This is a genomic window from Acinetobacter haemolyticus (assembly GCF_003323815.1).
Taxonomy (GTDB): Bacteria; Pseudomonadota; Gammaproteobacteria; order Pseudomonadales; family Moraxellaceae; genus Acinetobacter; species Acinetobacter haemolyticus.
The window spans coordinates 1,730,142-1,787,812 of record NZ_CP030880.1 but is presented as its reverse complement, the minus strand read 5'-3'; the positions used below and the strand labels follow the sequence as shown (position 1 = coordinate 1,787,812).

The following is a 57,671-nucleotide window of genomic DNA, read 5'->3' as shown; positions in this document are numbered from 1 at the left end:
CAACCCGTTTTGCCATGATTGCCACAGCATCGTCTCGTGTTGCTGGATCATTGATATATTTAACAGTTTTATCCCATACCTGAATGATTTTTTTCCAATCTTCCTTATTTGCAGCAAGATGCGTCATATTGACGGTCAAAGTATCATAAATCAGTCCGGGCTTATCTTTGGATGAATAGATGATTTTAGAGCCTGCAACTGCTTTTAAAGCTTGATTAGCTACAGGTTGCCAAACTGCAATTGCTGACACATCAGGACTTGCAAACACTTGAGGTAATTCATTGGTTACCGCATTCACTAATGTCACTTCAGAGTTTGCTACTTTGGCATCATCTAAAGCTGTATTGAGTAAGTGGTGATCAACCAATCCTTTCTCAACCGCAATTTTTTTACCTTTCAAATCAGCAATATTATTAATTCCATTTTTGGCAATAATGACATCATTTCCTGCGGAATAATCAGTTGCCAAAATCATGATGCCTTTAGTGCCTCCTGAAGCGATCACCAAGTTATCACCATTGGATACAGAAACAGCATCGAGCTGATTGGCAGAAAATGCATTGATAGATGCAGAATAATCGAACCATTTAAATTCGACATTTAATCCCGCTTCTTTAAACCATCCCTTTTCAATAGCAACTTGCCATGCCACCCAACCCGGCCAATCACTGTAGCCAATCGTGATTGGTTTAGTGTTGGTACTTTCAGTTTTTGCTTTAGACTCTGGTAGTTTTGCTGTGTTGTCACAGCCCCCTAAAAAAATCGCTGTCAGCACAGATGCTGAAATCAGTGTTTTTTTGATCATCTTATGCTTGCTCCTATTGTGCTCTGATATTGAGAACTTTTTGTCACTATGAATGTTTATGTGTTTTGTGCAATTGGCGGCATGACGGCATCCATCAATTCCAAATGCCCTTTAATTACCCCTTTTAATGCAATGAACTGCTGACTAATGGCTTTCAAATCACTACTGACACCTTGCATCAACATGACTTGTAGAACCTTGTCATCATCCAATTGAATATGTAATGAACTGATCACCTGAGCTAAGTATTGTTGCTGCAAATCAACAAGTTGCGTTCGCAGTGGTTTTAAACTCACGTCATATAACAATGTTAATGTGCCAACCATCACTTCATCGCGTTTAGCTAGATCATCAATTAAGTGCCGATTGATCATGTCCAAGATCGCTTGTGAACGGCTTTCGTAGTGTTGATCAACGATTTTTTGATCAAGTGCATTCAATGTAGTTTCAGGCACGGTAATACTGATTCGAGCTAACTTTTGCTTGGCCACCGTCTTATCCCTTTACCTTGCTTACTTGGTGATTTTGTTTGAAATACAGACCTGCTCTTGCACTGAATAAATCGACTAAGAATTTCTTAATAGGGTGTTTTTCTACAGTGTTGGTTTTGGCTTCACTCATATCGCAGCTCCTAAAGGGGTATTACTGAAATTAGTTTTTGTATTACTTATTTAGAAAGCAGAATATGTGCCAATTTATAGTGATTGAGATTTGTTGAATAAACTTAAATTAAATAATAAAAAAGCCCCACTACGTTGAGATGAGGCTTGCTTGAAAGCAGAGTATTTCATCAGTTTATTCCATTGTTACTGCTCATGTACTGGTTATTCTTTTTATACATGTTGGAATGAACCGATGTGTGTGATTTAGTGATCAAGTTTATTGTTCTCCTCTATTTATGTTGTATATAAATAAAAGCATAAAGCATGCCAAAATATCAGATAGTATGGATTCGGTCAGAATAAAAGATAAATAAGACACTTAGCTAAAGGAAGCACGAATGAGGATAATTTTCCCGTTTTAAAATGCCTAAAAAATGTACCAATTCGCACCATTTAGGTACGCTAAATGCATCAATGTGTAGCCGTGCAGATAAAGCTTTTCAAGAGACCTATTAATAATAGATCTCTTACAATCACTACTTTCATCAAGCCACTGGCGCTAGTGTAAATAACACCTGCCCTGTTTTAACAGTTTGTCCTTTTTCAATAGTAATGCTTTCAACCTTCATACGTTCGGGCGCAACAATCGGAATTTCGATTTTCATAGCCTCGATGACTGCTAGCGTTGCTCCTTCCTCGACAATATCGCCAGATTGACATTCAATTTTCCAAATCGAACCTGGCATATGTGATTCAACTGCACAACCACCATCAGGAATGATGACGGTTTCACCCTCATCAACAGCATCCAAACTCTCTGAGACATATTCTGCAAGACCTGCCTCATGCCAACGACGACGTTCAGCATCAAAGTTAGCTTGTTGAGTTGCTTTAAAACTTGAAATGGTTTCAGCATTGTCTGATAAGAATTGATTATATTCTTTGAGGTTTAAAACACCTTCCTCAATTCTGAGTTTGAGTCGTCCTGCCTTAAAATCCTCACGCATTTGCATGAGTTCTGTTTCAGAAACTTCATAGAATTTAATCTGATCAAAGAAGCGTAATAACCACGGTTTACCTTGCTCAAAGTCTGCATTTCTACGATAGCGAGACCACATTTGAGTCGTTCTACCCACAAACTGATAGCCACCTGGTCCTTCCATTCCATAGACACACATATAAGCACCGCCGATTCCAACAGCATTTTCAGGTGTCCAAGTTCGTGCAGGATTATATTTAGTCGTTACGAGTCGTTGACGTGGATCAAGCGGTGTTGCAACTGGTGCACCTAGATATACATCACCTAAGCCCATCACCAAATAATTTGCGTTATACACCACATCTTTTACGGCTTGCTTATCTTTTAGACCATTAATGCGACGGATAAATTCGATATTGTCCGGACACCACGGTGCATCAGGACGCACCGTTTGCATATAACGATCAGTTGCCAACTGCGTTTGTGAGTCTTCCCAAGCCAAAGGTAAATAGACAGTGCGTGAAGGAACTTGCATTTCAGTCACATCAGGTAATTCGGTTTCGGCTTGTTTGAGTAGGTTCAATAAATTCTGTTGATCCAGTTTGAGTGAATCATAATGAATTTGAAGTGAACGTATTCCCGGTGTTAAATCAATGATACCGTTGATGTTTTGATCTTTAACCCACTGCATTAATGCATGTATGCGGAATCGCAAATTCAGGTCCAAAACCAATTCGCCATATTCAACCAACATGTAGTTATTACCAGCGGGGCGATAGACTACATTTGGCGTATGATCTTGACCATTTAAACGATCTAATACGGCATCATTTAAGCTATCAAACTCAGCATAAAAGCTTTGACCAAATTGCACATCATTAAGATGCTCAGTACTGAGCATATGATGATAGGTTTGATTTAATTCGGTTGCTTGTTCATATCGAATAGGAACAAATTTGACTTTGTCTCCTGCTTTTAATTGACCTAATTTCCAAAGTTCAGAATGAACAACGACTGCTGGGCAAACAAAACCTCCAAGACTCGGACCATCAGGACCTAAAATGATCGGCATGTCTCCAGTAAAGTCGATTGCACCAATGGCATAGGCATTGTCATGAATATTGGAAGGATGTAAACCTGCTTCACCACCATCTTCACGCGCCCATTCTGGCTTTGGTCCGATCAAGCGAATTCCTGTACGGCTTGAATTGAAATGTACTTCGAAGGAATGTTCAAAGAAGGCATCAATATCTTGTTTGGTGAAAAAATCAGGCGCACCATGCGGACCATACATCACTGCAATTTCCCAACTGTTTGAAAATGTCGGGACTTGTTCTGCATTTAAACTTGTTTGTTGGTCTGAACTAAACGAAGTGATTGGCAACATATCACCAATTAACAAATTACGTCCTGCATGACCACCAAATTGACCTAGGGTAAAAGTCGCTTGTGAACCCAAGTATTTGGGAACATTCAAACCTCCTTTGATGCCAATATACGTTCTACATCCTGTGATGATTTTGCCACATTTAAGAATTTGCCCTTTCTTGACATTCACCGTTTGCCACATTGGAATGTGCTCACCATCCAAGGTTGATGGCATGTCACCACCTGCAAGCACGATTTGGCTATCACAGTGAAACTTTAGTGTAGGTCCATGCAAGGTACATTCTAAACCTGCACTATTAGATGCATTGCCAAGTAGTTGGTTTGCCACATTTAAAGATAAAGGGTCAATTGCTCCAGACGGTGGTACACCCACATCCCAGTAACCTAAACGCCCAGTAACATCTTGTATGGAGGTTTGAATACCAGCTTGCAATACCTCGATTTTTTGAGTTTTCCATTCAAAAGTATTGAGGAAACGAGTGGTTTGAGTACCCGCTTTAAACACTTCACAATCAATAATATTCTGTAAATATTCAAGATTGGTTTCGATACCTGCAACCTGAGTTTTGGCTAAGCTATGATTCATTGCTTGAATAGCCGCATCGCGATCATTTGCCGTGACGATAATCTTAGCAATCATAGGATCGTAAAATGAGGAAACAGTCGAGCCAGTTTCTACCCATGTTTCATTACGTGCTTGATCATCAAATTCAACAAAGGTCAGTAAACCTGCACTCGGTTGGAAGTTTTTGATCGGGTCTTCAGCATACAAACGAACTTGTATCGAATGCCCTACTGATTTCAAAGATTGCGTTGGCGCTGTCCAGTCACCACTCGCAAGTGTGACCATCCATTCAACCAAATCCACGCCGTATACTTGTTCTGTGACACCATGTTCAACTTGTAGACGGGTATTTACTTCCAAAAAGTAAAAATCTTGCGTGTCCGTATCCATCACAAATTCAACAGTACCCGCTGAACGATAATTCACGGATTGCATGAGTTGAATTGCAACTTTCTGAATATATGAACGTTGTTGATCATTTAAATGTGGTGCTGGCGTTTCCTCAATAACTTTTTGATTGCGACGTTGAACAGAACAATCTCGTTCACCTAACGCTAAAACTTGTCCTTGACCATCACCAAATATTTGCACCTCGATGTGGCGAGCATTCTGTACAAATTTCTCTAAATACAATCCTGCATCTTTAAAGTTTGCCTGCGCAAGATAAGAAACTGTTGCGAAAGCATCTTTAAGTTCTTCAGCATTCCATACCAAGCGCATGCCGATACCACCACCGCCTGCGGTACTTTTTAGCATCACAGGATAACCAATGCGCTCTGCTTCAACCAATGCCTCTGCTTCATCAGCCAAAAGTTGGCTACCCGGCAATAACGGCACATTTGCTTCGATTGCAAGTTCTCGAGCGGTATGTTTCAAGCCAAATGCACGCATTTGAGCTGAGTTTGGACCGATGAATGCAATTCCTTGTGATTCACACAAATCACAAAATTCAGCATTTTCAGATAGAAAACCGTAACCCGGATGGATGGCATTCGCACCTGTTTGTTTAGCGACTTCTAAAATTTTGTCAACATTGAGGTAACTTTGACTCGCGGGTGCATCACCGATATAAATCGCTTCATCTGCTAAGGTCACATGCAATGAATCTCGGTCTGCCTCAGAGTACACAGCAATGGATTGGATACCTAATTTTTTTAGTGTTCGAATAACACGACATGCAATCGCTCCACGATTGGCGATTAAAACTTTATCAAACATAGACTAAGCCTCCTCACCATCACGAATCACTAATTGGATTGGTGTCGGGTTATAGGCATTACATGGATTATTCAGTTGCGGGCAATTAGAGATCAGCACGATCAAATCCATTTCTGCTTTGATCTCGACAAATTTACCCGGTGCAGAAATACCATCATCAAATTTCAAATGTCCATCAGATGTGACAGGAACATTCATAAAGAAATTGATATTTGGACCAATGTGACGCACATTCAAATTGTGCTTTTTCGCGATGGGATGTTTAGCTAAGGCATACATGAAGTTGTTACGGCAACTATGCATAGGATAAGTTTCATGTGCATAGCGCACAGTATTACTTTCGCAAGAACATGCGCCACCCAACGTATCGTGACGACCGCAGTTATCATCATGAATGACTGCAATTAGCCGTCCAAAGTTACTGTATAAAGATGTACCTTTTTCTAAATAGAGATATTGATTCATGGCAAGCGTATCTGTAGCGCTATAACGCTCTTCAGGATTTTCTGCTGAGATAAATAATGTATCAACAGCTTGATTGCCCTCTAAATCGATAATCCGAAAGTATTGCCCTTTTTTGACTTCGCACATCCACGCTTCACCCGCAGGACAAACTTCACTTAATGTTGCTTTTTCAAAAGTATGTAAACTCGTCATGATGCTTCTCCTATAGCTTAATATGCTGAACTCAATGCGTAGTAACGTACGTTGTTTTGAAAAGCACGTTGATTTTGTGGACAGGCATCACGACAAATATCGTGGTCGGCTAAAGGATTGGCTTTATACAAAGACAATTGAATATCGCTTGGTTGATAGAGCGAACTGTTATCTAAACCATGTGGGGCAGCAGAAAGGAAAACCAAACAATCCATTTCAAAACGTAATTCAATGATTTGGCTGGTATTGTCTGATTGGGTATAGCTTAGAGCACCTTGATCATTGGGACTCACTTTTGAGAAAAGGTTTACGGTTGCACTTAAATCAGTTTGTGACAGTGAAAATTTCGCCATCTCTACCAATAAGCCATCGACACCGTTTTGGTACATTTCATTTCGTGCATCTTGAAAACGACGTTGACCAAATTGTTTGGTGATTTGCTCAGGGCGACTCGCCCCACAGAAAGTATCATTCCAACCATGGTCATCTTTAACGATCGATGCCATGACACGCCCTAAATCTGAATACAAAACATTGCCCGTCGTTAAAAATGCAGTGTGTTGTCCTTTTAAGGTGTCTGGCATATTGTAACGTTCAAGTTTATCTTCAGCATTCACACAAAACAGTGAAACATTGGCGTTTGAAGCTAACGCTTTGAATTGTAAAACTGTCCCTTTCTGAACTCGTCCAGACCAATGATGACCACCCGGTAGTTTTTCAGTCCAAAGGATCTGGTTGTTATGATATTCGCTCATTCGCATGACCTCTTTTAAGGTTTAAGTCCAACCTCCCGGGCTTTTATCCCTCCGTGTAGTTCTTGCGAACCGTGAACTCTCGGTCTCAGTCATAGCCAACTTTTATCCGTTGGCTATCGGAACCCTAGATCACTTTATGATGGGATTAATGAAGCAAATGGCGTGCCAGTTTAGTAATACGATTTTTGTATTTCGTCATACTTTTTTGGTTTAAAACAAGGCATTTTTATTTTTATGCACTGTGATCAGTCAAAATCAGTGCACTAGTGTTTATTTCTGAGGCTTTACTGGAAAACATAAAAAGGGCTTTATTTCCTTCAGCACAAACATACTTTGCATTTCTTTGATTCCGGGCAATCTTCGAATGGTCGTCATTGAAAATTCAGCATAGGTATCGAGATCTGGTGATACGACTTGCAACAGAAAGTCTGCATCGCCTCCAATGCTATAACATGCAACGACATAATCTAAGGCAGTGACTTCTTCTTCAAATTTCTTTGCCTCTCTTTCGCTATGACTATCAATCGATACACGGACAAACACCATCACACCTAAGCCAAGTTTTTTGCGATCAAGTAAAACGCCGTATCCTTTGATGACTTTGGTGTCTTCTAAATGTTTGACTCTTCGCCAACAGGGCGAGGTTGAAAGACCTAACTGTTCTGATAAGTCAGCATTTGTGGTTCTTGAGTCTTTTTGCAACAACTCTAAAATTCTTGCATCAGTTTTATCAATTTTTAAACTAGGCATAACATTTCTATTAAAGTTAAATATAGGGTTATTTATACCTTAATTTTTATATTTACTAGAACATATAGATCAAATTTACCTGTGTATTTATTAAAAAATAGAGATCCGATTTCATTTGGTTTTAATTGACATGGAACATCTCACACAAACAATGACCTATGTTTTAACTTTAGGATTAGCCGCAATCCTCCCTGGACCAGGCATGACTGGTCTTATGTTTAAGACTTTAGTACAGGGATATAAAAATGGACTGATGATGCTATGTGGTCTCATCACGGGAGATATCACTTTTTTATTGATTTCAATTTTTCTTTTTTCTTCTCTTCATCATTTCAGTCCACATTTGGTTTTTTATTTGATACTACTATCAAGTTCGTACCTGCTTTACTTAGCTTATAAGTTTTGGTTTTTTAACGGTAATCTTTTGGAAAATGAAGCACCTGAAAATCTCGAAAACACGCTTTTTTCCTATAAAGATGGGCTGTTAATTACTTTGAGTAATCCTAAAACTATTTCATTTTATCTTGCGATTGTACCTGCTATCTTCGGCGCGCAGTCATTGCAAAAGCAAAGCTGGTTTTTAGTGTCTATTACCATCTTCACGCTTGCCATCATTGGTGGTCTTTATGTCTTTTTTTCGTGGAATCTAAAGAAAGTACTCAGTGATATAAAAGTACAAACCATTTTATTAAGAACGCTGTCTGTCATGATGGGTATATTGGCTTTGGGAATGTTTTATAGAGAGTTTAACATTCAATATTTAGCATAAGCTATTGATTCACAAAGCCCTAAATGACATTTTACTTTAGAGCTTTGTGAATCAAATAGAGGGTGAACTCAAATCTTACTTTTTCTTTTTGGTGAACAAATTCAATGCTTGCGCATAATGTGATGGTGCTACACGCTGAATTAGATCTAAAATTTTGGCATCATTGCCAATTAAAACTCGGCGCTGATCTTTTTTAACCGCATTTAAAATTACTTTTGCAGCTTCTTCAGGTGGGGTTTTAAGTACCTTGTTAAAAGCTTTACTGGCCTTTGCAGGATTCAATCCTAAGGCCCGAATACTATCACTCATGCGTGCGCTATTCGCAATGTTGGTGCGAATCCCCCCTGGATGGACACAAGTTGCACTTACACCGTTGGCTTGTAAGTCAAGCTCTTGACGAAGTGATTCGGTAAAACCACGCACTGCAAATTTGGTCGCATTGTATGCACTTTGCGTAGGTTGGGCGGTTAGGCCAAATAGACTGGAAATATTGATAATATGCCCTTCACCACTTTGCTTTAAATAGGGTAAAAATGCTTTGGTACCATGTACAACACCCCAAAAATTAATATCAAATACCCATTCCATTTCTTCATAACTCATTCCTTCAACCGTGCTTGCCAATGCCACGCCTGCATTATTAAAAATGAGGTTAATTTTTCCATGTTCTTGGGCGGTATTCGCAGCCCATTCCTCTACAGCAGTGCGATCAACCACATTTAAGGTGCTAAGCGTGACTTTAACTGGATAGGATCTAACAAGTTCCAATGTTTCAGCTAAGCCTTGCTCGTTGACATCACTCAGGGCTAAATGTGCACCTTGTTGTGCCAATAAAATAGCGAGTTGTTGACCGATTCCAGAACCTGCACCTGTAATCGCGGCAACTTTTTGATTAAAATTTTTCATAGCATGGCTCTTTGTCTAGTTGATGTCTAATTGATAAAAATGGATTGCGTTTTGTCTAAAAATCGCTTGTAAAGCTTCAGAACCATAAGGCTCAATCATTTTGATGTAAGCCTGTATTAAGTCGGTTAAACGCGCATTAGGTTTATCCATTGGATAATTCGAAGCGAACATAATTCGATCTGTACCAAAAACACGAATCGCATGCTGTATCAATGGGGTCAATAATTGAACCATTTCAGCAACTGTCGCGGTGCGATTTTCTTTGTGAAATGTGTGTCCCAATACTGGCATCATAAGCCCTGATATTTTTGCATGCACATTCGGCTGCTTCGCTAAAGCACTTAGGTCGTTTTGCCATTGCTGAAATATTGCATCACGTTGCGAAGCAGTTTTCCCTGTCTTCTTCCCTACTGCACCAAACAAACCAACAGGTGTTGCAAGATGATCTACCACGATCCTTGTTTCTGGAAACTGCTTGGCCAAGGCAGTGATCTCATTTAATTGAGTTGAATAACCCCAAGCATCAAAGGACAGATTCATTTTGGCAAGTTGCTCAAATCCTTTTAAGAATTTTTTAGACTGATATAAATGAGGTGTTTTAGACCAGCGATAGATGCCGTCATCTTCATGCCAAGAAGACATCTTTCGAATTCCTCTAAACAAAGGACTTGCATCTCGATGAGCTTTTAAAATATCGACGAATTTGCGGCTACTTGGATCCGCCGTGGCAACAATTGCAGCAAGCTTTAAATCATATTTTGAAAAATCTAACTGGCTTAGCCATCTCGTTTCTTCAACAACGCCAAACCCTTTATGATGATGCCAATTGGCTTCGACATGAACAACGCTTTCAACCTGTATCCCATCTAAATCTTGATGATAATGCATCGGCAAATAAGGGCTTAATACATGTTGAGTATGCCCTAGAGTGTCCAATAACGCTTTTGGTTTTACTAAGCGAAGAATCTTATCCATAAGCGCTGGATATTTCCCCAATGCCTTAACCAATACAGCTGCGGAATGTGGAGTATGGTAAGGATCCCACTGATGTATATGTGGATCAATAATAGAAAAATCGAGCTGTTTCATTGTTCTACTCTTTAGCGTTGTAATATCTTTTTTTTGAAAATTAATTTTTCATAACAGTCCAGAAATTCTGTTGAAATCTTATAAAACCGATAAGCTATTTATATGTTTCATTGGTTACTCCATACCAAAACATGTTTTATTCTGTTTTCTAGCTTACAGAGAATCTAAATATGCATGAAATGATTTTTTATAATCATAAATTATGAATACTATTCATAATAAAATATATTTTTAATTTATTTAACTGATTTTAATGAAAAAAATACACTTGACCTCCGCGATATGAGCGCTTTTAGTCAAGTGTATTCAGCATGAATTTAAAAATTCATGCTGTTAATTATTTATTTAAACCGACTGCTTTTGCACGAGCAGCGTGCAACTTCTTGTAGCTTTCGATCAAACGCAAATGACGATCCAAACCTTCGAGTTTCATACTGGTCGGCGTTAAACCATAGAAACAAACAGTGCCTTCAACAGAACCCACGACAGCATCCATACGTTCATCACCAAACATACGACGGAAGTTCTTTTCGTAATCTTCCAATTCCATCTCATCATCGAGAATGACTTCTAGCACGACATTCATACATTGATAGAACAAACCACGTTCTACAGTGTTGGTGTTGTATTGCAGGAATTGCTCAACTAAATCTTTGGCTTCTTCAAATTGCTTCAAAGCAACATAAATAAGGAGTTTTAATTCAAGCAGTGTCAATTGTCCCCAAACCGTATTGTCATCAAACTCAATGCCAATTAAGGTTGTGATTTCAGTATAATCGTCAAGTTCACATTCTTCTAAACGCTCAACCAGTGCTTCAAGACGCTCGTCATCTAAACGATGAATATTTAGAATATCTTCACGGAATGCCAATGCTTTATTGGTATTGTCCCAAATCAAATCTTCAACTAAATAAATCTCAGAATAATCTGGTACGAGGATACGACAAGCTGTCGCACCTAAATGTTCATAGACAGCCATATAGACTTCTTTGCCCATTTCTTCAAGAATGCCGAATAATTCAGCAGCCTCATCCGCATTCGAGTTTTCACCATCATTGGTGAAATCCCATTCTACAAAATCATAATCAGATTTTGCGCTGAAGAAACGCCAAGAGACTAAGCCACTTGAATCAATAAAGTGTTCCACAAAATTATTCGGTTCAGTCACTGCTTCACTTTGGAAGGTTGGTTGAGGTAAGTCATTGAGACCTTCAAAACTACGACCTTGCAATAACTCAGTCAAACTACGCTCTAAAGCCACTTCAAAACTTGGATGCGCACCAAATGAAGCAAACACACCACCTGTGCGTGGGTTCATCAAAGTGACACACATCACAGGAAATTGACCGCCCAAAGAGGCGTCTTTAACCAATACTGGAAAACCTTGTTCTTCTAAGCCTTGGATACCTGCAACAATACTTGGATACTTAGCCAAAACTTCTTCAGGAACATCAGGTAGTGTAATTTCACCTTCGATAATTTCACGCTTTACAGCACGTTCGAAAATTTCAGATAAGCACTGAACTTGAGCTTCTTCTAATGTATTCCCTGCACTCATACCATTACTGAGATACAAGTTTTCGATCAAGTTTGATGGGAAGTAAACTGTTTCGCCATCAGATTGGCGTACAAAAGGCAGTGAACAAATACCACGTTCAATATTCCCAGAGTTAGTATCGTATAAATGTGTACCTAGTAACTCTTTTTCAGGATCGTAAATCTCAAGACAGTATTCATCTAAGATTTCTTTTGGTAGCTCACCATTTGGCCCTGGTTTAAACCATTTCTCGTCTGGGTAATGCACAAATTCTGCGTCGGCAATTTCTTCACCCCAAAATTGATCGTTATAGAAGAAATTACAATTAAGACGCTCAATAAACTCGCCTAATGCAGATGCTAATGCACTTTCTTTGGTTGAGCCTTTACCATTGGTAAAACACATCGGCGACTGTGCATCACGAATATGCAGTGACCAAACATTTGGCACAATATTACGCCATGACGCAATTTCAATCTTCATACCTAAGCCTGCCAAAATGCTCGACATATTGGCAATGGTTTCTTCTAAAGGTAGGTCTTTACCTTGAATATAAGTAGTACTTTCAGATGCAAGATTTGGCATCAATAAAGCTTGAGCATCTGCATCGATACTTTCCACTTCTTCGATGACAAATTCAGGACCCGTTTGAATGACTTTTTTTACCGTACAACGGTCGATTGAACGTAAAATCCCCTGACGATCTTTTTCAGAAATATCAGCTGGAAGTTCAACCTGAATTTTAAAAATCTGTTTATAACGGTTTTCTGGATCAACAATATTGTTCTGAGATAAACGAATATTATCGGTTGGAATATCACGTGCCGCGCAATACACTTTGACAAAATAAGCTGCACAGAGTGCCGACGATGCCAAGAAGTAGTCAAATGGCCCCGGTGCAGATCCGTCCCCTTTATAACGAATTGGTTGATCTGCGATTACCGTAAAGTCATCGAATTTGGCTTCTTGTCGAAGGTTGTCGAGGTAATTAACCTTGATTTCCATGCTGGCACCTAAGTTAGTCTGATGTGTTTATTTGACACAAAAGATTGAAAATATTGATAAATAAGCCGAATTGTAGCGTTAAATTGACTTAATAATGCGTAGTCGCGAGAGATTGTCGAGATGACATGCGCTCTGCAACTCGTAATGATGGGCGTTATTATAGAAGTATTTTATGAAATTGATAACTTTTGTCTGTATTTCGAAGTGATTTAACTTGAATCTGCCCAGAAATACAGCAGCTTCAAACATTCATTTCTGAAAAGACTGCTCAATACTCAATATTTTGCAGTCCGTTCAATTCATGCTAGATCCGTCCCACCTCAAGATATGGGATTAAGTTTTTGTCAAAATTGGGGCGAGGATCACCTTGGAAGCTAATAAAGCCATGCATTCCAGTTAAACGCTCTCCCTTATAAAATTGATTGAGCTGATAACGGGGATCTTGATGTGACAAGGTAAAACTTACAGCACCGATACCCAGTTGCTTGGAACGCTGATAAGCATCGGTGAGCATACGATGATGCAAAGACAAAGCGTTTGGATGACACAATAAACTATGTAATACATGGTATTTCACTGAGTCACCACGTTTTGGCAAAATTAAACTTTTGCTAAAAACCGTACATAAATTATAAATCGGACGAAACAATCCAATCATGCGACTGTAATTCAATATTTTGGTTTGTTTAAGACCATGTTGATCCCATAGCCCAAACATTCCTACGATTTTATCATTATGAAAATAAAGCAAAAAATCCGAAAGATTTAAACCAGAAAAATAACAATTCCCTTCAGCCAATTCTTCAAAATTATATGCAGGAATAAAATTATAATAATCTGACATTTCCGTCACAAAAGCATTCATTGCAGCAATATGTTCAATCCCAGCAGTACATGACCAAATCTCATCAGCAGTTTCATTATTTGATGTTTGAGCCTTTATATATTTTTTTAGTTTACTCAATCTGCCTAAACTCGTTAATGTTAAAGTCTCAATCAGTCCTTCATCATAATAATCAGGCATTCCAGTTTTAGGTGTCTGAATAGCCGCACGCGCAGCATGATTATCATCAAAAATAATCATTTGACTAAAATTAGGATCATGCATATTTTTTTCGACATGAGCGCCTAGCATTTTCACTAGAGATTTTCCGCGATATTGATGATCCACCCGCAAATCACTCGCATATCGAAAGTTTTGTATCTCACGATTAACATAACATGGTCGATAACCATTGCTATAACAAGCCACTTTTTTCTGATTTTCTTTATCCTCAATCAGAACATGCAACTTATGTTTATACAGAATATCTGAGGCTTTGAAATAACTTGGTTCGCGTTGAAAACTAATCTGGATACCGCGTGTTGTCATCGGTACAGCGATCAAGGCTCTTAAGGCCTGATCATCTTCCTGTGTTGCTTCCCTTGTAACAAGTTGACTTTCAAAATACTGACTGGCTGGGCTTGTATTCATTGTTATTTCCCCTATTTATGATGTTGCGTTGTGATCAATTGATTTAACTCACCCATTTGATCTAATAACTGATAAACAAAAACGATCTCATCTTGCTCATTCACTGTTTTTTGTGTTTTCACATCCAGTAATTTTTGTTCGGTATTAAGTAAATCAAAAGTCGTTTTTGTGCCCAATTCAAATTCCTTCCGGGTATATAACAATGCGATTTCTGCTGCATCGATAGCATTTTGAAGTGCATTTTTATTTTGCCGAACACTTAAAAGCTGGGCATAGGTGGTTTGTACACGTTGGTTTAAATCCAGCTCTAAACTTCTAATCTTCTGATGACTCAAATCCACATCCGTCTGGGCTTTGCGTACATTCGCACGATTTAATCCATCATCAAATAAAGGGACATTTAACTGTACTCCAACCATATAGTTATTACTTTCAGAGCCGATATAACTGGCCTCTTCTTGCTTACCTGCACGACTGGTTAACATCACGGTCGGCCATAACTCCCTTTTGCTAAGCGCAAATTGTTGTTCAGCTGCTTGCTTCTCATATTTAGCTTGAATTAGTGCAGGGTGATTTTTTGTTTTAGCTAAGATCTCATCTAAACTCAACGTAATCATGGGTAGCTGATCAACTTTAGCCAAATGTTCTGGGTAAATACCCGTAATCTGATAAAATTGTGCCTCACTGATACTGAGATTTGATTGCGCCTGAGTCACATCGGCTTGTCCTTGCGCAACTTGTGCCAAGACTTGAGCCAAATCAGCACGTGTGATCATACCGACATCAAACCGACGTTGTGATTCGAATAGCGAACGCTGCAAGTTTGTGAGTGTTTTCTTTCTCAAGTCTAGAATGGCTTTTTTCTTCAATACATCGGTATAAACCATCACTGTATTTAAGATCGTTTCCGATCTACGATCAGAAAAAGATTGTTGCTGAGCAGCGACTTGACTTTTAGCGACTTCTACACCTAAACGATGCCGACCTGAAGTATAAATCGGGTAATCTAATTGAAGTTGTAGGCTACGCCCTCGCCGATTACCTTCAGTGGGAAATAATACCGTTTCAGGTGTTTCGATTTTTTCATAGTCCAACTGACCAACTAAATTGATTTTTAGACCATCTCGTTGCTTCGCTTGCTCTAACATAGCAGTGGAACGATTTACATCTAAGCGACTCAGTTCTAGACGACTTTCATGCTTTAAACTGGCACTTAATGCTTGATCTAAGGTCATGGCATTGAGTGAACTCGTTATAGTCAAAATACTAGAAAGCATTAAATATTGATATTTAGTAATTCGATGTGCCAATCGCATCATCCTGTTCATCCCTTGTGTCATAGCTGCTCTAAACTGCTCAGGCTAATTTTCTTCAAAGGCTCAGGCTTGATATTACCTTCAATAATACCGTCAAACATCACGAGTTTTTTGTAGGCATCCCAACCATTATCTGCTTGTCGAATTTGCGGTTGATCCAACTGTCCTAAATTACGAGCCAACTCATAATGGAAATTTTGCCGTAAAATCTGGTCAATATATTCATGATCAATCTGACGATGAATATCACCTTCAAATAAGACACAATAAAAAGGTTTTGTTTGTTGTTGTGTATCAATCGCCAGTAAAGAGATTGCTTTCGATTGCGTTTGATTAAGATGAGATAAAAGTTGTTGGGCAGTTTCAGGTGCTAGTTTCTCACCCACGAGATCAACACCAAAGCGACGACCCAAAAACTCAAAACACGGTACTTGTTCTAAAAAGCCTTTGACACGAATGCAATCATCGAGACAATATCTTAATAAGCCATTACCAGAACTTATGATTGGGCTAACAATATCACCTTGTTTGAGCTTCCATGAAGGTACAATTTGACCACGTTGCTCTCCCTCTAAATATTCGAACTCATAAAAATGACTTTGATAAGCAAGTGGGTATTGACCTTGATAGGGTATCGTTACAACACCTTCAGTTGCCCATAAACCTTTACCTTCAAATTGTACAAAAGGTAATCTTGCTTTTAATACGTCCGCCCATGCTTTTGAACCTGCTGTATCCCAGCTAGACACTAAACTTAAGCGTGGCCATAATTTTTTAAAATCAATCTGCCCATCAATCATACTCATGCTTAGACACTCAGCACTATATCGACAGTAGGGTGCTTTTACTTGTTGTAAAGATACAGCTCGACCTCCCCAAGACCCCGTAGCTAATACAGCCATCACCTCCTTATGCATATTTTGCAAACGATCAAGAAGTTGTAATGCAAATGTTGGGCTCCATACAGAGATCATTGCCAGATTACGATTTGCGACGAGATAACAAATCGTGGCAAATAAGGCATCATCTGCATTTGAGGCAAATGCAACATTACTGGGAACTGCCTGCGTAAATTTAGATAAAATCCGTTTCCCAAATCCTAGCAATGCACTGTCATCATTTAAGTTTTTATCTTTTAAAATCTCTCTTTGGCTTTCAGGTAACCACGAAACGGACCAATAATGGGTTCCTGATTGGAGCTGAGGGCATTTTCGATATAAGCTTGCCAGCCATGTTGCAATGGCTTGATCTAACTCGTTTAAAAATTGTTGAGTATAGGGAATAAATTTTATTTGTTCACTAGAGCCGCTGGTCGGTTGAAAACGAATCAACTTACTATTTGAAAGTACACGTTTTTCTTCTCGATATAGATGGATATCTTCTCGCCATGCGCTATAACGAGTTGGCATAAAGGCATTTACGAACTGCTCATAATTCACAACTCGATTTTCAATCGCTAAAGTTGAAGATTGTAAAATAGCGCTGAGAATTTTACGTTGGGTAACCTCAAGTTGATTGGCGTTTTTTTTAAACTTTCTATCGGTCGTATTACACCACTGCTTCAAAATAAAATGTGATCCTGAGCTTAGCCATTGTTCGTATCTCATTTTGAAACTCCAGTTTGGATATTTTGTTTTGTAATAATTGCCTCGCAACGTCCTTTACTTATCGGCTTGGATATTAACTTTACTGGGAAGCGAGCTAAATCTTTCCAACCTAACCTTCCTATGCAGGGTAATTCAGTCCCTGCTGTCCATGTGGGATTAAGCTGCTCAAAAAATTCAATTTTGGGATTTTTTGTTCTCATCTCATCGGTAATTGGTGCAACTTCACCTTTTAAAGGCTGATAATCCTCACCAAAGTTTAATAATCCAATATCTTTATCATAATACTCACTAAAGAAATTCTCACAATAATGATCGACAACTGCTGCAAGGTGCTGATTATCATCTTGCATATTTGGATAATATACATAATAGTTATTGGCTAATAATAAGTAAGTTTTATAACCTTTTGATATCAACAACCAATACAACTCATTAAATGGGTATTTAACCCTAAGTTTCATCATAAACTTCAACATTGCACTTTGTAGTGTTCTCGTTCCCCAATACTTCTTTTGAATAACCGTATCTCCACTGAATAAAACGGTATAATCTTTCCCTTCAAAATAAAAATGTTGAACTGCAACTGTAGAAAAACCAACGATCTCATGTGTTATCGAGCTAAATATTACAATCGCACCACTTTTCTTCTTAAAGTCATCAACAAAGATAGAAAATTTTGTATTTTCATAATATTGTTCATAAATTGAATACATCACTTTTAGTTGAACAATATCGATTTTTTCTTTTTCAACATATTTTCCATATGTTGATTCTTTGTTGTTTAATTTAGAAATAAGTTTATATGTTGTCTTAATCATAAGATATAACCTTTAAAACTTATATAAGTATTTTCGTCCCCAAGACAACCTAATACTTATATAAATATTATTTTTATTTAAAATTTATTTTCCATCTTATGGAAATTTACCCTCTAATATATTTTTTAGACTTTCATTTTCTTCCCCCTATCCATAAAAAATGTTAGAAAGGCTGCAACAAACATAATAATTGCAAGCATACGCAGTAAATCATTAAAACTTGATGTCAATGCTTGATAATGAATGTCACGATAAATAATACTGAGTGCAATTTGTTGAGCATTTGCCCCCACTTCTTGATATTGCGCGGTGAGTTGTTCTAAACGCTCTACAAAAACCCAATTCTGTGGCGTCATATATTGATTTAATTCCGTGACGTGTAATGCTGTTAGCCAATCTAGGGATGAGTTGATTAATGCAAGCCCCACGGCCCCACCAATATTCCGCATCAGGTTATAAATCCCACTGGCATCAGCAATTTTATTCAATGGCAATGTACTCATCGCAAGATGTGAAACCACAATCAAACAAATCATCAGGCCGATACCACGATATATTTGCGGCCAAAACATAAAGTCATAATCACTGTGAATACTTAAATGTGAGTTTAGCCATACACCAAATCCCGCCATAATCATCCCAACGAAAACAGTTTTTCTGGTATCGAAATTTGGAATCAACCATGCTAAAAATGGAGCAAAACAGAACATCACCACACCTGTGACCATCATGATATGTCCAATTTGGCTGCTATTCATTTCTCGTACTTGACCAAGAAAAACGGGGATCATGTATCCCAAACCGTATAACGCCATACCGATCACAAAAGTGATAATGGCACTTAGGGTAAAATTCTTATTTTTAAAAACACTCAAGTCCAACAATGGCTTAGGTTGTGTGAAGCTTCGATAGAAAAATATCAATCCCCCTGCAATACAAATCAAAAATGCAGTGCGAACGCCTGTATCAACTAACCATTCGTGTCTAGCGCCTTCATCGAGGAAATATTCCAAACCGCCCAAAAACATTGCCATAGCAATAAGGCTGATCCAGTCCATTTTTTTCAGTAAGCTATGATCTGCGCGATCAATGTCTGGTCCTGAAAAAATAATCGTTGCAATGATGATTCCAGGAATAATATTGATCAGGAACATCCAGTGCCATGAAAAACTATTTGTTAACCAACCACCAACAGTGGGCCCAATCGCAGGTCCTAAGGTGCTAATCATGCCAAACAAAACCAAAGGCAATGCACGTCTAGCTTCAGGGAATAGTAAATAAAGCGCTGTCATTGAGGTTGGAATCATACCGCCCCCCATAAACCCTTGTATGGCACGAAATACAAGTAAACTTTCAAGATTCCATGCCATTGCACAAAGTAGAGAACTAATCGTGAATCCAACTGCACAAATCGTGTAATAAATCCTTGTCGATAAAACTCTCGAGATAATGCTAGACATCGGAATCGCAATAATTTCAGCAATCAAATACACCGTTTGAACCCAAGTGACTTCATAACGGCTTGCGCTCATTCCTGCTTGAACTTCATTTAAAGAACTCGCAACAATTTGAATGTCTAAAATCGCCATAAAATTGCCAAAAATCATGGCTATAAAAATGACCCACGCGACTTTAGTCGGGAATTTCCATTCCTCATTTAGACGCTTATCCATGTTTAAGTCCCTAAAATCGCAATGCTTAAGTTTTTAAATTGACCTTGGCTTTAACAGACATACCGGGCTTGATAAGCTCAATATGGGGACTTGGATCAATTGCAATTCGAACAGGAATTCGTTGAACAACTTTATTAAAGTTCCCTGTTGCATTGTCGGGGGGCATAAGCGAAAAGGTTGCTCCTGATGCAGGAGAAAAGCTTTCAATTTTTCCTGTATAAGTTAGGCTTGGATAAGCATCTAACTTTAAGGAAACCGTTTGCCCGATATGCATTTTTTGGATTTGTGTTTCTTTAAAGTTTGCTTGTACATATAAACTATTATCAGGAATAATCGCCATTAAGCGAGTTTGTGGACTTACACGAGAGCCCTTTTGTATTGCCAAACTACCTACTTTGCCAGTTACAGGACTTATAATCCTTGCTGATGCTAAATCTATTTGATAAAGGTCTAAACTCGCCTTTGCATTTTGAATATCAGCCAGTAATTGTGCGCGACTCGCTTTTAAACTACCAAACTGAGCTTCTGCTGCATTTACACCTGCTAATGCACGACTAAGTTGAGCCTGTGCCGATAAATATTGGGATTGAATATTTTCAAAATTTTGTCGCGTAATCACGCCATCCTTTAATAAATCTTGATAACGTAGAAAATCTTTTTTTAGACGTGATAAATCTGCTTGAGCAGCAAGCACACCACTATTTGCTTCGTGAATTGAAGATTGTGCTGATTTTTCATTTTGTTCTTGAACGGCCAGTGCCGCTTCTTTTAATGTAACTAATGATTTTGCTTGATTAAGTCTCGCTTGATAATCACGTTGATCTAGTACTGCTAACGTCTCACCTTTTTTGACAAATTGGTTGTCATTAATAACCAACTCAACCACTTCACCTGTGACTTTTGGTATTACCCAAGTGAGATCAGCTTGAACATAGGCGTTATCTGTAGATTGATAGAATCGAAATATAAAAAAGTAGTACATCACCCCAATCAATAGAAATAGCGAAAGTAGTGAAAATACGATCCAGGTGATTTTTTGTTTCTTATGGACTTTAACTTCTGGTTCTACTTCTACACGCGCTATAGTTTCCATATTTTATTCCGCATTTTGTAATATAAATTCTTTTATTTCGTTCTAAAGATTTCTACAACTTTCACTTATTCAAGCAGAATAAATGGTTATAGGCATCAAATTGGCGGGAATTATCAATCTCGATGTAATTTGCTGTCATTGACCATAATTTCAATACACTTGTGCATTTAAGCCAATTACTTTTGATGAATTTATATGAAAACGATAATTATTTACCAAATTAAATCCATGTAAATTTCTTCGTTTAAAACCAATATATCCATATGTTATAAAACAATTTTTTTTATTATTTTTGATTAGAATACTTAGTGGTTACTACTCTTTCAGGAAGCACAAGCACTCATAATCACATACAGAACTGTACGCATTATTTATGGTTGTAGAAATGTAACCAAACCTCTTATATGAACGCCAAATCTAAATGTAGTGGATTAAATTTTTATAAATTTGTCGTAAAGTAGACAAAGTCCGATAGAAAAATGCGTAGTATTAATAAGTGAAAAGATTTAGTAAAAATAACTAAATTCACATGCATATCGTATTGGTTTTTGAGATATGTTGTTTTCGTCGTGTCTGCTTTCCCAAGAGCCATAAGAAATCAAAGGATTCGATTTCTTATCTGACACGATGAAACAACATCTACTCATGCAAAATAATATTTATTAAACGGAAGAAACAGATATGGATTCAGGGTTGATTACACTTTTTTTACCGATTGCCTTAGCAATAGTTATGGCGGGGCTTGGTTTAGAATTAACATTAAAAGATTTTGCTAGGATCAGTAAGCATCCAAAAGTTGTCTTTATCGCTTTATTCTGTCAGTTGTTTCTATTGGTTGGGATTGCTTTTTTAATCTGTAAAATTTTAGCCTTACCACCATTGTTAGCTGTTGGTTTAATGCTACTCGCAGCCTCCCCTGGAGGAACAACTGCAAACTTATTTAGCTATTTATATAAGGGTGACATTGCGCTCAATATTAGTTTAACAGCTATTAATGCTGTGCTAGCAGCCGTATTCCTTCCTTTTATTGTCAATTTTTCTATTCTTCATTTTATGAATGAAGGTCAGCAAGTTGGTTTGCAGTTTTCAAAAGTGATGCAGGTGTTTTTAATTATTTTGGTGCCTGTTGGTATCGGGATGTTAATTCGTCATTATGCACCTCATTTTGCTGAAAAGCTTAACCGTCCAGTACGTATTTTTGCTGTGATCTTTCTCGTAATCATTATTCTAGGTGCAATTATTACTGAGCGCGAGAACCTGATGAATTACATTGGGCAAATTGGCTTGGCTACCGCACTTTTCTGCGCAATTAGTTTAATGGTTGGTTATTTCGTACCACGAATGTTTGGTATCAGTTCATATCAAGCACGTGCATGTGCATTTGAAATCGGTATTCATAATAGTACGCTGGCAATGACGATTGCACTCACAGTTATGGCAAGCACCACCATCGCAATGCCTGCTGCTGTATATTCGATCTTCATGTACATTTTTGCGACGATTTTTGGAATTTGGGTAACAAGATTCGGACCACAAGAGACAACAAAAACAGTCTAATCTAAACTTCTTATCGAAAAGCGTATAGCGATGCTATACGCTTTTTTATGGAGAATCGAATCACTATTGCATTAGCTGTGCTTTAAGTTTTGATCCTGACCATGCTTTCGGCTGTGATTCTGCTTGTTTTACCAGCTCAATTAATTTCTGGTTAATTGGTGCTGTTAGATTCAACTGTCTAGCTAAATTAACAATCTCACCATTGATCCAATCGATTTCAGTTTTTCTTCCAGCCATTAAATCATCAGCCATGGAAGAACGCGCAAGTGGATCAATGGCAAGCATTTTCTTACTTATAATCTTAAAAATAGGATTGGGTAATTTTAATATTTTGGGAATAAATTGTGCTGGAATTGAGGTCAGTTTTGCTGGTTTGATTTTGGCTATTTTTAATAGATTTAATGTTTCTAATTGAGCAAGTGCTAAACATTGACGATATTCTCGAATAGATAACTCTTGTTTCAGTGGAAGTTGGGATAGTGCATTGATTGAATTATTTAAGTTCAATAATAATTTTGCCCATTGCACAGCTTGCATATCTTGTTCTAGCTGAATTTCTAGCTTTGCTTTTTGAAATGCACGCACGAGTTCAGCTAATTGCTCATGGCTTTTGACATACAAAGTACCATCTGTTCCTTGGTGGAATCGACCATTCCCCAAAGCTGCGACATTAAAAGGTACCATTCCTTCGAGTATAATGTGGTCTGTTAAAATTCGTTTTAGAACTCCCACATTACTTAAGCCATTTTGAAAACTAATAATAATGGTCTTTTTCTTTAAAATATCTTTTAATTCAAGGGCTACTTGTTCAGTAGATGCTGATTTTACGCAAACCAAGACAATATCTGCATGAGCTGCTGTATTGGGATCAATGCTGATTTGTAATTGATTTGCAGAAATGGTTTGCTTGAATCCTGTGTAATCTGAAACAGTTAAACAGTAAGTTTGAAGTTCTTGCTGAACTCTAGGACGAACAATAAAATCTATGTCATAGCCAGCAGCAACGAGCCTACCACCAAGATAGCATCCAATACTACCTGCACCATAAATACATATTTTCATTGATGATCTCTAAATCTCTGATTGTCTATTGCTACTTTTCTAACATAATCAATATTGCGGACACGATTTGTCAGCTAGCTTACAGGTTTTAAATTTTGCTCAAGAAAAAGCCCAATATTGAATTGGGCTTTGAACTTATAAAATAACTTATGCGTTAAGGCTTGGATCAGCTAATAAAGTTTCAGCAGCAAGTTTACCCAAATTATTAGAAGCCAATGGACTATCACCCGTTAACAGTTTTCTATCCTTATGCACTTGTCCTGTGATCTCTTTATTTAAAATTTCTACACCAAGCTTTTCCAGATTTTCACCGACGAGCCACGGCAATTGTCCTGGCATATATCCAATATCAATATTGGCACCTTTATCTAATGAATCTGGGAAAACACAAACTTGATAACCTTTAAAAATGTAGTCATTTGGATTTTCATCTACAGCGGCTGCCAATAAAGAAGCTGGACCATGACATAAAGTAATCACATATTTGTCATTATCCACTGCCCATTTTAATAAAGCCTTAACTTCTTTACTCTCAGGAATTTTAGCCAAAACCCCATGCCCACCTGGAATGAAAATACCAGCATATGGTGAATCAGCACTTAAAGCTTGATCTAAAATGTCAGCTAATTTAAGTGGAGATTTCAGTTGTTTCTCGTACTTATGATAAGTATCCAAAACCACTTGCTCTTCTTTTGGCATTGCCCACATTTCAAGTTTTACTGGATTACCTGAAAGCGTTGCAACATCAAAGGCAAAACCCGCATTGTCCAAATGGAACATCGGTAACAACATTTCTACTGGATGATTCCCTGTAGAAAAGAATTTCTCATTTTGCATCAGAATATAGCGTTCATCCGTTGCAATCATGAGGATCTTTTTATCGCCTTGATATGGATTTGGGTATGTAGTTCCGTCATAGTCAGTTTTAGGAGCAGTATACTGACTTAGAGAATAAGGTGATGGAAAAAAAGCATTATCTTCAGCTAAATCTGGAGTTGGGTTACGATCATCTATATTAGTTGTCATGTTCTAATTCCTCGTAGGATATGTTTGATTTACATATTGCTTTTCCAAGTGATCATTCTCAAGCTTGATGTATAAATAGGCATTGAATGAATACGATTAGGCAAAATTAGGATTTAATTTCGAGTACCACTTTTCCAATATGTTCACTGCTTTCCAGACATTGGTGTGCTGCTGCAACCTCTTCAAAAGCAAAAGTCTTATAAATAATCGGTTTACATTGACCTGTTTCGATGAGTGGCCAAACAAACTGCTCCAATTCTTGAGTAATTTTTGCTTTTTCATCATTGGTTCGAGCACGCATCGTTGAGCCAGTCACCACAGCGCGTTTGAGCATGAGTTCTTGAATATCAAAACCATCTACTTTTCTACCTCCCATAAATCCGATAATTACCAGTCGCCCATCTCTTTTTAGCAATCTCAGATTCTGATTAAAGTAAGCAGCACCGATAATATCCAAGATCACATCAACACCTTGATGATCTGTGAGTGATAAGATTTCTTGTTCAAAATCTTGCTTTTTATAATTAATAACCGTCGAAATTGAGCTTAATTTTTCTGCTTTTTCGTCACCTCCCACTGTGGAAAAAGTCTGAATACCCATCGCATGACATAAGCTTAATGCTGTAGAGCCAATTCCACTGGCTCCTCCGTGAATTAAAACCGTTTCATTCTTTTTTAATTGTCCGATCTGAAATAGATTTGCCCATACTGTGAAATAAGTTTCTGGAATAGCTGCCGCCTCAACAAAGCTCAGATTTTTTGGAATCGCTAAAGTTTGATTTGCTGGAACAGCACAGTATTCTGCATACCCTCCGCCGTTGGTTAGCGCACAGACCTTATCACCGACTTTAAATTTTTCTACTTTTGAACCGATTTGCGAAATGATGCCAGCAACTTCCAATCCTGGAATTTGCGTTACGCCTTTCGGCATTGGATACAACCCTTGTCTTTGCAAAATATCAGGGCGATTGATCCCAGTGGCATAGACTTCAATTAGTACTTCATCTTCTTTAATCTTAAGTTTCTCACCATGTACAACTTTTAGAACTTCAGGACCGCCAGCTTGAGTAATTTCGATATATTTCATTTGTTCGCTACTATTTTGATTCATGAGTTACTCATTCCTTATCTATATTTACTTCAGTCTGATTAGGAGAAAAACCAAACTGCTTTTTAAATTCTCGACTAAATTGAGATGAGCTTTGATAACCAACAGCATAAGCTGCTTGAGCAACGCTTTGGTTTTCGTTTTGCAACATTTGTTTTGCCTTGTGCAACCGCGTAACTTTGAGATACTGCAAAGGTGAATGTAATGTGACTTGTTTGAATGCTTTATGAAACGCAGAAATGCTCATATTGGCTTGTTCAGCAAGCATTTCAACTGTTAATTTCTCTGTAAAATGATGTTGAATATATTCACAAATCTTATAAATCTGTCGTAAGTTTCCTTGAACCACTAATCCTTTTAAAGCATCAGCCCCCGAATGTTGAATCACTCGATACAATAACTCTCGTTTAATTTGTTCACCTAAAATCAAGCTATCTTGTTCTGAACCTAAAGTTTTTAATAGTCGTATCAATACATTCGAAATGGTTTGATCATATTGAATTACACTCATGCCCGTGGTGAGTGGTTTAAATTGCTCATTTTCAAAATATGTTTTTGCTAATAACTCATTTACCATATCAGCCTCTAGTTTCATGCTCACAGCGATCATAGGTGACTCAGGGCTTGCAATCGTGTCACAATCAAATGGCATAGACACAGAGACGATTAGGCAATCACCTTGCTGAAATGCATAGGTTTCAGTTCCGATATAACCACGTTTACTGCCTTGTAAAACAAAAACTAAGGTCGGTTCTTGCAATACGGCTACTGGTGGCGTGTTGTGATCCACACGCATCAAAGTGATGCCATCTATCGCGGTCGCAAAGAAGCCTTCTTTTGCAACAAGTTTTAAAAACAGTGAGCTAAGTATTTGATCATTCATCATGTGTCATCTGATGATTTGAAATATGATTTTTATTATTAAATAGCAAAGAGATAAAAGACGTTAGTTTTATGCAGGATTAGGCATAGAAAAAAGAGTTTTGTGAAGTTTATGTTTCACTTATCACGATATGACTAAATCATCCAAACTATTATCCATGACTCACTGAAATAATTATTTCTTATTATTGGAAAAGATTATTGAAAATAAGAATAGTAATGTTACAAATGCCCCTACACCTAAACTTACTAGAATAATTTCTAGGTTTATAAGTTCCCTCAACAAGCCATGCGCTCCCCAAGGACCATCATCAAACCCTCTATTATCAGAACGACGCCCGACTAAAACAAGAATATAAAAAAACACACCTGAGATCAAAAAAATACTTACAGAAACCTTCCATAATTTAAATCTTGAAAGTAAAGCTATTAGAGCCATACCCACTATTGTAACAACAGATGCTATCAAAGCATATTTCCAGTTATCCATGAAAATCCCAAAGGTTCCACCATAACTTCATTCTAATAAAACTGACTCGAGTCCAACATCTGTAAAGTAATTTTTTTCACTTCATCACGACTTTGCATGATATGTGCTTCAATCGCCTGAATGGCTTCATCTACTTTACGATTAAAAATATAACCCAGTATTTTTTGATGCTCCTGATAAGTCGCTTCAACGCGATAATCTTTTGAGAAGTCTAAACGACGGATAATACGAATTCGTTCACTCAAATCACGATGAATTCGCGCCATTTCATTATTTCCAGAGGCACGAACCAATGCGCAATGGAAATCTTCATCTTGTTGTGACAGTTGTTTAATGTCTTTTAGATATTGTTGTGGTTCAATCAACCATAAATCTTTTAAAACGGATAATTCAACCGAGTTTTGATGATCTAACTGACAAAGTTTACGAATGGAATCTTTTTCTAATACGATCCTCACATCATAAAGTTCTTCATAATAACGAAAATTGAGCGGTCGGATTTGCCAACCGCTACGAAAACTCACATCAACATAACCCTCTTGTTGCAAACGATATAGTGCTTGTCGGATTGGGGTGCGACTTACATCATAAGCTTTTGCAACTTCAGATTCAGTGAAACGTTCACCTGGCATCAGTTTGAAATCAAAGATATCATTCTTGATGCGTTGGTAAACCAGCTCAGACAAATTGTCTGAGCTTTTTGTTGTTTTTATTTTGGTTTCTTTCATGCAACCTTGCCTTATTCCATATAAACCAGTGGTTCACCACTATGTACGGTTTGCCCTGCTCTACAAATAATGGCTTTTACAATGCCATCTTCTTCTGCATAAACAGGAAGTTCCATTTTCATTGCTTCAATAATAGCAACAGTTTCACCTTTTTTAACCTCTTGACCATGTTCAACAAAAATTTTCCAGATATTACCTGTCATCGATGCATTTAATGATGCTAAATGACTGTAATCAGCATGGTTATTTTCTTGAATCTGTTCTTCGGGTTGAACTGCAAACTCCTCTTTCCAGCGATCCACCTCAGTCGTGAATGCTTGTTGTTGCCTAGCTTTAAATTCGGCAATACTCTCAGCTTCATCATCTAAGAATTTTACATAATCCGCATAATCAAATTCTGTTTCTTCAATCTTGATCTGTGCACGACCATTTTCAAAGTCTGCACGCCATTGATTCAATTCCTCTTCTGTCACCTCAAAATATTTGATTTGATCAAAGAATTGTAAGAACCATTGCTTATCACCAAATTGTTTGTTTTTCTTAAACTTATTCCAAATTGGCAGAGTACGCCCAATCAATTGATAACCGCCTGGTGAATCCATGCCGTAGATACACATGTACATACCACCAATCCCAACCGTTCCCTCTGCGGTAAAGGTACGTGCTGGATTATATTTAGAACTGAGTAAACGATGGCGTGGATCGATTGGTACAGCACAAGGTGCAGTTAAATACACATCCCCCAAGCCAAGAATTAAATAATTGGCATCAAAAATAATATCTTTAACTTCATTCCGATCTACCATACCATTAATGCGTTGGATAAAGTCAACGTTATTTGGCAACCACGGTGCTTTAGAGCAAACACTTTCTTGATAGCGTTCTACAGCTCCTAAAGTCGCACTGTCTTCAAATGCCATCGGCAAATGTACGATACGAGATGGGATTTTTAATTGGCTCAAATCGCCCATCTCTTTTTCGAGTTGAAGTAATTGAGCAATCAATTGTGATTGTGGAATTACTAAGCCATCGTATTTAATCTGTAGTGAACGAACACCCGGTGACAGTTCCAATACGCCTGCAATTTTTGCATCACGAATCATTTGAATCAGTTGATGCACCCGTAAACGCAAAGCCAAATCTAAAACATTTTCGCCGTATTCTAAGAGAATATAGCTATCACCTGCTTGGCGATACACTGTTTTTGGTGACAATTCAGTTGGTTCTCGTTGTGCCAAGATCGTACTGACAACTTCTTGAATTGGCTCAATCGTTTCTACAACCTTGCTTGCTTCCGCAAAGTTTTGGATATTTTCAATTTGCTGACGTTCAAGTTCATTGGCTTGTTCAACACTAATCGGATAAAAGCGAATTTTATCATCGGCTTTAAGTTGTCCCACTTTCCAAAGTTCTGCTTTGGCAATCGTCACAGGACAAACGAAACCGCCTAAGCTCGGACCATCTTTCGCCAAAATTACAGGGAAATCACCTGTGAAGTTAATTGCACCGATCGCATATTCACAGTCATGGACATTTGATGGATGTAAACCTGCTTCACCACCATTTTCTCTTGCCCAGCTTGGTGTTGGTCCTGATAAACGCACACCTAAACGATTTGAGTTAAAGTGAACTGTCCACTCTGATGCAAAAAACTCTTCCACATATTCAGGTTTAAAGAAATCTGGTGCGCCGTGCGGGCCATATAACACCGCAATTTCCCATTCATTACTATATTCAGGAATCAATTCAGCCGATAACGCTTGAGGTTCATCATGTGCAAGTGGCAATTCTGCACTAGCAAATGCTGGATCAACCATTTTAATCATGTCACCGACACGTAAGGTACGACCTGCATGACCACCAAAATTACCAAGCGCAAAAGTAGAACGACTGCCTAAATATACAGGAACATCCAAACCATTTCGTACAGCTAAATATGTACGGCAACCTGATTCAACTTGACCGATTTTTAGAATTTGTCCTGCTTTAACTTCAACAGGCTTCCAAAAATCAATTTCCTGATCATCTAACAAAGCAGTACAGCTCGCTCCCGCCAAAGCAATAATCGTATCTGTATGGAACTTTAATGTTGGTCCAACTAAGGTAAACTCGAAACCTGCGGCTTTAGCATCATTTCCAACAATACGATTGGCAAGCTGAAATGCATAATCATCCATTGGACCAGATGGCGGTACACCAATATCCCAGTAACCTGTACGACCCGGATAATCTTGAATTGAACTCAACGTCCCTGCTTGAACCACTTCAATCACGTTTGGCGTGTAGTTGAAATCATCCAACATTCTTGTCCAAATTTGCATAGATTCAAAACGCTGATCTGAAACGATGGCACGTGCATAATCCAAGTTTGTACTAATACCGTTCAAGCGTGTTTCAGCCAATACATGCTTTAATTTTTCAATAGCACTCGCACGATCATCCGCATGCACAATAATCTTGGCAATCATTGGGTCGAAGTATTGAGAAATCTCTGTGCCAGTTTTCACCCAAGTATCAACCCGAATCCCCTCTGGAAATGCGACCTCTGTCAGTACACCCGGACTTGGTTGGAAATTTTTCACAGGATCCTCGGCGTAAACTCGTACTTCAATCGCAGCACCTTTAGGCTGAATATTGCTGAGATATGCCCAATCGAGTTCGTCACCCGCAGCCACTTTAAGCATGCATTCAATCAAGTCTAAACCCGTCACCATTTCAGTGACTGGATGCTCAACCTGTAAGCGTGTATTCACTTCTAGAAAATAAAACTCATCTCGATTGGCATCGTAAATAAACTCAACTGTTCCTGCACTACGATAATTAACAGATTTCCCCAGTTCGACCGCTGCTTGATGTAGTTTTTTTCGTGTCGCTTCAGGTAAGTTTGCCGCAGGCGTTTCTTCTACCACTTTTTGGTTACGACGTTGCAAAGAGCAATCACGCTCGCCAAAGGCAACGACTTGCCCTTTTCCATCACCAAAAATTTGCACTTCAACATGACGAGCTTTATCAATAAAGCATTCAATAAATACGCCTGCATCCTTAAAGAACTGTTCGCCCAAACGTTTTACACTTTCGTATGCATCGGTCAAGGCTTGTGGCGTATCACAACGGGTTAAACCAATACCACCACCGCCGGCAGTACTTTTCAGCATAATTGGATAACCAATACGATCCGCCGCAGTAAGAGCTTCTTCTAAGCTGTTCAGCAATCCTGTTCCCGGAGTCATCGGTACATTAGCATCCGCAGCCAATTCACGAGCACGGTGTTTTAAACCAAATTCTAAAATTTGCTCGGCCGTTGGCCCCATAAAGGCAATGTTATTTTCCTCACAGGCACGGGAAAAATCAGCACTTTCAGAGAGAAAGCCATACCCCGGAAAGATTGCCTCAGCGCCAGTTTGTTTAGCTGCCTGAATCAATTTTTCGACACTCAAATAAGTATCGGCTGGTTTTAAACCATCTAATGCAATTGCTATATCAGCATCTTCAACATGTTGCGCATAACGATCACTATCGGAATACACAGCAACACTGGTTACACCTAATCTTTTAAGTGTGCGAATCGCTCGAACAGCAATTTCACCACGGTTTGCAATAAGTACAGTTTTAAACATGATGATTTCCCCCCAATTAATTTGCTGTGTTTACTGCTTGGCTGTTACGATGCTGGATATAGGCTCTCCATCCACCAAAATGACTAATATTCTCTGCATCATCTATGCCATAAGGCTCACAGATAAAACCTTTAACCCAGCGCCCATCTTCTAGTTCGACATTACCCATGCCTAATGGTGTTGGAATCTCTGCCACAAATTCACCAAATCGAGCAGTAGGAACATCCCACAATTCAACAATGATGCTTTGTCCATCTTGCTGACGTGCTAAGCCGGGTTTCGGCGGAACTGTTCCATTCAAAGCATAAAGCGCATAGTTTTTAGAAGTTGTTGTGGTTTCGATGTGCACGGCATCACGTGTGGTTAATTGAAAATTCAGCGGCATACCTGTCAAATGAGCACCGACGACTGCAACTCGAATATGATGTTGCGAAATAGGTGTAGCAGGACTTAAAGGCAGAGCTTTATCCAATGCTCCTAATTTCAGTGCAAGATAGTTTTGCCAAGCTTTGCCAAAATGAACCAATGCCGCATCATGCCAAGCTGGTGCAATTAGAGTGATCCCAAATGGTAAATGATCAGCTCTAAATCCTGCTGGCAAAGCAAGCGCACTGAGATCGGCTAAATTGGTAAAATTGGTATATGTTCCCAAATGAGCGTTATATTCAATCGGATTTTGTTGAAGCTGCTCAATGGTATAAATTGTAGGTGCAGTTGGAACAATTAAGGCATCAAAATCAGCCAATCTTTGTTGGATTTTTCGAGCTAAATCTTGTTTTAAATATTCTGCATTGTAGGCATCCACCGCTGAATATTTTTCGCCGTTTTTAATAATTTCTAATACCGTTGGATCAAATGCATCAGGATTGGTTTGGATTAAATCTTCAACGGCTGCGGTACGTTCCGCCACCCAAGACCCTTGATAAAGTTGCGCTGCCAGTTGCTCAAAATCTGAAAAATCAATTTTAGTGATCTCAGCATTTAATGACTCAAGTAATTGGATTGTTTGCTGAAATGCTTTTTCAGCCTGTTCATCTCCAAAGAAATTTAGTTTTTCTGGAATGGCAAATTTTAATTTGCTAGAGAAATGCGCTGGCACATTCTTTGGATGCTTACGTGAATAACTATCTAATAGATCATAGGCTTCTAAAATATTTGCAACCAAGTCTGCATCTACAACAGTTAAAGCAAAGATCGAAATACAATCTAGACTTTTACATGCAGGCAATAAACCACGATTTGAAAACCGCCCTTTGGTTGGTTTTAGCCCAACAATATTGTTAAACGCTGCTGGTACACGCCCTGAACCTGCGGTGTCTGTTCCTAATGCAAATGGAACAAAACCACGAGCAACCACACTTGCTGAACCAGAACTTGATCCGCCACTGACATATTCAGGTTTAAAACTGTTTGTTACTGCACCAAAAGGTGAACGCGTTCCCACTAAACCCGTTGCAAACTGATCAAGGTTGGTTTTACCAACTACGATTGCTCCCGCTTGTTTTAACAAACGTACTGTTTCAGCATCTTCTGCTGCAACAGTAGTTAAAGCTTTACAAGCTGCGGTAGTTACAAACCCAGCAACATCAATATTATCTTTAACTGCAAATGGAACACCGTAGAGTGGAAATTGTTTTGCTAAACTTTCAGCTTCTTTAGTTAATTCATTGAGAACTTGAATTTGCTGTTCAATCTGTTCCACCGTCGCAATTGAAATCCACGCATTGTCTTGAGGATCAATTGATGCAACCAAATCTTTTAAAGTATCAAGTTGGATCTCATTTTTCGAATAAGCTATTTGCCACTCTGAAATTGTCCAACCTAAAGTTTTTATCTCATGCATTTTATGAATCCCATCTTGTATACAAGTTTGGATAAATAAATGCAGAAAGTGTGCCAATTAATTTTTTATATAAAATTCAGTATATTGTCTTACATATTAGTATTATTAAAATTTAGAGATAAGCTAATGGTGCTAAAAAAGCTTTGTTTTAATGCAGATGCTCCATAATTCAGCACAGTCTGATAGTAATGATATACATCAATTCACATTGAATGATTTGATGATGTAGCTTATACACCATCAAATCTAAACTTAAAAATTAAAAATGAATCACCGTACGGATCGATTTGCCTTCATGCATTAGATCAAACGCATCATTGATATCTTCAAGTGGCATAGTATGGGTTACAAATGGTTCAAGCTGAATCTCACCTTTCATCGCATCTTCTACCATTTTAGGTAATTGAGTACGACCTTTTACTCCACCAAAGGCAGTACCCATCCACTTACGACCTGTTACTAATTGGAATGGACGAGTTGAAATTTCCTGCCCCGCACCTGCTACACCAATAATGATGGATTGCCCCCAACCACGATGAGCACATTCCAGTGCAGAGCGCATCACATTGGTATTACCAATGCATTCAAAAGAATGATCGACACCCCAACCCGTCATTTCAACAATCACTTGTTGGATGGGTTGATCATAATCTTTAGGGTTTAAGAAATCAGTTGCACCAAACTGTTTTGCAAGTGCAAATTTATCTGGGTTAGTATCGACTACAATAATACGCCCAGCTTTAGCTTGGCGTGCGCCTTGCACAACAGCAAGACCAATTCCGCCCAAACCGAACACAGCAACACTATCGCCTTCTTGAACCTTAGCTGTATTGTGTACTGCACCAATCCCTGTCGTCACACCACAGCCCAACAAACAGACTTGTTCATGATTTGCTTCTGGATTGATTTTTGCTAACGACACTTCAGCCACAACCGTATATTCACTGAAAGTTGAACATCCCATATAGTGATAAATCGGTTGACCATTATAGGAGAAGCGAGTGGTTCCATCAGGCATCACACCTTTACCTTGGGTTGCACGGACGGCAACACAGAGATTGGTTTTACCTGATTTACAGAACAAACATTCTTTACACTCTGCTGTATATAAAGGGATGACGTGATCACCCACTTCAACACTTGTAACACCTTCACCAACTTGAACTACTACGCCTGCACCTTCATGTCCCAATACTGCTGGAAAAACCCCCTCAGGATCATCACCTGATAAAGTAAAGGCATCGGTATGACATACACCAGTATGGGTAATTTTAATAAGCACTTCACCTGCTTTTGGCGGTTCAACATCTAACTCTACAATTTGTAGTGGTTGACCAGCGGCAAAAGCCACAGCTGCACGAGATTTAATCACAATATTGCTCCTTAATTTTACTTTAAATAAGATTTAAGAATTTTACTGACTTGAATAAGCTCTTGACTGCGTTGCAACTCAGAAGAGTCACCAACAACCAATGTATCTTTTAAATGGATTTCTAGGAGTTCAGTCATCAAACCGTTTAATGCACCACGGACTGCACAGATTTGTTGCAAAATATCAGCACACTCTGTGTCATTTTCCAATGCACGTTCCACACTCTGAACTTGACCTTGAATTCGTTTTACACGTGTGAGAATCTTTTTTTTATCCTCTAATTGTTTAGGCATAATGTCGACCACATTAAATCTAAAAAATATACTATACACCAGTATAGTACATCGGTTCAATATTGATACTTTTATATAGAATAAGATTAAATCGTTACATTAAGACCTTAGAAATAAGAAGGTTTTAGAGATATATAAAATCAACAACATATAAATTACAGATGGATTCAATCTTGACAAATAAAATGATAGAAAATTCATACCATTTTAAAGTCATAACACTTGCCATTGTCTTAGGACTGAGTGGTTGTACTTTACCAACCAATCAAAATAATGAGTGGAGTAATCATCCCTTGCAGACTAAAACAAAGTGGGTAAATGACCCACAATCTGAGCTTAACATTGAACAAGGTCTAACAGCGGTTTTGGCTTTAGATGACGCATTTCTAAGCATTGCCTCTCGTATGCACTTAATTCGAAATGCAAAACATCAACTGGACCTCCAATATTATATTTGGAATGACGATATTATCGGCAACTTGATGTTGTATGAGTTACTCAAAGCAGCAGACCGAGGGGTGAAAATCCGCTTATTAATCGACGATCAAAATGGAACAAAACTTGATAAAACACTTGAAGCACTTTCTCAACATCCGAATTTAGAAATTCGTATTTTTAATCCATATAAATTCAGACATCTTCGTTTTATTGACTATATCTTTAGGCTCAATCAGATCAACCATCGTATGCACAATAAACTTACTATTGCGGATTCATCGATTGCTGTTACTGGCGGTCGAAACATTAGTAGTGAGTATTTTGAAGCAAGTGATCAATTTCAGTTTAGTGATATGGATATCTTATTCTATGGATCTTCTGTAGATCATGCCGTGGAAATATTTAATGAATTTTGGAATAGTGATTTGAGTTATTCGACCGAACAACTGATTGGTAAAGGAACAAACCAACAACTCGAACAAATCAAACAGCACTATCAGGCACTGGATGAAAAAAATACATTAACAGAGAGTAAATTAGAGTCTGCTCAAGATTATTTGAAAATTCGACTTCAAAATTATCCTATTCAATGGGCCAAAGCACATTTCGTTGCGGATCACCCAAATAAAGCATCAGGACAAGCAAAGGAACAAGATCTTTTGTATTCTCAAGTCTTAAAAATAATGGGGAAACCAGAACAACATATGGAGTTAGTCTCTGCGTATTTTGTACCTACCAAACGTGGGTCAGAATACTTAAATCAACTCTCAAATAACGGCATTAAGGTTCGTGTATTAACCAACAGTTTAGTTGCTAATGATGTCGCCGTGGTTCATTCCTTTTATAGTCAATATCGAAAATCACTGTTGCAAAATGGTGTGCAACTTTATGAGTTCAAACCAAATATTGAACGTAAGAAAAGGACTTGGTATGAAGTTGCTACAGGCAGTGTCATTCCAGTCAAAGGCAAAAACCGTTCAAGCTTACATGCAAAATTTTTTGATGTAGATGGTAAAGTTTTTATTGGCTCCTTTAACTTTGATCCGCGATCGGCTCACTTAAATACTGAAGTTGGATTGGTTGTTGAATCTGATCATTTACAAAATCAAATCACCACACTTCTTGATGAACATATGCTACAAGTTGCCTATCAGCTCAAACTTGATACGGATGGCAATATTATCTGGTATGAACATAAAGAGAATGGCGAGATAACAAAGCATCATCATGATCCTGAAAGCACTAAGTTTCAGCGTTTTACTATGAATTTTGTGTCATATTTTCCAGTGGAATGGATGATGTAAATCAATATTGATAACTAGACTAACCCTATTTCCGTGAAGAACTGACGATAGGCATCTGCTTTTTTCTCTAGTGCTAGCGGATATGCCCGTGATGATGAAGGCAAACGATTTAAACTTAATTCCCGATCCATATAGTTGACTTGTACAGATTGCCCAATCATCGGTTTAATGACTTGTTCAGGGAAATGCTGCATTAGCGTGTCAGTTGCCTTATCACCTGTCGTCATGATGGTGTGACACAATGGAATTTGCTCTAGCAATTTTGATAAATCTGTGGGCGTGACGATTTCTAAAAATTTATCTGATGCATTACCTTGCAAGCGTTTCACTTGATAAGCAGTGTCAAATATTCCTACCCCAATTTGAGTTAAAAAGTCTCGAATGAGTTGTTCTTTAAAGTTTTTATTGGGCAAATCTAAAAAATAATCCTTATCTTTAAAAAAAATTAGACCAAATATCCGCCACATATCATTTTGGTAGTTTGGATAATAAAAATCCATCTTCCATCGGCTCTGTGGCGGTGGAAAACTTCCAAGCATCAAAAGCTTTGCCTTTGATGGCAAAAATGGAACTAAAGGATGTGTCTCGATATCAATCATTTATACAAAACCAAAATTTAAGATATGTTACGTTGTCTTCGCTGATGGCTTTGATTTGATCTAATTATTAGCGTTCAGCTAAAAAAGAAAGCCCACTTATAGGGCTTTCTCATCTGTTATTTGAGCTTAAGTATTGAACTCTTGCATCGTCATTTCACCCAAATAACCAATTGATATAGCAAATAAGTTTTCCGGCTCAGAAGAAGGATCATTTTTCTTTAACCATTCAAGACCAATAACACCCAACTCATTCAATTTTGACTTAGAAACTGGTGGCAGAAGCTTCTCTAAAGGTAATTGGATACTAAAATTGCGTGTGTTGCTACCACTGCTTTTATCATTAAATGTATAGCCAATTAAATACCAATGATATTTTTGTTCAGACATTTCTTATTCTCAAGTTTAAATAGTTGAGATATTTTTATACCATAAAAAAAACAAATTCCTAGCCGAAAAACTTCTCATCTGTATATTTTTTGTCATATAAATGAAGGACACACAATTTTTTGCCCTTCATATAAAACATCCCTATAACCATGTTAACAAAGCTGGGTTCTTGGATTTGATAAATTGGTGCTCATTTACACTTAATAGTAGAGGTTCACCATTTACGAGTTTTAATGTAGTCACACTTGTATTTGCAATAGACCAACTCAAAGCGAAAGTTCGCTGTACGCTTAACTCAAGTAATTTACCAATAATGACAGAAATAACCCCTCCAGAAGTGAATACAACAGCCTCTTGAGCTGGATTATTTGTGAGTTCTATACACAGATTTTTAAGTGCTGCTTCCACTCGAGTTTTAAATGTTGGCCAAGATTCATCATATTCATGATGAAATGCTTCATTTGTCCATCGAGCAATTGCCTCATCAAAGATCTGTGCTAAGTACGCCCTTGGATCTACTTCTTTAAAAACGTCTTGCTTTAACAATTCTGGTTTTGCAAATCTTGGTTCATATAAAGAAAATACTTGTTGATGATTGAACTCGTTCCACAAGCCATCAACTTCATAACTGGCCTGAGGAAAACATTCTTTTAAAGAAATTTGTGTTGTTTGTTGATGACGCTTCATACTACCCGAAATAATATAGGGTTGTTCAGTAAAAATATTTTTGAAATACTGACCTAAAAGCTGGGCCTGGGCTTCTCCATTCTTTGAAAGCTCATCGTAATTACTTTTACCAAATGAAGCTTGACCATGTCTGACTAAATAGATGGTGGTCATCAAACTACCCTAGTTTCTATACAGATTAAAAGAAATGTATTTTTATCATAGTCATTGAATTAATTTCAAAATTAAATCTTTTTTAAATTGGTAAAACCTAAGTAAATTTTAAAATTTACTTAGGCTATTTCACATCAAAAAATAACTAAATCGACTGAAGCATCGAATCTAGTGACTAAAATAATTAAATGGTAATTTTAAGTAACGGACACCATTTGCTTCTGGTGCAGGAAATCGACCAGCATCCATATTGATTTGTATAGAAGGTAATATAAGTTTTGGCATAGACAAAGTTGCATCACGCGCCTGCCTCATTTGGACAAAATCCTGCTTCGCTGTGAGTTTGTTTATATGAATATTTGTCTCTCTCTGCGCATGAATACTTGTTTCACAAATATAGTCATTTCTTCCTTTAGGTTTATAATCATGACACAGAAAAACTCTCGTTTTATCTGGCAATTCATATAGCTTTTGGACCGAATCAAACAAAATATCTGCACTACCTTTCGGAAAATCACAACGAGCCGATCCATAATCTGGCATGAACAATGTATCACCAACAAAGACAGAATCACCAATCACGTAACTCAAACAAGCTGGGGTATGTCCTGGCGTAGGGATATTGTAAGCATCCAATTTGCCAATCATAAAATGTTCATGATCTTTAAAAAGATAATCAAAAGTTTGGTGTGAATTAAATGTCTTTACATCAAGATTGTATATAGAGCTAAAGGTCTCTTGCACAATACTAATTTTTTCACTCATCGCAATCTTGCCACCTAAACGCTCTTTGAGATACTGAGATGCGGTCAAATGATCTGCATGGACATGTGTTTCTAGTATCCACTCTACTCGGAAATGATTTTTTTGAATATACTCAATAATTTCATCAGCATGTGTCGTTTTTGTTGAGGCAGAAGCTGGATCATAATCCAATACACTATCAATCACAGCACACACATTGGTCTCTGCATCACTAACCACATAGCTAAACGTATTTGTGTTTTCATCAAAAAAAGCTTTAACTTGAGGATGTTGCATTTAATCACTCCTATTTATTGTCGTTTAGCCCAAACATAATGCAAATATATGCCCAACAACATTGCTCCGATAAAATACCAAGCTTCTGAATAACCTAAACCTATTAATGTAATTGCTGGCGCTGGACATACTCCTGCAATGCCCCACCCCATACCAAACAACAATGCACCGATAATTAAATTTTTATCAATCTGGGAGTTTGTTGGTAGATTAATTTTTTCACCAAATAATGTTCTAGGATTTCGAATCGCCTTTTGAAATGGAATGATTGCAACCAGAATAGCACCAACCATTACAAACATTAAGCTAATATCCCAGTCACCAAAAATATCCAGAAATCCCAATACTTTTTCAGGATTAGACATTCCAGAAATCATTAAGCCAATAGCAAATAAGCTGCCAAATATAAAAGCAAACAAATTTTTCATATTACAGCCCCATTAAATGACGAATGATATATACGGTTGCTATACCTGCGGACATAAATGTAACTGTTGCAACAATTGACCTTATTGATAATCGACTGATCCCACAAATACCATGACCACTCGTACAACCAGAACCTAAACGTGTACCAAAACCAACCAAAAGCCCTGCTACAATTAACCCCAATGGTGATGATTTGATGATAATTTCAGGCTGAAGAAATAGTTGATAAACAAATGGAGTGATCAATAATCCCAATAGAAACCATAATGCTGGACTATAAAAAAAAGCTTTAGGGTGCAGTAGCTGTGCCAGTAATCCGCTGATTCCAGCAATCCGCCCATTGACATACAAATAGCCAATAACAGAAATTCCAAGTATTCCGCCACCGATCAAAGCCATCAAGATGCTATGCATATTTCGCCCCAAACAATATATGTTTTTATAATATATTATTAACAATAATAATATAAGGTGTTTTTCTATATTTCATGTAATTCTTATTTTAGATTACATCAATTTCATTTAAAAATTGATTTGGAAGCATCAAAAAGGAATTACTTCAAGTAGCACGTTGTGCATTTTGCACAATTATATTAAAATAAGTGCGTATACAACATGAGGGTTTGATCATGAGTGCATTATTAAAACAACCCGCAGATAAAAAAGTAGTTCTTGCAAAAGCAGTACTCAGTGCCGCTGAGCAACTTGATTTAAAGCAAGTACAACTTGCCGCCATTTTAGGTGTACATCGCACAGCGATTAGTCGATTGAAAAATAATCCTGAATTAGATCCCGCATCTAAACAAGGTGAGTTAGCATTGCTTCTTATTCGTTTATCACGCGCATTGTATGCACTAACTGGCGGAGACACGGATTGGATGCGTCATTTTTTGAACACACCAAATCGTGTTACAGGTGGTATTCCTGTTGAACAAATTGAAAGTATAAGTGGACTGGTTTCAGTTCTTCAATTTGTCGATGCGATTCGAGGTAAAGTATGACCGCCATTGAGCAAAATTTATGGCAAAGTTGTGAAGGAAACAAACAAGTCTCACCTTTATCAGGTACTTTATATCGTCTAGTTGAAAGCCAAGAACAAATTGCAACTAGGCAGTTGGTTGATACTTTAGAAGAACAAGCATTGCTCGAGGATATGTTAGAGTTAGTTAAACCACCATATCCTCCAAAGTCAGAGCATTTACATTACCTACTCAAAACACCATTTCGTTATCCACCGTTAAAATGGGGATCACGTTTCGGTCGTACTTTTGAACCCAGTATTTTTTATGGTGGGTGTAGTGTCAATGTGACATTGGCTGAATCAGCTTATTATCGCTTTGTATTCTGGCACTCAATGGATGGTGCGCCAAAGAAAAAAACGATACGCACTGAGCATACTCTATTTTCAGTAGGCTATCACTGCCATAAGGGTATTCGTTTACAATCCCCTCCTTTTGACCAATATCTGGATCTAATTGCTCATCCTACAAATTATAGTTATGCACAACTATTAGGCACAGCAATGCGGAATGAAGGAATTGAGATCTTTGAATATCCGTCAGCTCGAGCAAGTGATCATGCTACCTGTGTCGGATTATTCACCGCAGAGCATTTCAGCCAAAATAGCCCTTTAGATCGAGAACAATGGTTCTGTGACATAGGTGCTGAAGAAGTTATATTTAAAGCAGTAGAAGGATCTGATATCGTTCGCTTTGAATTATCGCAGTTTTTACAACAAGGTATTTTTCCAATGCCTGCATAAAAGCACATAATAGAAAAAGGCCCCGAAATATCGGGGCACATATAAAGCTTAGCGTTGATTAACTTACTAAATCTTCAATTCCAATCAATTTAGGTAATTTCTCAATCAGTTTATTTAACTCAGCATTTGCTGGTGAAATGCACCCCATATAGTGACTTAAGTTCGTCACTGTACCATCTGGACTTTTCCAAGAAAAATATGCATTCGGCTGGTCTGTTGCAGTTTCTTCACATCCCGTAGTTTTAACATTCGCACCTGTTTCAGGACGGTAAGTTTTTAACTCTTGTTGTAATTTTTTATAAACAGAAGGATCAACTGTAAGATCTTGAGTTCCTGTTACTTTGGTATATTGCTTACCATCAAAGTGGACTGAACCATTAGGAGAAACTTCAACAGAATAAATAGGACAAGTACCGAAACATGGACTAGATGAATAGCGAATAGTTTCTTGTGCTGTTGTCTGTGGCTGTTGAGAAGTAGATGCACAACCAACCAGTGAGAAGGTAAAAAGTCCAGCAATTAATAATTTTTTCATTTATTGACCCATTATCAAGAATGTTGTTCAAATTTAACAAATTGTGAATTAATTGTCATTTATCTGTGTAGATAAATAATAAAATTCACATATTCTACTTAGGCTATTTCCAGTTCAAGAAAGCACCTAAATATTTGAGTTCTCTGCTTGAGATTTTAGAATAAGACGCGCAAGCTCTAAATCATCTTTATAAGTAATCTTAATGTTATCTGATCGCCCTTGTACAACATGTACAGGCTGATTGATATATTCTAAAGCACTTGCTTCATCGGTAATAATCACTTGATTTGCCAAAGCTACTTCAATTGCATATTTTAAATCTTTGAGTTTTGCCATTTGTGGTGTTTGTGCTTGCCATAAGAACTCACGATTTACTGTTTTTTCTATTTGATTCTTAGTTTGAACTTGCTTTAAGGTGTCTCGAACAGGAATGGCTAAAATCGAGTTTGTATCAGTTTCAATTGCTGAACGTACAAGCTCTTGTAAACATATAGATGTGACGCATGGTCGCGCAGCATCATGTACAAGCACCCAATCATCTTCATCAGCAATATCGGATAAATATATGAGAGCATTCAATACTGAATGAACACGCTCTGAACCGCCCAAGCAAAAATGCATTTTATCTTGACGTTGAAAGGATAATGTCTTGGCAAAAGTATCTTGCTCACCGATAGCGAGAACACAACCTGCTAAATCTAATATATGAAGCCGGTTTACCGTGTGTTGAAGCACCGTTTGATTTTCGATAAATTGATATTGTTTTAATTCAGTTTTTGAAAAACGACTGCCAGAACCTGCTGCTGGTACAACCGCCCATAGCTTAGTTCTCATTGGTTGCTGTATCTACTTTCGCATTTGGATCGATATATATTGGTTTATATTGGGTACTAATCGTACTCATTTGCACAAATGTTTCGTTAGGTTTGATCAAACCTAAATCTAAACGTGCATGTTCTTCAATCGCTTCACTTCCATTTTTTAAATCAAAAACTTCAGCCGCTAGAATACGATTGCGCTCTTTTAACTCAGTATTAATCTCTGCTTGTTGTTGGATCTGTTGAGTTAATGCTTGATGAGGGACATAGCCTCCCTCACCTAGCCAAAATCGATACTGTAAACTTGCGATCAAAACAACCGCCAGTAATAAAATCAACTTACTTGAAGTAGATTGAAAAACATCTAACATTGAAAACTCCCTACATCCTTCTTTTTAAAGGAAGATCTGTCACGAATTTTATCGGATTATTAATTCGTGAAGTTTCTCTCTTTTGTAAAGAAAGTTCATCAGGAGAATTCAACATAGATTCACGTTACCTTAGTTTAGACCTTTAAATTCAGCCTTACCACGGTAAGCCGCTTTGGTTAATTCTTCAATACGAAGCAATTGGTTATATTTTGCTACACGGTCAGAACGACAAAGTGAACCCGTCTTGATTTGACCAGCTGCAGTACCCACTGCCAAGTCAGCAATTGTTGAATCTTCAGTTTCACCAGAACGGTGAGAAATTACTGTCGAGTAACCATTTGCTTTTGCAAGATAGATTGCATCTAAAGTTTCAGTCAACGTACCGATTTGGTTGTATTTGATCAAAATAGAGTTACCTACTTTCTCATCAATACCACGTTGTAAAATCTTAGGGTTTGTAACGAATAAATCATCACCAACCAATTGGATCTTATCACCAAGGATTGATGTTAAGTAGCTCCAACCTTCCCAGTCAGATTCATCTAAACCATCTTCAATTGAGATAATTGGATACTGGTTTACAAGACCTGCAAGATAATCCGCAAACTGATTGCTTGTAAATGCACGATTGCCTTCGCCTTCTAAAACGTATTGACCGTTTTTGTAGAATTCTGAAGATGCACAGTCCAATGCAAGCATCATGTCTGAACCAGCTTTGTAACCTGTTTGTTCAATTGCTTGAAGGATTACAGTAATCGCTTCTTCATTAGAACGTAAGTTAGGCGCAAAACCACCTTCATCACCAACTGCTGTATTTAAACCTTGTTTCTTTAAAACTGATTTTAAAGAATGGAATACTTCAGCACCAGCACGTAACGCTTCAGAGAATGAAGTGAAGCCAACAGGCTCAATCATAAACTCTTGAATATCAACAGTGTTGTCCGCATGTTCGCCACCGTTGAGGATGTTCATCATCGGTACAGGCATGGTTAAAATTGTTTGACCACGAAGATCCGCGATGTATTGGAAAAGAGGAAGTTTCTTTTCTTCAGCAGCAGCACGTGCAGCGGCCAATGAAACAGCCAAAGTTGCGTTAGCACCTAATTTTTCTTTGTTTTCAGTACCATCAAGCGCGATCATTGTGTTATCAATGTCTTTTTGCTCAAAAACTGACTTACCCAACAAAGCATCACGAATCAATGTGTTAACGTTGTTAACTGCTGTACGTACACCTTTACCTAAGTAACGTGATTTATCACCGTCACGAAGTTCTAAAGCTTCACGAGAACCAGTTGAAGCACCAGATGGTGCACATGCACGACCAACAACCCCAGATTCTAAAATTACGTCTGCTTCGATGGTTGGGTTACCACGAGAGTCCAAAATTTCGCGTGCACGAATATCAACGATTTGGCTCATGAACAATTCCTCTGTTGAATGAATATTAAATTAAACCTTGATTTACATTGAGAACCCCCTTGTTAGAGGAACTCAAAGGGGAAAAACCGGCTTAATGTGTATCTAACTTTTTGAATCCTTTAACCAAAGTATCCAATTCTTTTAATTGCGCCAAGAATGGCTCAAGTTGTGATAAACGCAAAGCACATGGGCCATCACATTTCGCTTTTTCAGGATCAGGATGTGCTTCTAAAAACAAACCAGCTAAACCTGTTGCCATACCTGCACGTGCTAAAGTCGTAATTTGAGCACGGCGACCACCTGCAGAATCAGCTCGACCACCAGGTGTCTGCAATGCATGTGTTACATCGAAGAATACTGGAACATTCATTTCTTTCATGATGTCAAAGCCAAGCATATCTACAACTAAATTGTTATAACCAAATGCCGAACCACGCTCACAAAGAATGAGTTTGTCATTTCCAGCTTCTAAGCACTTATGCAAAATATGACGCATTTCATGAGGTGCAAGGAACTGTGCTTTCTTGATATTGATAATGGCTTGAGTTTTTGCCATTGCTTCAACAAGATCAGTCTGACGACTTAAAAATGCGGGTAGCTGAATAATATCTGCAACTTCAGCGACAGGTGCTGCCTGATATGGCTCGTGAACATCTGTGATAATCGGAACATTAAATTGTTTTTTAATGTCAGCAAGCCACTCAATGCCTTTTTCTAAACCAGGTCCACGAAAAGAGTTCAAGCTCGAACGATTTGCTTTATCAAAACTCGCTTTGAACACATATGGAATATCTAGGCGTTTGCAAATATCAATATAAGTTTCAGCAATTTCAAATGCTAAATCTTTGGACTCAAGTACGTTCATTCCGCCAAATAATACAAATGGCAAATGATTTGCCATTTGTATATCGCCTAAACGTACAACTTCTTGTGCTTTTAATTGTGACATTTAAACTTTCCCAGTTTATTTAAGCCTACATTACTTACTATTTTGATGCTGTTTTTTCGCAGCATCGATAAAGCTAGCAAATAATGGATGTCCATCACGTGGTGAACTTGTAAATTCTGGATGGAATTGTACAGCAATAAACCAAGGATGTTCAGGAATTTCTACAGTTTCAACCAAATGTTGCGCTGAAGAGTAACCAGAAATCTTCATGCCTGCTTCTTCAATCGCATCAATGAAACGGTTATTCATTTCATAGCGATGGCGATGGCGCTCAGTAATTTCTGCTTTACCATATACTTCACGAGTCTTAGTGCCTTCAACCAATTCAGATTTTTGTGCACCTAGACGCATCGTGCCGCCTAAATCAGATTCAAGACTACGTTGCTGTAATTCGCCACGCTCATCTAACCATTCAGTAATTAAACCGATGAGAGGATACTTAGTTGAACGATTGAACTCTGTTGAACTTGCCTCTGGCATAGCAGCAACATGACGAGCGAACTCGATAACTGCCAACTGCATTCCTAAACAAATACCCAAGAAAGGAATATTGTTCTCGCGCGCATATTGAATCGCTTTCATTTTGCCTTCAGTACCACGCTCACCAAAGCCGCCTGGGACCAGAATCGCATCAGCAGCATTTAAAACACTGATGTCTTGCTGCTCAAGATCTTCAGCATTGACATAATCAATCTGAACTTTAACGCGATTTTGAATACCTGCATGTAAAAGTGCTTCGTTTACAGATTTATATGCATCTGGTAACTCAACATACTTACCGACCATTGCAACACGAACTGTGTATTCAGGATTGAGTAATGCTTCAACTACATTATCCCAATCTTCTAGATTTGCTTCAGGAAGATCATTAAAGCCAAAACGCTCGCAGATCAAATCATCCACGTTTTGCTCATAGAAAGTACGTGGAATTTGGTAAATTGTTTTTGCATCTTTACATACAACAACTGCACGTGCCTCTACATTCGTAAACAATGCAATTTTACGCTTTGTATCAACATCAACATCATATTCAGTACGACAGATCAAGATATCTGGTTGAATACCGATTGAAAGAAGTTCTTTAACCGAGTGCTGAGTTGGCTTAGTTTTAAGCTCAGCAGCAGATTTAATATATGGCAACAAGGTCAAATGCATAAGCATGGTACGCTTATGACCAAGCTCAACCATTAACTGACGTACTGATTCCATAAATGGAAGTGATTCGATATCACCTACAGTACCGCCAATTTCTACAATGGCAACATCATAACCTTCGCCAGCACGCAATACACGTTCTTTGATGTTGTCTGTGATATGTGGAATAACTTGAACCGTACCACCTAAATAATCACCACGACGCTCTTTATTCAAAACATCCTGATAAACACGACCACTTGTAAAGTTATTCAACTTGGTCATTTTTGCACGACGTAGGAAACGTTCGTAATATCCCAAATCTAAGTCAGTTTCAGCACCATCCTCTGTGACAAAAACCTCACCATGCTGAAATGGGCTCATGGTGCCTGGATCGACATTGATATATGGATCCATTTTTACCATAGTGACTTTCAAGCCACGAGCTTCCAAAAGTGCAGCAACAGAAGCAGCAGAAATACCTTTACCTAGTGATGAAACCACACCACCAGTGACAAAAATAAAATGGGTCATTGAGTTTCTCGTACAATCGAGCCGAAATCGGCCTACAATGTTGGGCAATTTTACTGTACTCTGCCCCTATAAAGCAAAGTCAAACCGCATCAATTCAAAGAACTATAAACAACTGACTATTCTATCAGCATTTTCGATAAAAATTTACGGGATTTGTGGAGATTTAATACATAAATTGCTTTGGTTATTCCTAAATTTGGTTTCTGTCTTCAAAAATTATGCATATACGTGGTTCGAACCCACCAACTAATAAGCTTATCAGTGCAAGCATTTATAAAATATCAACAAACTCAGCTAGTATCAGTGATATTTTCAGATAATTTTGCTGTTATAATCGCAACGTCTTTATTTAATATGTTGTTTTAGCAATGGCAAATAAAAAACTTTTAATTTGTGCAGCAATCGCCACAGGTCTTTTATTGACAGCTTGTGTGAAAAAAGAAGAACCTAAAAATGAAGAGCAACAGTCTGAGCAATCGACTGAAACACAAATCACTGAACAGCAACCTGAGTCAGTAGAAACCAATCAACAGTTTGAAACACTAGAAAGTGTGGACACTGAAGAAGCTCCTGCACCTTCAGTTGAGACGATGCGAGAGGAAACAGAGAATACAACGACCGAAATTCGTCGTGAAACTCGTCCAGCTCAACCTCAAAACAATAGCACACCGACTGAAACCTCACGTACTGAATCAGCTAGACCTGCTCAAACTGAACCAAGTGCCCCTAGAACTGAGCAGCCTAAAGCGCCAAAACCTAGCGGTCCTAGCCAGTCTGAAGAAGATGCTGTTGCTGCTGCAATTGCTGCTGCGACCCCAGCTCTTAACAACTAATATGTTGTATAGCGTTAAAACCAAATGTTATGCGCCGCTTTAATTGCGGCGCATATTTTTTGTGGAGCTGATTATGAATAGTTTTTGAAAAAATCAGCCATTAAACGTGAAGCCCAAGATTTAACACTTAGACTTTCATAAAAGCCACAGTGACTTCCCTTCTTCGTCGTAATAACAACAATATTTTCCATTTGTTTAATTGTATCTTTATACGGCTCCAAATTTTTAATGGAACATACAGGATCATCTTCAGCATTCAAAATCATCAATGGAATTTTGATATTCTGAAATACATAAATCGGATTAATGGCCTTGCAATAACTCTGATAATCCTGATACCCAGCCATTTCAAAATATGCTTTCTCAAACTCTTCTAGACTTGTTGTCGCCAAAACTTTCTCTAGTGATGGAACTCGACTCCAAATATTCTTATATGGCTCAATAAAGTGTTTGAATAATTTTTTTGTCATTACCTTACTATAAAAAGGATGGACATTTTTAAATCCTATTTCAGTGTCATAGCCTGGGCACATCGCAAAAGCAGCTTTAAAAGGCGTATTTTCTGCTTGCTCGCCAAGATGACGTACTAACAAGCCAGTACCAGCAGAAGAACCAACCGCATACAAATCTGACTTTGGAAATAGTTTTTGGATATGATCCAACTGCTCTTTAAGATCACTGGTTGAACCAAACAAAGAAATCTGTGGAACTGGCATTGGTAAACCTGCATGACCTCGACGCAGACACAACGCGATTCGCCAACCCGTATATTCGTGTAAATCCTTAACCAATTCACGCATACTCTCAGGCGTACCTGTAATCGTATGCATCATCACAACTGTTGGCGTGTCTTTAGGAAGATTAAAACCATACCATGCAATTGCAGTAATACCGCCATCATGCATAGTGAGTTGATCAATTCGATCATATTCAAGCTTGACTGTTTTCTTTCTAATCACGTCAAAATATAAAAGGTGAACATGTGTATTGCTCAACCAAGGTGTTGGGCGATATTTTCGTTTTAATTGAGGTAATTTTTCTAAAACATCTTTAATTTTCCCTTGCGGGTGATAGTACATTTTTGGAAGTTCTGCACCTAATGCAAAATCAAATAATTCCGAACCTAGAACTTTAAGTTTATTTAGAGTGGATATGCCCATAATTTCATTCCTCCCTCTATGTTAGGGGTTAAACGATTGCCGCACTATATCTGCGACTTGTTTCCCCCAAATTGCATAAATTTCACGACTTGGATGAAAACCATCTGCTGCCATTGATATGTTTAATGCCTGAAAAACCTCGATGTCATATGAAATAAATCTAAATTGTTGTTGTGAAGCTAACCATTGTTGTAAGGTGTTATTCATCTGTTCTGCGTATCTTCCAAACAACCATGCTAAAGGTTGAGGTAATGCTGGAAAATGCTGCATCGGTGGTACTCCTGATACAATAACCAATTTTGGCCGAAAACGGTTTTGTATTTGAGTAAATAATTGTTTTTGTTGTTTTATCCATGTACCTAGAGATGTCAATTTGGTGATATCATTAACACCTATTGACGTTACAATTACATCATAATCACACTCATCTATCTCAACTATTGCTTCACATACTTGCTGGGTTGTAAGCCCCGTTCTAGCATGCAACCTCCATTTCAATGTATAGTCATTTTTGAGCTCAGAAAGAATCGCACCTGATAATGCTTCTTCCTGCCTCTCTACGCCAACACCAGCTGCCGCTGAATCACCCAATATAAGTAAAGACAGTGGTTTTCCCTCGCCCACAAGCCCATCTCTATCACCCTGTGGTTCAGGTAATAATGGCGTTCGTTTACGTACGATCATGCCTTGACTAATCAAAACAGGTAATAAAACAATAGTTGATAAGTTTAGCCACATTTTAATAGTCTCAATATTACTTAGGCTATTTTATTTTGATGAATTTGATTGATACTTAGCAAATCGTGCACCCATCTGTTCAGCCAATGCAGCTAAACCACTCATTGGTCGAATCATTACTTCAAAGTCAATGATTTTACCTTGTTCGTTAAAACGAATCATATCAATACCCTTAAGCGATTTCCCACTTACATCGGCACTAAATTCCAACACTACATTTGCACCATCTTCAGTATAAAATTCACGGTGATAAGTAAAGTTTTCAAAAACCTGTATCACATTGGTCAAAATAAAGAAAACCACTTGTTTCCCCTCATAAGGCTTATAAGCAACAGGAGAACGAAACACGACATCTTCAGCCAATAAATCATTTAAATTTGCGAGGTCACCAGTGTTAATCATCTGATGCCATTTTTCTAAAGCTCGCTTGGTTGTATCAATTGTCATTGTTTTTTCCTTATCATTAGACTCATAAAATTAGAGACATTCCTAACAAAAAAGAATGTCTCATTGTTTCATTTATAGCACTGCCGCGAGTTCAGCACCTTGGCGAATTGCACGTTTGGCATCCAACTCACCTGCTTCTTTTGCCCCACCAATCAAATGCACATTTTTACCATCAGCTTTGAGTTGATCGTACATCGCTGTATACGATTCCTGACCAGCACAAATCACGACATTATCGACTTCAAGTACGATTTGATGATCATTCACAGTTATATGCAAACCTTGATCATCCACTTTGTCATAGCTTGCCCCTGCTACCATTTTGACGTCACGATGTTTTAGACCTGTTCTATGAATCCAACCTGTGGTTTTACCCAATCCTGAACCAACAGCAGCTGTTTTACGCTGCAATAGATAAATCTCACGTTCAGATTTCTCTAATTCAGGTTGCTTTAAACCACCAACATTTTCATATGAGGTATCAATTCCCCACTCTGCATAGAATTTTTCTGGATTTAAGCTTCCACTTTCACCTTCATGACTTAAATATTCAGCCGTATCAAATCCAATACCGCCTGCGCCAATGATTGCTACACGCTTACCCACAGGTACACGCTCTTTCAATACTTGCAAATAACTTAAGACTTTTGGATGGTTGATCCCTTCAAACTGTAGTTGACGAGGCGTGACACCCGTAGCCACGACGATCTCATCATAATCAGCTTGACTCAATTCCTCATAGGTCACGGTGTGATTGAGGACTAGTTCGATATTTGGCTGCAACTCGATTTGGCGTTTAAAATAACGCAAGGTTTCATAAAACTCTTCTTTCCCAGGAATGGTTTTGGCAATATTAAATTGTCCACCAATTTGATCACCTGAATCAAAAACCTTAACTTTATGGCCACGACTCGCAGCATAAACTGCAAAACTCAATCCAGCTGGTCCAGCACCAATTACTGCGATATTTTTTTCAACATTCGCTTCTTTAAATATAAGCTCTGTTTCATAGCATGCACGTGGATTAACCAGACAAGTAGCCACTGTCATAGAAAAAATATGATCTAAACACGCTTGGTTACACCCAATACAAGTATTAATCTCATCACTACGACCCTGACTCGCTTTAAGAACAAACTCTGCATCTGCCAACATCGGACGTGCCATAGAAATCATATCTGCATGACCAGAAGCCAATACGTATTCTGCCATTTCAGGCGTATTAATCCGATTCGATGTAATTAATGGAATAGAAACAGAACCTTTTAATTTTTCTGTGACCCATGTAAATGCTGCGCGTGGCACTTTAGTTGCGATCGTTGGAATACGAGCTTCATGCCAGCCTATGCCTGTATTAATAATTGTTGCACCAGCTTGTTCTATTGCTTTCGCAAGCTGTATCACTTCTTCTAGACTTGAACCGCCCTCAACTAAATCCAACATTGAAAGACGATAAATGATAATAAAGTTTTCCCCGACCAAATCTCGCGTACGCTTCACAATCTCAATTGGAAAACGAATACGATTTTCGTAGCTACCACCCCATTCATCATCACGATGATTGGTACGTGCTGCAATGAACTCATTGATCAAATAACCTTCTGAGCCCATAATTTCAACACCATCGTACCCAGCATATTGGGCCAGTTTTGCACAATTAGCAAAATCATCAATAGTCTGCTGGACTTCAGCAGAACTTAACGCTTTTGGCTTAACTGGATTGATAGGCGCTTGAATTGCTGATGGCGCAACATTATTTGCTTGATACGAATAACGACCCGTATGAAGAATCTGCATTGCAATCTTACCACCAGCATCATGCACTGCTTGAGTAACAACTTTATGCTTTTCTGCCTCTTCGATACTATCCAATTTAGTGCCATGTGCAAAAACAACACCATCATCATTAGGAGAAACACCTCCAGTAACGATTAAACCAACGTCACCTCTAGCACGCTCTGCATAAAAAGCCGCCATGCGCTCGTAACCTTGCGGTGCTTCTTCTAAACCAATGTGCATAGACCCCATAAGCACACGGTTTTTTAAAGTGGTAAAACCTAAATCTAATGGCTCTAATAAATGTGGATAAGCCGACATGTGTTCTCCTCTGGCGAGCAATTTGCTAGCTAATGCAACTTGTTGCATAGATTTATAAACAAGATTTGATTTTTATGCAACATATTGCATAATTCTGATGAGTCATTTTTATATTGGATCAACATGTCACTCGCCCACGTTTTATTGACGAGCCTACTAGAAAAGCCAAGTACAGGTTTCGAGCTAGCTCGTCGTTTTGATCGCTCAATGGGCTTCTTTTGGAATGCGACGCATCAGCAAATCTATAGAGAACTCAATGGTATGCTGAAAAAAGGATGGATATCTACAATAGAAGAACAAGCTGCAAATAGTAGGAAAAAAACCTATCAAATCGAACAGTCTGGACGGATACAACTTGCCTCGTGGATAGAAGAGCAAAGTGAACCAGCCCAGCTTCGTGATGACCTTATGGTCAGATTAAGAGCCGAAGCTCAACTCGGTGGTAATAAAATTTTGCCAGAATTGGAACGACATTTAATATTACATAAGGAAAAATTAAGCCTTTATCAAGCAATTCATGATAAAGATTTTAAAAACAATGAACCTACTAATCGTGTTCTGTTTATTCATAAAATGATCCTAGAACTCGGTATCATTAAAGAAAATGAATGGATAAAATGGTTAGAACAAATGATTCCTCAACTGAAAAAGTTTGAAGAACAAAACGAAATTGGAGAAAAATAATGCCGTTTTATACCATGCCTGATCAAGAAAAATTATTTGTTCGACGTGTAGGTGAAGGTGAACCCGTACTCGTCTTATCGGGACTCGGTATGCAAAGTTGGCAGTGGCTTCCTTTTTTATTTGCTAGTCGTAAACAATATGAATTTATTATCCCTGATTGGCGTGGTTTTGGCGGCTCTAAGGATTGTGCAATTCCTCACTTAGATGCCATTTCAAGTCATTGGAATGATATTGATACGCTGATTAAACTATTAAAATTGGATCAATTCATTTTGATGGGCTATTCAATGGGTGCAACAACTGCAATGCACGGAATGAAACATGGCCAATTATCGCAAAAACTTAAAGCCTATCTTCATATTGATCAAACGCCTAAAATTTCTGTAGATGAATCTTGGCAATACGGTTTATTTGGAGAAAAACAACCTCAATTTAAAAAGCTTCTCAAGCAAATTCAGACGCTATTATTAGACTATAGACACGCCTTAAAACTCGAAGATTTGCCTAATGATATTCGATTTAAACTAGTGAGTTTATGGGGGGCATTTATTGAGCTCCAAAGTAACAACAAATACAGCCCAAAGGTGTTTAAGCTCGCGCTACACCGTCCTTTTTTACAAAAGTATTTACTACCTATACAGCGTCTAGACTATTTACTTTGGTATGTTGAAAACTATTTAAATCACAACGAAGATTACAGAGATGCGATTAGCCAAATAGACTGCCCAACTACTTTTTTTATAGGTCGCGAATCGACTCTCTATCCTGAAACAGGACAAACTTTAATTGCTGAAAGTCTAATGAATGCAAATACTGTATATTTTGAACGTTCAGGACATACACCTTTGATTACAGAACCAAGAAAATTCACTCAAGAGATAGGTCTATTTCTTTCAGCACATTCAAGTCATGCGGCATAATGAATGATAAATAAAATTACTAGCCAATCTCTTTGAATTGGCTAGTAATATTTCAACATCACTTTTTTGATCTCATTTGTTCTGCAACATCTAATAAAGCTTGTTCAGTTTTATCCCAACCTAAACAACCATCAGTCACCGATTGTCCATATGTCATATCGCAAGAAATCTTTTGATTCCCATCAACCAAGTGACTTTCAATCATCACACCACGAACTTTGGACTCAGCACGTTCTGCAATGATTTGCTTTAAAACATTCGGTTGTTGTAATGGATCCTTACCACTATTTCCATGACTACAATCAATCACCAATGCTGGTAAATGCTTATGCTTAAAATGCATTGCTTGAATTGATGCTAAGTCATAATTTGTGCCTTGGTTAGAACCGCGTAAAATTAAATGCGGTAATGGATTACCATTGCTATGAAGAATTGCAGGTAATCCCTGTTGTGTCATTCCTAAAAATTGATGACCATTTAAAGCAGATTGAATTGCATCTAAAGCAATCTGAATCGAACCATCCGTACCATTTTTGAAGCCAATGCTATATGGCATATGACTCGCAATTTCACGGTGGATTTGTGATTCGCTGGTACGTGCGCCAATTGCGCCCCAGGCCAATAAATCATCGAAGTAACCTGTAGCCATTGGGCTTAATATTTCGCTTGCAATAGGTAATCCTTTTTCAATGAGCTGTAAATAAAGCTCACGAGATTTTTCTAAACCTAATTGTAAATCTGATGATCCATCTAAATTTGGGTCATATAAGAAACCTTTCCAACCTACTGTTGTGCGAGGCTTCTCAATATATGCTCGCATCACGAGAAATATCTGATCTTTCACTTGTTCTTGTAGTTGTTGTAAGCGATCAGCGTACTCTAATACAGCAATAGGATCATGAATCGAACAAGGCCCTGTAATTACCATTAAACGAGGATCATGACCTGATAAAATATTTTGAATCGTTTGACGATGTTTTGAAATCTGCTGCGCTAAAGTAGCGGACAAGGGATACTGCGCTTTGAGCTGTGTAGGTAAGCTGAGCATTGATTCTTTTGTATGCGTTTGTGGTTGTGTCAAAGCAGTATTTAAAGCATTCATTTTCATTTCCTTTGGACTGCTAAACAGTCCGAATATTTATTTGAGCAAGTGTGATCTAAGCGACGTTGATTTCTTCGCAAAGTAAAACCAAGAAGTCTTGCTAAAATATGAAACGTTAAATGTATACATGATGATTCTCCTAAGGTAATGATTGTTAAAGCATAAAAAAACCTGATCGGTGTTGCCGATCAGGTATTAACTGGTTGGGCAACCCTTTTTGCTGCCCGAAACGCATCAGGCAACTATCAATAGTGCCAAAAGTAAAAGTATGCGTTTGTGTTCAAAGTATGCTTTAACATATTTATTTCAAATATCAAAAAATATCTCTTAAATCTAAATTACGCACTATTTCACCATTTGACAAGTGTTTTTAGCAAATATTTTGTAGTTTCTAGCGTACAAGACCATCTGGTTGCAAGATAATAAGTGATGCTCCACATAAAACCACAACTACCCCCAAGAGATCCCAACGGGTCAGCATGACTTGATCGACATAGCGCAACCACATTAACGCTGTAAATATATAAATACCGCCATAGGCTGCATAAATACGACCAGATGCTACTGGATGCAGTGTCAGTAACCAGACAAAAAGAGCTAGACTCAATGCTGTAGGTATCCACAACCAATGAGATTTGCCCTGATTCAAAATTAAATACGGGAAATAGCAACCTAAAATTTCAGCAATTGCTGTAATGAAAAATAACCCAAATACCTTAAGTACTTGGGTTATTGAGTAAGAGACTTCAAACATTAAGCAGGTTCAGCACTCGGGTTGATATGATCTTCAAATACTTCCAACTTCAAGCCAACCTCTTTGCCATCTTCCATTTTCACAGAAACCGCAACGTTGCCACCATGCTCGGCTAGCTCACCAAACAGAATCATTTCAGCAAGCGGTTTTTTCAAGTGTTCCTGAATCAAACGTTGCATAGGACGAGCACCCATGAGACGGTCATAACCATTGGTTGACAACCAGTCACGTGCACTTTGATCTACCTCTAAGACGACCTGTTTTTCATCTAACTGGGCTTGCAACTCAGTTAAGAATTTATCTACAACTGATTCGATAACAGTGGTTGGAAGAGATTTGAACTGAATCACACCATCCAAACGATTACGGAATTCAGGCGAGAATGCACGTTTCATTGCATCCTGATTGTCAGCACTATGATCTTGCTCAGTAAAGCCAATACTTGCACGAGAAATACTTTCTGCACCGATATTGGTTGTAAGCACAATAATCACATTTCTAAAATCAGATTTACGTCCATTATTGTCCGTCAATGCACCATGATCCATCACTTGTAATAACAAGTTGAAGACATCAGGATGTGCTTTTTCAATCTCATCAAGTAACAATACACAATGTGGATTCTTATGGATCGCGTCAGTGAGCAAGCCACCTTGATCATAACCAACATAACCTGGAGGCGCACCAATCAAACGAGAAACTGCATGACGCTCCATGTATTCAGACATATCAAAACGCACAAACTCGACACCTAACAATTTAGCCAACTGTTTGGTCACTTCAGTCTTACCGACACCTGTAGGACCTGCAAACACAAAACTGCCTACAGGTTTGTCTGGCGCTTTTAAACCTGCACGGGATAGCTTAATCGCTGATGCTAGTGCTGTAATTGCTTCATCTTGACCAAATACAACACGCTTTAAATCACGCTCTAAGTTTTCAAGTACAGTCTTATCATCTTTAGATACAGTTTTCGGTGGAATACGTGCAATTTTTGACACAATATCTTCAATGTTTTCAACAGAAATCATTGAACCATCCACTTCTGCTTTTAAGCGACGTTGAGCACCCGCTTCATCAATCACATCAATTGCCTTATCTGGCAAAAAGCGATCATTAATGAATTTAGCAGAAAGCTCTACCGCTGCAACAAGCGCCTTATCTTCATACTCAACATGATGGAAGTCTTCAAATTTTCCTTTTAAACCGCGCAAAATTTCAATCGTTTCATTAATGCTTGGTTCATTTACATCAACCTTTTGAAAACGACGTGATAAAGCATGATCTTTTTCGAATACCTGACGATACTCTTGGAATGTGGTTGATCCAATACAACGTAAACTACCATTTGCCAAAGCTGGTTTAATTAAATTCGATGCATCCATGGTACT

53 protein-coding genes and 1 riboswitch (2 of these 54 cut by a window edge) are annotated in these 57,671 nt (G+C 38.1%); of the genes, 8 read left to right on the top strand and 45 right to left on the bottom strand.

Going from position 1 to position 57,671, the window contains the following annotated elements; translation table 11 throughout:
- The 7 genes from DS737_RS08215 to DS737_RS08190 form a co-directional block, all read right to left on the bottom strand.
- On the bottom strand, positions 1-805 hold the 5' portion of the coding sequence (locus tag DS737_RS08215; protein ID WP_113997271.1) for an ABC transporter substrate-binding protein. The gene continues 215 nt to the left of window position 1, outside the view; 805 of the gene's 1,020 nt are visible here — the first part of the coding sequence; its start codon is at positions 803-805; its stop codon lies off the left edge, out of view.
- A 56-nt stretch (positions 806-861) separates the two neighbouring features.
- Positions 862-1,296, bottom strand: a complete 435-nt coding sequence (locus tag DS737_RS08210; RefSeq protein WP_113997270.1) for a CopG family ribbon-helix-helix protein — start codon at positions 1,294-1,296, stop codon at positions 862-864.
- 4 nt (positions 1,297-1,300) lie between these two features.
- Positions 1,301-1,426: a hypothetical protein gene (locus tag DS737_RS16330; RefSeq protein ID WP_004639188.1), complete on the bottom strand. Its 126-nt coding sequence runs from the start codon at positions 1,424-1,426 to the stop codon at positions 1,301-1,303.
- A gap of 526 nt (positions 1,427-1,952) precedes the next feature.
- The gene (gene uca, locus DS737_RS08205) at positions 1,953-5,558 is read right to left on the bottom strand and encodes an urea carboxylase (protein ID WP_113997269.1); all 3,606 of its coding nucleotides are present in this window, start codon (positions 5,556-5,558) and stop codon (positions 1,953-1,955) included.
- Positions 5,559-5,561: 3 nt separating this feature from the next.
- A complete protein-coding gene (locus tag DS737_RS08200) occupies positions 5,562-6,215 on the bottom strand; it encodes an urea amidolyase associated protein UAAP2 (protein ID WP_005090496.1) in 654 nt (217 codons plus the stop codon).
- A 17-nt stretch (positions 6,216-6,232) separates the two neighbouring features.
- Positions 6,233-6,976: an urea amidolyase associated protein UAAP1 gene (locus tag DS737_RS08195; protein WP_228206821.1), complete on the bottom strand. Its 744-nt coding sequence runs from the start codon at positions 6,974-6,976 to the stop codon at positions 6,233-6,235.
- 24 nt (positions 6,977-7,000) lie between these two features.
- A riboswitch (guanidine-I (ykkC/yxkD leader) is annotated at positions 7,001-7,109 on the bottom strand.
- 131 nt (positions 7,110-7,240) lie between these two features.
- Positions 7,241-7,720 carry an Lrp/AsnC family transcriptional regulator gene (locus DS737_RS08190; RefSeq protein ID WP_004639193.1) on the bottom strand — a complete coding sequence of 160 codons (480 nt, stop codon included), beginning with the start codon at positions 7,718-7,720 and terminating at the stop codon, positions 7,241-7,243.
- Between the two features lie 130 nt (positions 7,721-7,850).
- Here DS737_RS08190 and DS737_RS08185 point away from each other — a divergent pair, with 130 nt between their 5' ends.
- Positions 7,851-8,489 (top strand): LysE family translocator, encoded by a 639-nt coding sequence (locus DS737_RS08185; protein WP_113997267.1) that lies wholly within the window; start codon positions 7,851-7,853, stop codon positions 8,487-8,489.
- Positions 8,490-8,564: 75 nt separating this feature from the next.
- On the opposite strand, the gene DS737_RS08180 is transcribed toward DS737_RS08185, so the two are convergent.
- The 9 genes from DS737_RS08180 to DS737_RS08140 all read right to left on the bottom strand — a co-directional run bounded on the left by DS737_RS08180 (position 8,565) and on the right by DS737_RS08140 (position 21,007).
- Positions 8,565-9,395: an SDR family NAD(P)-dependent oxidoreductase gene (locus DS737_RS08180; protein ID WP_005090492.1), complete on the bottom strand. Its 831-nt coding sequence runs from the start codon at positions 9,393-9,395 to the stop codon at positions 8,565-8,567.
- A 15-nt stretch (positions 9,396-9,410) separates the two neighbouring features.
- The gene (locus DS737_RS08175) at positions 9,411-10,484 is read right to left on the bottom strand and encodes an amidohydrolase family protein (protein ID WP_113997266.1); all 1,074 of its coding nucleotides are present in this window, start codon (positions 10,482-10,484) and stop codon (positions 9,411-9,413) included.
- 337 nt (positions 10,485-10,821) lie between these two features.
- Complete coding sequence (locus DS737_RS08170; protein ID WP_113997265.1) at positions 10,822-13,026, bottom strand: OsmC domain/YcaO domain-containing protein; 2,205 nt, start codon at positions 13,024-13,026, stop codon at positions 10,822-10,824.
- A gap of 304 nt (positions 13,027-13,330) precedes the next feature.
- Positions 13,331-14,500: a hypothetical protein gene (locus DS737_RS08165; protein WP_113997264.1), complete on the bottom strand. Its 1,170-nt coding sequence runs from the start codon at positions 14,498-14,500 to the stop codon at positions 13,331-13,333.
- An 11-nt stretch (positions 14,501-14,511) separates the two neighbouring features.
- Positions 14,512-15,819 (bottom strand): TolC family protein, encoded by a 1,308-nt coding sequence (locus tag DS737_RS08160; RefSeq protein ID WP_113997978.1) that lies wholly within the window; start codon positions 15,817-15,819, stop codon positions 14,512-14,514.
- Positions 15,820-15,836: 17 nt separating this feature from the next.
- A complete protein-coding gene (locus tag DS737_RS08155) occupies positions 15,837-17,423 on the bottom strand; it encodes a GH3 family domain-containing protein (protein WP_113997263.1) in 1,587 nt (528 codons plus the stop codon).
- Positions 17,420-18,241 carry a hypothetical protein gene (locus DS737_RS08150; protein ID WP_005090486.1) on the bottom strand — a complete coding sequence of 274 codons (822 nt, stop codon included), beginning with the start codon at positions 18,239-18,241 and terminating at the stop codon, positions 17,420-17,422. The genes DS737_RS08155 and DS737_RS08150 overlap by 4 nt, the downstream gene beginning before the upstream one ends.
- 125 nt (positions 18,242-18,366) lie before the next feature.
- Positions 18,367-19,914 carry a DHA2 family efflux MFS transporter permease subunit gene (locus DS737_RS08145; protein ID WP_004639199.1) on the bottom strand — a complete coding sequence of 516 codons (1,548 nt, stop codon included), beginning with the start codon at positions 19,912-19,914 and terminating at the stop codon, positions 18,367-18,369.
- A gap of 25 nt (positions 19,915-19,939) precedes the next feature.
- The gene (locus DS737_RS08140) at positions 19,940-21,007 is read right to left on the bottom strand and encodes an HlyD family secretion protein (protein WP_008942425.1); all 1,068 of its coding nucleotides are present in this window, start codon (positions 21,005-21,007) and stop codon (positions 19,940-19,942) included.
- Between the two features lie 681 nt (positions 21,008-21,688).
- Between DS737_RS08140 and DS737_RS08135 the strand changes: the two genes are divergently transcribed.
- Positions 21,689-22,564: a bile acid:sodium symporter family protein gene (locus DS737_RS08135; RefSeq protein ID WP_113997262.1), complete on the top strand. Its 876-nt coding sequence runs from the start codon at positions 21,689-21,691 to the stop codon at positions 22,562-22,564.
- Positions 22,565-22,627: 63 nt separating this feature from the next.
- On the opposite strand, the gene DS737_RS08130 is transcribed toward DS737_RS08135, so the two are convergent.
- From DS737_RS08130 to DS737_RS08085, 10 genes are all read right to left on the bottom strand, one after another.
- A complete protein-coding gene (locus DS737_RS08130; RefSeq protein WP_113997261.1) occupies positions 22,628-23,626 on the bottom strand; it encodes a 2-dehydropantoate 2-reductase in 999 nt (332 codons plus the stop codon).
- A 147-nt stretch (positions 23,627-23,773) separates the two neighbouring features.
- Positions 23,774-24,652 carry a glyoxalase III HchA gene (gene hchA, locus DS737_RS08125; protein WP_113997260.1) on the bottom strand — a complete coding sequence of 293 codons (879 nt, stop codon included), beginning with the start codon at positions 24,650-24,652 and terminating at the stop codon, positions 23,774-23,776.
- A 106-nt stretch (positions 24,653-24,758) separates the two neighbouring features.
- Complete coding sequence (locus DS737_RS08120) at positions 24,759-25,763, bottom strand: NAD(P)H-quinone oxidoreductase (RefSeq protein WP_113997259.1); 1,005 nt, start codon at positions 25,761-25,763, stop codon at positions 24,759-24,761.
- A 7-nt stretch (positions 25,764-25,770) separates the two neighbouring features.
- Positions 25,771-26,646: an AraC family transcriptional regulator gene (locus tag DS737_RS08115; RefSeq protein ID WP_113997258.1), complete on the bottom strand. Its 876-nt coding sequence runs from the start codon at positions 26,644-26,646 to the stop codon at positions 25,771-25,773.
- A 171-nt stretch (positions 26,647-26,817) separates the two neighbouring features.
- Positions 26,818-27,132 (bottom strand): hypothetical protein, encoded by a 315-nt coding sequence (locus tag DS737_RS08110; protein WP_004639206.1) that lies wholly within the window; start codon positions 27,130-27,132, stop codon positions 26,818-26,820.
- A gap of 32 nt (positions 27,133-27,164) precedes the next feature.
- A complete protein-coding gene (locus tag DS737_RS08105) occupies positions 27,165-27,860 on the bottom strand; it encodes a GntR family transcriptional regulator (RefSeq protein WP_113997257.1) in 696 nt (231 codons plus the stop codon).
- Between the two features lie 11 nt (positions 27,861-27,871).
- Positions 27,872-31,477, bottom strand: a complete 3,606-nt coding sequence (gene uca, locus DS737_RS08100) for an urea carboxylase (RefSeq protein WP_113997256.1) — start codon at positions 31,475-31,477, stop codon at positions 27,872-27,874.
- Between the two features lie 16 nt (positions 31,478-31,493).
- Positions 31,494-33,320, bottom strand: coding sequence for an allophanate hydrolase (atzF, locus tag DS737_RS08095; protein WP_113997255.1), 1,827 nt, complete (start codon positions 33,318-33,320; stop codon positions 31,494-31,496).
- A 259-nt stretch (positions 33,321-33,579) separates the two neighbouring features.
- On the bottom strand, positions 33,580-34,689 hold the full coding sequence (locus DS737_RS08090; protein ID WP_113997977.1) for an S-(hydroxymethyl)glutathione dehydrogenase/class III alcohol dehydrogenase: 1,110 nt from the start codon (positions 34,687-34,689) through the stop codon (positions 33,580-33,582).
- A gap of 20 nt (positions 34,690-34,709) precedes the next feature.
- Positions 34,710-34,985: a metal/formaldehyde-sensitive transcriptional repressor gene (locus DS737_RS08085; protein ID WP_004639211.1), complete on the bottom strand. Its 276-nt coding sequence runs from the start codon at positions 34,983-34,985 to the stop codon at positions 34,710-34,712.
- A gap of 185 nt (positions 34,986-35,170) precedes the next feature.
- Between DS737_RS08085 and DS737_RS08080 the strand changes: the two genes are divergently transcribed.
- On the top strand, positions 35,171-36,727 hold the full coding sequence (locus DS737_RS08080; protein WP_171287608.1) for a phospholipase D family protein: 1,557 nt from the start codon (positions 35,171-35,173) through the stop codon (positions 36,725-36,727).
- A gap of 14 nt (positions 36,728-36,741) precedes the next feature.
- Here the strand turns inward: DS737_RS08080 and DS737_RS08075 are convergent, their stop codons facing one another.
- From DS737_RS08075 to DS737_RS08050, 6 genes are all read right to left on the bottom strand, one after another.
- Positions 36,742-37,326: a uracil-DNA glycosylase family protein gene (locus DS737_RS08075; RefSeq protein WP_113997253.1), complete on the bottom strand. Its 585-nt coding sequence runs from the start codon at positions 37,324-37,326 to the stop codon at positions 36,742-36,744.
- Positions 37,327-37,452: 126 nt separating this feature from the next.
- Positions 37,453-37,713, bottom strand: coding sequence for a hypothetical protein (locus tag DS737_RS08070; protein ID WP_005080592.1), 261 nt, complete (start codon positions 37,711-37,713; stop codon positions 37,453-37,455).
- Positions 37,714-37,854: 141 nt separating this feature from the next.
- A complete protein-coding gene (locus DS737_RS08065; RefSeq protein ID WP_005080590.1) occupies positions 37,855-38,553 on the bottom strand; it encodes a histidine phosphatase family protein in 699 nt (232 codons plus the stop codon).
- Positions 38,554-38,721: 168 nt separating this feature from the next.
- Complete coding sequence (locus DS737_RS08060) at positions 38,722-39,594, bottom strand: MBL fold metallo-hydrolase (protein ID WP_017396076.1); 873 nt, start codon at positions 39,592-39,594, stop codon at positions 38,722-38,724.
- Positions 39,595-39,608: 14 nt separating this feature from the next.
- Positions 39,609-40,022, bottom strand: a complete 414-nt coding sequence (locus DS737_RS08055) for a DUF6691 family protein (protein ID WP_005090445.1) — start codon at positions 40,020-40,022, stop codon at positions 39,609-39,611.
- Position 40,023: 1 nt separating this feature from the next.
- Positions 40,024-40,437 carry a YeeE/YedE family protein gene (locus tag DS737_RS08050; protein ID WP_005080585.1) on the bottom strand — a complete coding sequence of 138 codons (414 nt, stop codon included), beginning with the start codon at positions 40,435-40,437 and terminating at the stop codon, positions 40,024-40,026.
- Positions 40,438-40,652: 215 nt separating this feature from the next.
- Here DS737_RS08050 and DS737_RS08045 point away from each other — a divergent pair, with 215 nt between their 5' ends.
- Positions 40,653-41,024, top strand: a complete 372-nt coding sequence (locus DS737_RS08045; RefSeq protein WP_004639219.1) for an MbcA/ParS/Xre antitoxin family protein — start codon at positions 40,653-40,655, stop codon at positions 41,022-41,024.
- Complete coding sequence (locus DS737_RS08040; RefSeq protein WP_017396077.1) at positions 41,021-41,785, top strand: RES family NAD+ phosphorylase; 765 nt, start codon at positions 41,021-41,023, stop codon at positions 41,783-41,785. The genes DS737_RS08045 and DS737_RS08040 overlap by 4 nt, the downstream gene beginning before the upstream one ends.
- A 58-nt stretch (positions 41,786-41,843) precedes the next feature.
- Here DS737_RS08040 and DS737_RS08035 read toward each other — a convergent pair whose 3' ends face one another.
- The 6 genes from DS737_RS08035 to DS737_RS08010 all read right to left on the bottom strand — a co-directional run bounded on the left by DS737_RS08035 (position 41,844) and on the right by DS737_RS08010 (position 47,545).
- The gene (locus tag DS737_RS08035) at positions 41,844-42,320 is read right to left on the bottom strand and encodes a DUF6438 domain-containing protein (protein ID WP_113997252.1); all 477 of its coding nucleotides are present in this window, start codon (positions 42,318-42,320) and stop codon (positions 41,844-41,846) included.
- Positions 42,321-42,446: 126 nt separating this feature from the next.
- Entirely contained in the window at positions 42,447-43,154 is a 708-nt protein-coding gene (gene ispD / locus DS737_RS08030) for a 2-C-methyl-D-erythritol 4-phosphate cytidylyltransferase (RefSeq protein WP_113997251.1), read from the bottom strand.
- Positions 43,144-43,509, bottom strand: a complete 366-nt coding sequence (gene ftsB / locus DS737_RS08025; protein ID WP_004639223.1) for a cell division protein FtsB — start codon at positions 43,507-43,509, stop codon at positions 43,144-43,146. Before ftsB ends, ispD begins: the two co-directional genes overlap by 11 nt.
- 129 nt (positions 43,510-43,638) lie before the next feature.
- Positions 43,639-44,928, bottom strand: coding sequence for a phosphopyruvate hydratase (eno, locus tag DS737_RS08020; RefSeq protein ID WP_004639224.1), 1,290 nt, complete (start codon positions 44,926-44,928; stop codon positions 43,639-43,641).
- A gap of 91 nt (positions 44,929-45,019) precedes the next feature.
- Positions 45,020-45,877 (bottom strand): 3-deoxy-8-phosphooctulonate synthase, encoded by an 858-nt coding sequence (kdsA, locus tag DS737_RS08015; RefSeq protein ID WP_004639225.1) that lies wholly within the window; start codon positions 45,875-45,877, stop codon positions 45,020-45,022.
- Positions 45,878-45,907: 30 nt separating this feature from the next.
- Positions 45,908-47,545, bottom strand: coding sequence for a CTP synthase (locus tag DS737_RS08010; RefSeq protein ID WP_004639226.1), 1,638 nt, complete (start codon positions 47,543-47,545; stop codon positions 45,908-45,910).
- A gap of 368 nt (positions 47,546-47,913) precedes the next feature.
- On the opposite strand from DS737_RS08010, the gene DS737_RS08005 reads away from it, so the two are divergent.
- Positions 47,914-48,378, top strand: coding sequence for a hypothetical protein (locus tag DS737_RS08005; protein ID WP_004639227.1), 465 nt, complete (start codon positions 47,914-47,916; stop codon positions 48,376-48,378).
- A gap of 71 nt (positions 48,379-48,449) precedes the next feature.
- On the opposite strand, the gene DS737_RS08000 is transcribed toward DS737_RS08005, so the two are convergent.
- From DS737_RS08000 to DS737_RS07985, 4 genes are all read right to left on the bottom strand, one after another.
- Complete coding sequence (locus DS737_RS08000) at positions 48,450-49,538, bottom strand: YheT family hydrolase (RefSeq protein WP_005090439.1); 1,089 nt, start codon at positions 49,536-49,538, stop codon at positions 48,450-48,452.
- Positions 49,539-49,559: 21 nt separating this feature from the next.
- On the bottom strand, positions 49,560-50,276 hold the full coding sequence (locus tag DS737_RS07995; protein WP_113997250.1) for an SGNH/GDSL hydrolase family protein: 717 nt from the start codon (positions 50,274-50,276) through the stop codon (positions 49,560-49,562).
- A 30-nt stretch (positions 50,277-50,306) separates the two neighbouring features.
- Positions 50,307-50,723, bottom strand: coding sequence for a nuclear transport factor 2 family protein (locus tag DS737_RS07990; RefSeq protein ID WP_113997249.1), 417 nt, complete (start codon positions 50,721-50,723; stop codon positions 50,307-50,309).
- Positions 50,724-50,795: 72 nt separating this feature from the next.
- The gene (locus DS737_RS07985; protein ID WP_005090438.1) at positions 50,796-52,820 is read right to left on the bottom strand and encodes an NADPH-dependent 2,4-dienoyl-CoA reductase; all 2,025 of its coding nucleotides are present in this window, start codon (positions 52,818-52,820) and stop codon (positions 50,796-50,798) included.
- A 123-nt stretch (positions 52,821-52,943) separates the two neighbouring features.
- Here DS737_RS07985 and DS737_RS07980 point away from each other — a divergent pair, with 123 nt between their 5' ends.
- Both DS737_RS07980 and DS737_RS07975 read left to right on the top strand, forming a co-directional pair.
- Complete coding sequence (locus DS737_RS07980; RefSeq protein ID WP_004639232.1) at positions 52,944-53,504, top strand: PadR family transcriptional regulator; 561 nt, start codon at positions 52,944-52,946, stop codon at positions 53,502-53,504.
- Positions 53,504-54,424, top strand: coding sequence for an alpha/beta fold hydrolase (locus DS737_RS07975; protein WP_004639233.1), 921 nt, complete (start codon positions 53,504-53,506; stop codon positions 54,422-54,424). The genes DS737_RS07980 and DS737_RS07975 overlap by 1 nt, the downstream gene beginning before the upstream one ends.
- 58 nt (positions 54,425-54,482) lie before the next feature.
- Here DS737_RS07975 and DS737_RS07970 read toward each other — a convergent pair whose 3' ends face one another.
- The 3 genes from DS737_RS07970 to clpA all read right to left on the bottom strand — a co-directional run.
- On the bottom strand, positions 54,483-55,526 hold the full coding sequence (locus DS737_RS07970; RefSeq protein WP_005080559.1) for a 3-deoxy-7-phosphoheptulonate synthase: 1,044 nt from the start codon (positions 55,524-55,526) through the stop codon (positions 54,483-54,485).
- A gap of 391 nt (positions 55,527-55,917) precedes the next feature.
- Positions 55,918-56,280, bottom strand: coding sequence for a YnfA family protein (locus DS737_RS07965; RefSeq protein ID WP_005080557.1), 363 nt, complete (start codon positions 56,278-56,280; stop codon positions 55,918-55,920).
- Positions 56,280-57,671: the 3' portion of an ATP-dependent Clp protease ATP-binding subunit ClpA gene (clpA, locus tag DS737_RS07960; RefSeq protein ID WP_004639236.1), read on the bottom strand. Its footprint extends 894 nt past the window's final position; 1,392 of the gene's 2,286 nt are visible here — the last part of the coding sequence; its start codon lies off the right edge, out of view; its stop codon occupies positions 56,280-56,282. Before clpA ends, DS737_RS07965 begins: the two co-directional genes overlap by 1 nt.

Bases quoted from the DNA above. Each gene is read 5' to 3' on its own strand.
- DS737_RS08005 (WP_004639227.1), top strand. From the start codon at position 47,914: ATGGCAAATAAAAAACTTTTAATTTGTGCAGCAATCGCCACAGGTCTT.
- DS737_RS08080 (WP_171287608.1), top strand. From the start codon at position 35,171: ATGATAGAAAATTCATACCATTTTAAAGTCATAACACTTGCCATTGTC.
- DS737_RS08170 (WP_113997265.1), bottom strand. From the start codon at position 13,026: ATGGAAATCAAGGTTAATTACCTCGACAACCTTCGACAAGAAGCCAAA.
- kdsA (WP_004639225.1), bottom strand. From the start codon at position 45,877: ATGTCACAATTAAAAGCACAAGAAGTTGTACGTTTAGGCGATATACAA.
- DS737_RS08185 (WP_113997267.1), top strand. From the start codon at position 7,851: ATGGAACATCTCACACAAACAATGACCTATGTTTTAACTTTAGGATTA.
- DS737_RS08190 (WP_004639193.1), bottom strand. From the start codon at position 7,720: ATGCCTAGTTTAAAAATTGATAAAACTGATGCAAGAATTTTAGAGTTG.
- DS737_RS08060 (WP_017396076.1), bottom strand. From the start codon at position 39,594: ATGCAACATCCTCAAGTTAAAGCTTTTTTTGATGAAAACACAAATACG.
- DS737_RS08065 (WP_005080590.1), bottom strand. From the start codon at position 38,553: ATGACCACCATCTATTTAGTCAGACATGGTCAAGCTTCATTTGGTAAA.
- DS737_RS08010 (WP_004639226.1), bottom strand. From the start codon at position 47,545: ATGACCCATTTTATTTTTGTCACTGGTGGTGTGGTTTCATCACTAGGT.
- DS737_RS08175 (WP_113997266.1), bottom strand. From the start codon at position 10,484: ATGAAACAGCTCGATTTTTCTATTATTGATCCACATATACATCAGTGG.
- DS737_RS08110 (WP_004639206.1), bottom strand. From the start codon at position 27,132: ATGGATAACTGGAAATATGCTTTGATAGCATCTGTTGTTACAATAGTG.
- DS737_RS07990 (WP_113997249.1), bottom strand. From the start codon at position 50,723: ATGACAATTGATACAACCAAGCGAGCTTTAGAAAAATGGCATCAGATG.
- DS737_RS07970 (WP_005080559.1), bottom strand. From the start codon at position 55,526: ATGAATGCTTTAAATACTGCTTTGACACAACCACAAACGCATACAAAA.
- DS737_RS08000 (WP_005090439.1), bottom strand. From the start codon at position 49,538: ATGGGCATATCCACTCTAAATAAACTTAAAGTTCTAGGTTCGGAATTA.
- DS737_RS08115 (WP_113997258.1), bottom strand. From the start codon at position 26,646: ATGATGAATGATCAAATACTTAGCTCACTGTTTTTAAAACTTGTTGCA.
- DS737_RS08150 (WP_005090486.1), bottom strand. From the start codon at position 18,241: ATGATTAAGACAACATATAAACTTATTTCTAAATTAAACAACAAAGAA.
- atzF (WP_113997255.1), bottom strand. From the start codon at position 33,320: ATGCATGAGATAAAAACTTTAGGTTGGACAATTTCAGAGTGGCAAATA.
- DS737_RS08135 (WP_113997262.1), top strand. From the start codon at position 21,689: ATGGATTCAGGGTTGATTACACTTTTTTTACCGATTGCCTTAGCAATA.
- DS737_RS07995 (WP_113997250.1), bottom strand. From the start codon at position 50,276: ATGTGGCTAAACTTATCAACTATTGTTTTATTACCTGTTTTGATTAGT.
- DS737_RS08070 (WP_005080592.1), bottom strand. From the start codon at position 37,713: ATGTCTGAACAAAAATATCATTGGTATTTAATTGGCTATACATTTAAT.
- DS737_RS16330 (WP_004639188.1), bottom strand. From the start codon at position 1,426: ATGAGTGAAGCCAAAACCAACACTGTAGAAAAACACCCTATTAAGAAA.
- DS737_RS07985 (WP_005090438.1), bottom strand. From the start codon at position 52,820: ATGTCGGCTTATCCACATTTATTAGAGCCATTAGATTTAGGTTTTACC.
- DS737_RS08035 (WP_113997252.1), bottom strand. From the start codon at position 42,320: ATGAAAAAATTATTAATTGCTGGACTTTTTACCTTCTCACTGGTTGGT.
- DS737_RS07980 (WP_004639232.1), top strand. From the start codon at position 52,944: ATGTCACTCGCCCACGTTTTATTGACGAGCCTACTAGAAAAGCCAAGT.
- hchA (WP_113997260.1), bottom strand. From the start codon at position 24,652: ATGACAACTAATATAGATGATCGTAACCCAACTCCAGATTTAGCTGAA.
- DS737_RS07965 (WP_005080557.1), bottom strand. From the start codon at position 56,280: ATGTTTGAAGTCTCTTACTCAATAACCCAAGTACTTAAGGTATTTGGG.
- DS737_RS08145 (WP_004639199.1), bottom strand. From the start codon at position 19,914: ATGGATAAGCGTCTAAATGAGGAATGGAAATTCCCGACTAAAGTCGCG.
- DS737_RS08130 (WP_113997261.1), bottom strand. From the start codon at position 23,626: ATGAAAATATGTATTTATGGTGCAGGTAGTATTGGATGCTATCTTGGT.
- DS737_RS08075 (WP_113997253.1), bottom strand. From the start codon at position 37,326: ATGATTGATATCGAGACACATCCTTTAGTTCCATTTTTGCCATCAAAG.
- DS737_RS08105 (WP_113997257.1), bottom strand. From the start codon at position 27,860: ATGAAAGAAACCAAAATAAAAACAACAAAAAGCTCAGACAATTTGTCT.
- DS737_RS08160 (WP_113997978.1), bottom strand. From the start codon at position 15,819: ATGATGCGATTGGCACATCGAATTACTAAATATCAATATTTAATGCTT.
- DS737_RS08040 (WP_017396077.1), top strand. From the start codon at position 41,021: ATGACCGCCATTGAGCAAAATTTATGGCAAAGTTGTGAAGGAAACAAA.
- DS737_RS08200 (WP_005090496.1), bottom strand. From the start codon at position 6,215: ATGACGAGTTTACATACTTTTGAAAAAGCAACATTAAGTGAAGTTTGT.
- DS737_RS08085 (WP_004639211.1), bottom strand. From the start codon at position 34,985: ATGCCTAAACAATTAGAGGATAAAAAAAAGATTCTCACACGTGTAAAA.
- uca (WP_113997256.1), bottom strand. From the start codon at position 31,477: ATGTTTAAAACTGTACTTATTGCAAACCGTGGTGAAATTGCTGTTCGA.
- eno (WP_004639224.1), bottom strand. From the start codon at position 44,928: ATGAGCCAAATCGTTGATATTCGTGCACGCGAAATTTTGGACTCTCGT.
- DS737_RS08045 (WP_004639219.1), top strand. From the start codon at position 40,653: ATGAGTGCATTATTAAAACAACCCGCAGATAAAAAAGTAGTTCTTGCA.
- ftsB (WP_004639223.1), bottom strand. From the start codon at position 43,509: ATGTTAGATGTTTTTCAATCTACTTCAAGTAAGTTGATTTTATTACTG.
- DS737_RS08140 (WP_008942425.1), bottom strand. From the start codon at position 21,007: ATGGAAACTATAGCGCGTGTAGAAGTAGAACCAGAAGTTAAAGTCCAT.
- DS737_RS08165 (WP_113997264.1), bottom strand. From the start codon at position 14,500: ATGAATACAAGCCCAGCCAGTCAGTATTTTGAAAGTCAACTTGTTACA.
- DS737_RS08050 (WP_005080585.1), bottom strand. From the start codon at position 40,437: ATGCATAGCATCTTGATGGCTTTGATCGGTGGCGGAATACTTGGAATT.
- uca (WP_113997269.1), bottom strand. From the start codon at position 5,558: ATGTTTGATAAAGTTTTAATCGCCAATCGTGGAGCGATTGCATGTCGT.
- DS737_RS08055 (WP_005090445.1), bottom strand. From the start codon at position 40,022: ATGAAAAATTTGTTTGCTTTTATATTTGGCAGCTTATTTGCTATTGGC.
- ispD (WP_113997251.1), bottom strand. From the start codon at position 43,154: ATGAGAACTAAGCTATGGGCGGTTGTACCAGCAGCAGGTTCTGGCAGT.
- DS737_RS07975 (WP_004639233.1), top strand. From the start codon at position 53,504: ATGCCGTTTTATACCATGCCTGATCAAGAAAAATTATTTGTTCGACGT.
- DS737_RS08195 (WP_228206821.1), bottom strand. From the start codon at position 6,976: ATGCGAATGAGCGAATATCATAACAACCAGATCCTTTGGACTGAAAAA.
- DS737_RS08155 (WP_113997263.1), bottom strand. From the start codon at position 17,423: ATGAGATACGAACAATGGCTAAGCTCAGGATCACATTTTATTTTGAAG.
- DS737_RS08120 (WP_113997259.1), bottom strand. From the start codon at position 25,763: ATGAATCAAAATAGTAGCGAACAAATGAAATATATCGAAATTACTCAA.
- DS737_RS08180 (WP_005090492.1), bottom strand. From the start codon at position 9,395: ATGAAAAATTTTAATCAAAAAGTTGCCGCGATTACAGGTGCAGGTTCT.